Consider the following 53952-nt stretch of genomic DNA (forward strand, 5'->3'; position numbering starts at 1 on the left):
CCACCAGCTCCGCCGCCTGCACCGCCACCAGCTCCGCCGCCTGCACCGCCGCCTGCACCGCCACCTGCACCGCCACCAGCTCCATTGCCAGCGCCTTTACCGTTGCCGAGTGATTTTGCTTTACCTTTCCATTTTGCTTGCGTTTTTGCCTTCGTTGCTGCTTTCTTCTCCGAATAAGAATAAGAAATCGATTGTAGCGTTTTAGCATCTACGGCGCCTGTTGTAGGCAAGCCATGTGTTTTTTGATAATATTTTACGCCGCGCACTGTAGAAGGCCCATAACGACCGTCAATTTTACCAGAATAGCTGCCCAGGGATTTCAGCATGCCTTGAATAACATAGACATCTGGACCCTTAGCATTTTTGCCAATCGCTTGACCAGTATGAGGCATACTGAACATCAATGTGATCGCGAGCAACGCTGCGCCTATGTACCTTGCAGCAAACCTCCCAATCTTATTGCGTTGTTCATCCAATCCAATTGCCTTTTTATGTTGTTGCATGCAAAATACACCATCCTTTTGATTCTTGAATTTAACTCCCCCCTTACTATCCCCAAATATTTAATTTCATTCCACATTGAATCCATAAAAAAAGCGGATCGCTTATTTGCGCTCCGCTACTCTTCTTCATCTTATTTGAAAATACTTATGCCAAATCACTTCAATAATCGAAGGTTCAATCGATTGAAAGCCTGAAATGACATATCGCACCAAAATCAGCTGACTATAAACAACTAATGCGATAATCGCCGGCTTGCTGCCGAGGCCAACTAGCGGAATAAGCAAAGCGAACATTCCGAGGCTTGGAATCGCATAGATAATGCCGAGTACGGACAAAATAGGAACGGAAATTCACCGATGCTTCGACAGCCAATAACCTAATGGCAGCGTAATAACAAGTGCAATAAATAACGAAACAAAGGTGATATAAATATGCTCCAGCAACGAGGTTAACAAATCATCATAATGGCGGGTTAAATAGTCAATCATTCCTCTCACCTGCCGTTCTGCAGCTTTAATTGCTCAAGCGTTATTTTGCCAATGATTTGGCTGTGCACCGCCCATTCCCCCGAGACCGGCTGTCAAAATAAACTTCCCCGCCAGATTGCCGTCGTAATGCATTCTAGCTATCAATTAAAAAATCTCATAGTGTTCTCATAATGCCGATAGGCTTGCCTGATTGTATGACCAGCGACTCATCTTCCTCTAATAATTTGAGCAAAAATATGATGCTTTATAAATATAAAGGTTACCTCATTTTTTGCAAAATAGAACCTGTAAACTAAACCCATCAATCGGTTTCGTATGTGGCTGAAAGTTTGCTGAAAGAACGAGTAAACAGATGCATCTTTTTCTAAAAAGACAGATAATAGAGGGGTAAGCTGCGAAAGGGGAATTTGAAATGGTGTCCTTCAAAGGGATTAAAATATTGCTTGTGGATGATGAACCAAATATCGTGCAATTTCTGGAGCTTGGGCTCATCAACGAAGGATTTGATATTCGATTCGCCTATGACGGGGAATCCGCTTTGCAGGAAGCGAGTACCTTTCAGCCCCATGTCGTCATCCTCGATGTGATGATGCCCGGGCTGAACGGATTTGAAGTATGCGAGGCATTAAGGGCTACCGGCGAAAATATCGCTATTATTATGCTGACAGCAAAAGATGAGATTGAGGATCGTGTCAAAGGCTTAACCCTTGGAGCTGACGACTATTTGGTGAAGCCCTTCAGCTTCAGCGAGCTGCTTGCCCGCATAGGTGCAAGACTGCGGAATCAGTTTCCTAATTTGCTTGGTGAAGCTGTGTATGGACCGTTCCGGCTCGATGACCGCCGCAAAGAACTCATTTATATGGAACAGGTTCTTGAACTGTCTCCTACCGAATATGAGCTGCTAAGGTTTATCATTCTAAATCATGGTGTCGTGCTTAGTAAATCGCTCATTTTAGATAAGGTATGGGGATATCAATTCGGTGGAGAAGAAAATATTGTCGAGGTGTATATCCGCTCGCTTCGCGACAAATTGGACGACAAGGAGCATCGCCTCATTCGAACACTCCGCGGGGCCGGCTATCGGATGGATCTGCCATGACGCTTATTAAAAGGTCCGACGTCACTCGTTTCTTTGCTCCACGTTCACTAAAATATCAGTTATTATATCGGTCGCTGCTTATACTAGCGGCTTTGTTTCTGTTAATTGGCGTGCTACAATACTTCATTATGAAGGACTTTATTTTTCAAAATAAAGCCGATGCCTTAAATGCTCAAATCATGTCGATGCCCATGGATTGGTTTATGGATGGGAAAGATACGAATAATCGCCCTGAAACGAGCAATCAGGGTGATCCTGCTAATTCGGCTGAACGGCCGCAGCGAGATCGACGCGACTCGCCCATGTTCTATCAACCGGGCTTGTCTATCGTCCTTATTGATCCAAACGGTGTCACGGCCGACGTATCGAAGGATAATAACCTTAACGCCCCGCTTCTATCAACGGACGAATATGAGCAGATTAGAATTCAGCTTAAAGCGCATAAGCAAATCGGCTATAAAATCCTGAACAATGCTGAAGGCATCGAGCAGCTAGTCGTCTATCGTATGGCTGGACCGCCAGGCAGAGCCGAAGGCCTCATTCAAGTAAGCACCGAAACTGATTCACTCAAGCAGCTGCTCATGACACAGCTTGCCATATTCGTTGGCTTATCTGTCCTTGCACTTGCAGCAGGGCTCGCGCTTTATTTGCCGCTGCTTCAGCGTACGCTTCGCCCTTTATCTCGCGTCGTTGTGGCAGCGCAGCAAACCGATGCAGGCAGCTTAACGAAACGAATTCCCGCCAGCCAAGGACAAGAGGAAATCGATCGTTTATCCGATGCGTTTAATGGGATGCTTGAGCGACTCGATCATTCCTTCGAGGCGGAACGGAAAACAACTGAAAAAATGCGGCGTTTCGTAGCGGACGCCTCCCATGAGCTGCGTACACCGCTTACTTCGATTCACGGATTTCTAGAAGTGCTGCTGCGCGGAGCGGCCTCGAATCCGGATCAACTCTCGCGCGCGCTTAACAGCATGATTCTTGAATCCAATCGTATCAACAAGCTGGTCGAGGATTTACTCGTGCTGGCGAAGCTTGATCAAGACCCGCAGCTGCAGCTGGCCGAAACAAAGCTGGATGCGCTTCTGCTCGAGATGGAACCTCAATTACAATTGATTGCTGGCAATCGCACAGTAGAGCTGCTTCTCACTCCTCATGTGAGCGGTCAGTTCCATGCGGATAAGCTGAAACAGGTGGTGCTCAATTTATTTTTCAACGCGGTGCAGCATACCGATTCGGAGACAGGCGTGATCAGCATCACGCTTGCTTCGTACAATAATCAAGCTGAAATACTCGTTGCCGACAATGGAATAGGGATTGAGGCCGTGCATCTGCCGCATTTGTTTGAGCGCTTTTATCGAAACGAATCATCCAGAACGCGAAAGAAGGGCGGCGCAGGTCTCGGGCTTGCCATTACGAAATCGATTGTAGATGCTCATAGAGGTACAATTACAGTAGACAGCTTGCCCGGAGCAGGAACAACCTTCCGCATTTTGCTCCCAACCACCCCGCTCCAGCCGGTTGATATGCAAGATTAACTTAGAAAAAAACAGGAAGAGGCAGTCTCAATAGTAGATTTTCTACTTTTGAGACTGCCTCTTCTTCATGATTTATTATTTATTCCGCAGACTGCATCTCTGCTAATGCCCGCTGAGCTAATCCGTTTAAAGTAATGTCATCCATCGGCGGATTATGCAAGCCTGCGCGAACATCGCGGTACATCCGCTCCAGCGGAAGCGTGCGAGACAAGCTGCTTCCCCCCACTATTCTCATGGCAAGATCAACGATACGAACGGCTGAATTGGTCGCCACATATTTAGCGAGGCCCAGCTCTGGCTTTAATCCGCTCCGTCCCTCCGGTTCCCGGTCCCAGCGATCGGCGATGCTGTATAGTAAGGTGCGAGCCGTTATCAGCTCCGCTTCCATTTCGCCAATTTGCCGCTGGATCGTTGGCAGTTCGGATATCGGGCCTGGCAAACTGTTAGGCCGATAGTTTTGGGCAAAGTGAATTGCAAAATCACGTGCCGCATGTGCAATGCCGATATAACAGGCAGGAATATGAAGCAGCGTTCCGCCATCGAAGGCCGTCCCGCCTTTACGATTAATTTCTGCGCCTTCAAGCGTACCGCTGTCTGGCACGAATACTTGATTCAACAGGAGGTCATGGCTCCCTGTTGCCCGCATGCCGAGCGTATCCCATGTTTCCTCAATACTTATGCCTGCACCCATTGGAATTAAAAACTCGCTTGCACGATTTTCTTCTTCCATCCATGCAGATATGGTGAAATAAGACACATCAGGACTAAGCGTGCTATAGGTCTTGCGCCCGTTAATAAGGAAACCTCCAGCCGTTCTTATCGCTGTAGTTTCCGGCTTGCCGCCTCTGCTTGGGCTTCCAGTTGCTCGCTCGCTTGCATAATGATTTATTGTGGCGCCTTTGCTTACAACCTCTTTGCAAAAGCTGGCGTATAAAGCTTCGGGCCATGGACGGCTTATCCGCATTTGCATTACCTGCCCCAGATGCCAGCCCGCGGCGAGCGCCGTTGAACCGTCACCGCGGGCCAAATGATCCTGCGCTAGTACAAATTCATACAATGACGCTTCATCCCCGCCATATTGCTTCGGCACAGTAAGCTTCAAATAACCGCACTCCCGCATATCGGCAAAGTTGTCATGTGGAAAAGAGCCTTCCCTATCATGCTTAGCTGATCTTCCTGCAAACTTGCTCGCCAGCTGATCCGCTGTCGCCGCGATTTCCGCTTCGCGCTCATTGCGAACGAACCGATCCTTTTCGATTTTCACCTGCATAAAGCTGTCCAGCCTCCTATCCACACTTTCATATCTGTATAGCAATCTTTCCTTTCAGTTTACACCCATCCTGCCAAAATAAAAATGAAAAAAGGATTAAATTGCTTAGGTTATCTAAGCAACTAATCCTTTGTAGAGACGTCTATTACGATATACATGATATGGAGGGCTTTCAGATGAAAAAAACTACTATTGCATTATTATCTCTTATGTTGTCTGCCAGCATATTTTCAGTTAATCACATTCATGCTGAAGCAGCAAATCAGCCATTCGTAATAGAAGGAAAAGTGGTTCAGGGACGCACTTTAGTTCCAGTACGCTATGTTGCTGCAGGGTTAGGGGCTGAGGTTAATTGGAACCAACTGTCCAAAACGGTAACCATTCTTAACGGAAAAACCGAAGTTATGCTCAAAATTAATTCAAATAAAGTGATGCAGAATGGTACTGAAATCACGATTGATGTTCCTGCTCAAATAACCAAAGGGGTTACATACGTCCCCATTCGCTTTATCTCACAAACCTTAGGCGGCACCATTAGTTGGAATGCCGAACGTAGATCAGCCGACGTTTCTTTAGGCGACAAACAAGTTAGAATTACTACAGAGTCTACTTTTAACTTGTCTACGATCCCGCAAGGACATATCAATACGCTTATCCAAAAAGCGAACGAAGCGACTAATCTATCTTCCTATTCACAAATTAGAGCCCATTTTAAATCCAATTTTACTGGCATATTCATTAATAAAATCATCAAACAAAATGGACTAGAATTCAACGTTCCATTCACAGGTACAGCATACAGTCATTCCGAAGGAAAGGAAGGATCTATTAATCAATATGAATCCCCCTTAAATGCTGGAGGTATGATTGTCGAGCGTAGAATCATCCTTAAACAAATTCAAAATACATGGATGGTCGACGATATTATTTTCTCAAGCTCGGCACCTTAAACAAGCATAAGCCCGCGATTTTGTTTAATAAAAAATTTCAATTACGTTTCATTACTCTTCAATCTGCTTTATAATCTTGGCGGGATTTCCACCTACAACTACGTTATCTGGCACATCCTTTGTAACGACAGCACCGGAAGCAACAACGACATTATTGCCGATGTTCACGCCAGGGTTTATAACGGCTCTCCCGCCTATCCATACATTATGGCCAATCGTTACCGGTTTTCCGTATTCAACGCCAGATATTCTCTCCTTTGCATTCAAGGGGTGAGTTGCTGTGTAGATATGAACTCCTGGTGCAAGAAAACAATTGTTGCCAATTCGAATTTCGCAAACGTCCAATAGTACACTATCAAAATTAGCATAAAAGTTTTCTCCAACATGAATGTTGTAGCCGTAATCACAACGGAAAGTGGGCTCGACATATAGACTTTTGCCTGTGGATCCGAACAATTCCTTTAGCAGCTCAGTTCTTTTGTTATCCTCTGTCTCCAATGTTTGATTGAATAACCTCGTTAGTCTGCGAGCGTTCATTCTATCCGCAATCAGCACAGCATCGGCTGCATTATAAAGCTCACCATTCAGCATTTTCTCTTTTTCTGTCTTCATTTGGTACCACTCCTGTTTGTTGTTTCAATTGTAAGCAGAAATACGGTTTGTCTGGTCACTACATTCGATTACTTTTTTGTTCCTGAAATCATTAGGCCTAAACCAAGCTTCTGTAATCCATACAAATAATCTTGTTTCCAGTCGCTCACAGTAAGCTCTGGCAAATGCTCTTTAGGAATATAGGCTGCGCTTCTTAATGTTATTTGGTCGGTTATTTGTTTATTTATTTCATCATTGGAAAAAATAATCGTGTGCGGGTTTATTGTAGCTGTAAATGAGGCTACCAACCGACTAATCGCATCAATCTTTTTCTCATCATGAACCAATGCAGTTTCTGTTCCATCCTCGTTATTGAGGGCTTGTACAAAATTTCGGTCATCATACTGAGGAACGAAGGATATTTCTCCTGAGAAAAACGTACTGCCTCGCACGACATCACCATTAATCATAATGCCGGCACCAGGACCGTTTTGACCCAAATACAAGTAGACCAAGGAACCCTTGTCTTTATTGTTTCGGTTGTCGTAGTACCCAAGGACAGCCGCATTCATATCATTCTCTACAACGACAGGTATGGATAAACGCTCCTCAAAATATCCTTTTAAATCAAAATCATGAAACTGTTCATAGCTTGGGATGAAAATAATTCGGCCATTATTGACTGAACCCGGCACACCTATAGCTACAGAGCTGATTTTGGGATGCTTTTCAATAATGCTTTCAAGTAAATGAGATAAGCTCAAAGCATCATCCAATAGCACACTTGAAGTACTGCCTTGTTCTTTCTCTTCGCCTAAACAATTAAAAATGGTATAGTTAGTTTCTGTTTTCTCTAAAAATATAGCCAAACCGAGCATGAACTCGGGATTGTATGCGTATCTGTTTGCTCTTCTCCCGCCACTTGAATGATCGAGACCAACTAAAATGAGTTCCCCGTCCTTTTCCATTTGCGTGAGAAACTTACTAATGGTAGGGAAGCTTACTCCTAGTTTCTGACTTAGCTCAACCTTCGTGGCACTCCCATGCTCCAGAAGAGCCGCTCGAATGCTGCGTAAAATAACTTTCTTCCATTCTTTTGGAGTTGCAAATAGTTCATTTATGATGATCACCACCTCTGATTGCTATACTTATTAAATACATTTAAAAAGTTACACCGATAATATCAGAATATCGTCTTGGATAAAAGTAATCTTCAGGAAAAAATAAGAGATGCTTAAAAAAGTTTTCATGTTTATTCTATAGAATAACACGTAAAGCAATTATTCTGTTAATAGCCGCACTCAGACAAGAAAGGATGTAACGATGTATCAAGGAAAGCTGCGAAAAATGACTATTTTACTGTTGGTTTTATATACCGTACTAATCTTCTATTTCTTATATGTCGGATTCAACAGAGCTGCTTCTATTCATGACAGCGGCTTGCGATATAATCTAATACCCGAGAAGATTCATTTATTCCTCCCTATGCAGAGAGAGTTTTCATTTTCGCTTTTTGAGTTCGGTAACTTTGCAGCATTTATACCTTTCGGAATCATGATCCCGCTTCTGTTTCGTTCTCGTTTTTTGGGTTTTATACTGCTATTTATTGTATCGATTACTATGCTTGAGACGCTGCAGATGCTTTCCCGTTTAGGCTCCTTTGATATCAACGATATTATTATTAATACGTTAGGTGCTGCAGTAGGCTACTACGCACAAAGGTTTGTTCGACATGAGCGTGATACATTTAAAGGCTTCTGCAAAATTATAATAACAGCAATTGTACTTGCGATTGGTGTCATCGGCAGTATTGGAGGCATTAATAATTATCTAGATAAAGCAAGCAGCGAGGTTATCACTTTAGATAAACTGCCATTAAAGGCTGGAACTGTTCTTTGGGATAAAAGCCTCTCCAGCTTCCCCGCAGCCCAAGAGAACGTTGAGCCGAAACTAAATATTTACAGCCGAAACAATACACGAACAAATGAGTTTACCTATCTTTTAGACGGCAAATATCACATGATAGCAGGTAATCTCGCGATATCAAAAGACTTAATTCAAAGTGCCGGCAATGGAAATATCGATCTCATTTTTAGCGCAGACGGAACCGTAATCCATTCGTTTGGATGGAGTTTCGATGGACAGGAAGAGCTTCCTTCCGAGTTTTTTCAAATCCCTTTGAATGGAGCAAAGGAGCTTACTATAAAAATTGTTAATCATACATCCGATCGAGATGTCCTGCTGTGGGACATTGCACTTCATAAAGTAAATACCGGACAAAAAATAATAAATGGGATCAAACAAAAACTAAAAACATTATTTAAATGAAAAATGCCGAATTTCTTAGCTTGCAAAGAAATCGGCTTTTTGTAATGTCACTTCATTTTTGAATCTGCTGCTCCGTGCTGAAGCACAAACTCATCCAGCTTTGCACCTTCCACGTCATAGGCTTGATAAGTTAGATTGTCGCCGTTTACCGTAATCCCTGCAAACATTTGCTTCTCATTCTGAAAATGAACCTTATGATAAAACTTATTTTCCTTTTTCTCATTGAATTTTTGCCCTGCAGTATTGGTTACCACATATACAGTGCCCTCTCGGTTTTGGACCGCTTGATCACCGTCGCCTGTGATTTGACCATCACGAAGCGGATAGGATCTGGAGTACTCATGATTATGACCCTGCAGCACCAAATCAACCTCAAATTCGTCAAATAGCGTTGTCCAATCCTTTACCTTCTTGTTCGTATTGCCTCCATAAGGCCCTTGATGCAGAGCAACGATTTTCCATGGCTGATCCGTGCTCTCCAAATCTTTTTTCAGCCAGCTGGTTTGCTCCTTTATATTCGATTCCGAATTTAAAATAACAAAATGAACAGAACCATAATCAAACGAGTATGTCGTTCCCGCATTCGATCCCTTCGCGCCACTCGCAGGTAAGTTGAAATGAGAAACAAATCGCTTGGCATCTCCATCCACTTCATCATGGTTGCCCGTAACTGGCATAAATGGAACCTGTGTTACCCACTTGCCTGCTTTTGCGAAAAGCTCGATCCAGGCTTGCTCATCGGTGGGCTCTTCTGTCAGATCACCATTATGGACGATAAAGGCAGACGCCGGAAAAACGTTAAACGCCTGATCCAGCGTATTTCCCCATAGCTCAAAATCCTGCTCCGTCACGCCTTGCGAATCCGTTACGTTTATGAAAGTAAAAGCATCGCTTGCTTCAGCCTCCGTCCTAAATTGTGCAGCATCGCTCCATGCCTCTTTTTCTCCGCTGCCTACTCGGTACGTGTATGTGGTTCCCGGCTTAAGGCCGGTAGCTTCTGCTTTATGAACACCGCGCAAAGTATCCTCACCTATGTCAATCGATGATGTCGTACCCTTAAAGGTCATTACAAGAGCCTCTTCCCAATCGCTAGGGACGGCTCCTTCAATGATCTGAACAATTGAATCGGAGTGTACATTCGTACTATGCCAAGTGAAGGCGCGGCTAGTTTTTGGATCGCCCTTGAACGTGGTCACAATCGCGGCTGGCTTCACCGACTTATTGGCCTTTAACCATTCCATGCCAATGGCTCCAACAACTAATAAGGCGCAGCATATGAGCAGTATCATCATGTCTTTTCGGATTTTTATCCTAGTCACACTCCTTCTTCTCTATCTAATTTTAATTATATCTTAACAAAAAGCTGTTGCACGGCGCATTCAGCAATCTTTCAGCCAGCCTTAAGTTAAGAATAAGTAAAGGCCCGTAGAATAACATTTGTAAGCAGCGAGGGGCGCTGAACATGAAATGAGGTGTGAGATGAACAAGAACCTAAACTATCGCCATGAATTGAAATTTTTCATTAACTATCATCAATACTTTATTATTCGCCAGCGGCTAAAGGATCTGATGGAACAAGACAAACATGTCGGTCCGTCAGGCGAGTACCATATTAGAAGCTTATATTTTGATGATATAAACAACAAAGCTTTGCATGAGAAGCTTGGCGGCATTCGTGATCGGGTCAAATATCGTATCCGCATATACAATGGCCAAGACCATGTCATTCATTTTGAGAAAAAGATTAAATTCAAGGACTACATCGCAAAGGTGAAGGAACCGCTAACGAGGGAAATGTACGACAAGCTTATGGATGGCGATTACGACGTCCTTAGAGGGCCGGACAAGCCGCTTTTGAACGAAATTCACAATGAAATGAAGCATCATTTGCTGCGTCCGAAGGTCATCGTCGATTATGTCCGTGAGCCATATGTTTACGCTAACGGCAACGTACGCATTACGTTCGACAAGGAGCTGCGCACAGGACTTCATGCCGTTAATATTTTTGATGAAAAGGTTGAGCCCGTACGCGCACTCGACAATGATTTAATCATTCTTGAGGTGAAATATGACGAATACATTCCAGCTTTTATTCGAATCGCTTTGCAGCTTGAAGGACTAAACCGGCAATCCGCTTCAAAATATGTCATCTGCCGAAAACATTTGAAGTTCAACACATGGGAGGATTATTAAAATGGAAACCAATACAACTGCCGCGGCTGCAACGGAGACGACAACAAATTTTGCCGATCTTTTAAAAAATTCAGTACTGGATAACTTTGCTTCTGATATCAGCCTTTCGAAAATATTGATTACGCTGGGCGTCGCTTTTTTACTTGGCTTCTTTATTTACTTGCTTTATAAACGAATATTTAGCGGCGTGCTTTATTCAAAAAGCTTTAACGTTTCGCTGATCGGCATGACCATGATTACAGCAGTTGTCATTATCGCGATTAACTCCAATCTCGTGCTGTCGCTTGGTATGGTTGGCGCTCTGTCCATCGTCCGTTTCCGTACTCCAATTAAAGATCCAACCGATTTAATTTTCTTATTCTGGGCTGCCGTTGCAGGTATCGTTACAGGCGCGGGCTTCTTTACACTAGCGGTAATTGGTTCGGTTGTGGTTGGTCTTATTCTGTTCTTCTTCGTTAAGGGCGGATCGGTGGAAACACCTTACCTGCTTGTTGTTAACTGCGACAGTGATGCTACCGAGCAGCTTGTTCACAAGCAAGTCGGCACGCTCGTTAAGCGTTATAACGTGAAGCAAAAAACAGTGACGCAGGGCAATATTGAAATGACGCTGGAAATTCGCCTTCGCGACGAAACCGGACGTTTCGTTAACCAACTGACGGAGCTGGCTGGCGTTCGTAACGCCGTACTTATTAGCTATAGCGGGGACTATGTATCCTAATTATCGGGAGGTGTTTTCATGAAAGCGAAAGCGCGTGTAATCTTATTATGCTTTTGCTCCATTCTCCTGATTACTTTACTCGCTGGATGTGCCGCAGGCGGTACATCCTTCAGTCTCAGCAGCTCGGGTGCGTCAACGGGTACAGATGAGAAATCAGCGGATGAGCAAAAGCTAGATGAAACGGTTTTTCCTAAAGATAAAATCGTAGATGTAAAAATTACGATCGACGAGGATGCGTTCCAAAATATGCTGGACAACGCCAGCGCGGAGGAATATAAAGAAGCCTCGGTCGAATATAACGGTCAGAAGTTCGATAACGTAGCCATTCGAACGAAGGGCAATCTCAGCTTGAACAGTGTCGTAAGAATGACCGATTCCGATCGGTACAGCTTTAAAATTTCATTCGATGAGTATGTTAATCAAACCTTGCAAGGAATAAGCAAAATTAATTTAAATAACAACTACAGCGATGCCTCTTATATGCGAGAGTTTCTATCGTATGAGCTTGCTGAGCAAATGGGACTTCCAACGCCAAAATATTCTTATGTCAATGTTTACGTCAATGGCGAGCTTTGGGGCTTTTATTTGGCTGTCGAGCAGATTGGCGATGCCTATCTTGAACGTAATTTTGGCAATGCATATGGCGCGCTTTACAAAGCAAACGGCGGAAACGGCAGCGAGCTCAACTGGCTTGAAACGATCGATGCCTATACGGGACTCGATTTGAAGTCCGACAAATCAAATGATGATATCTTGCTCGATATGCTGGATGAACTGAACAATGGCGCAAATTACGAGAGTGTGCTGGACGTTGATGAAGCGCTTAAGTTCATTGCCTTAAACGCAGTAGCCGGCAACTTTGACAGCTACCTCTCTGAGAAAAAACATAATTATTATTTGTATGAGGATGATGGTATTTTCAGCATTTTGCCTTGGGATTACAATATGTCCTTTGGCGGTTTCGGCGGCTCCAGCGTGCTCATTGATGAGCCAACTACCGGCGCGATAGCCGATCGGCCGCTTATTGACAAGCTGCTTAAAGTGGATGCCTATAAAGATAAATATCACGAAATCGTTACAAGCATGCTAGAAGGATATTTGGCAACAGATAAGTTTCAGGAAAGGGTCGATGTAATTAAAGCTATGATCTCGGATTATGTAAAGGCAGACCCTTCCTCCTTCTACACGTATGAGCAATATGAGCAAGGCGTTGCTCAGGTTGTTTCCTTTAATTCGCAGCAAACCAGTACCATTGCACAGCAGCTCGCCGGCACTATTCCTGCTGCAGGCGACGGATCTGGCAGCGGCGGCGGGATGGGTGGCGGTGGTGGCATGGGCGGTGGTGGCGGATTCGGCGGCAATCGGCCAAACGGTCAGCAGGGCAACGCTCAGGGCAACACCGGAAACAGCAAAGCTGCTGTTAATGCAGGAGCCGGGCAGCAAAATGCCGGTATTACAGCGAACAAAGAGCTGAGTCCGCAAGGTGCTGTGGCAGATGGCGTCGTTCAGCAAGTAGTTGATAACACTACCTCCCCTACTACGCAGAGCACTCAAGGCAATGCAGGTACCGCTGCTCCTGACGGGCAAGTCCCTCAGGGCGATGGGGGCATGACGCCTCCAGATGGACAAATGCCTAATCAGCAAGGCGGCATGCAAGGCGGGTTTGGCGGCCAAAGACCAAACGATATGGGTGGCGGCATGGGAGGCGGCTTCGGCGGCCCTGGCACGCAGCAAACTCAGGCACAAGGCAGTCCTAAAGAAGCCGCGACGGCTGGAATCGCCATCGTGATCCTGCTTCTCTCCTGTGCATTCATCGTCTTCTATAAACGTAAACGACTATAAGCATTCTAGTTAAAAAAAAGATCGTGCCCCCTTGCCACAGTGGCATTCGGGCAGCGATCTTTTTCAATCCATTAGAAATACCTTTTCGCCTATTTCAATGTCTCCTGTCTTTTTTACAGAAGCATACACCCCGAAGTTTAAATTCATCTCTGTGTTAATTTTTTTCAATAAGGAAGCATCACGTGCTAGCGAATCTGGATCAAGCGTAACCATGGAGCAGCGATCACAATATTTATCCACTTGCAATTCAGCACCGCCTACCGTTATTCGTCTGCCTATCCACTCTTTTTCTCCAAAAGCGCCTTCCTCTACTGTAATGAGTATATTTGCTCTAAAGCGCCGTGCGTCCAGCTGTTTTCCCCATATCGCTTCGAGCTTTTGCAAACTCCTATCGGTGATGATGAGGATACTGCCTTCATCCACCGCTTTAAGATCAGGGCTTTGTGCCTGATAGCTGCGCATCCGCATCTTCTTCTTGGAGTGCTTCTGCATTTCGGCTAACAGCTCCTCGTCCCAGCTGAAGGTCTGACCCTCTGGAGAAGTTATTTCTACTTTGGGATGCTCTGCGCTCGTGCGTTCATCAACCAGCTTCGCTTTGTATGCGAGCATTGCCGGGATTTCTCTTGCAGTAAAGAAGCTATCCCAGCCTTCCTTTGTTTCATCATAAAAAGCGTAACAACGGTCTCCCATTAATCCGTATCTATCGATTTTACAGGTATCCAGTTCCTCTCCTGCAAATGACTTAATCGGGTACCTGCTTATGCCACTAATTTTACCAATCAACGTTAATGTCAATCCAACAACCTCCATACATCCGTTTTCTTCCATTCACATGTATCTTTGATTATAGTATAAACACAAAAGACGCGCGATAAGCCAAGTACACCTTTCGGTACAGAAAGGCTTTCCGCTTATTACGCGTCATGTCGTTTCACATGAATGGTACAAACGCAATGTATTACAATTAGAAAAAGAGGTGTATTAAATCCTCCATGCTCCAATGCTGCAGCTGATTAGGGAATCCCTTTGGAGCAGTAGTACAAGCCGCCAGCTTATAGCTTCGGTTCAGTTCATATTGTTTGAAAAAATAAGCTTCCGTTCTCGGAGTTAAAGCGATGAAGCTATCCTCACTAATATGTATTGAGAAGGAATCCAGCGGTATGGACAACCCTTTACCTTTTGCTTTTATGTAACTTTCCTTCAGCGTCCAAAGCTCATAGAAATAAGCGGTTCGCTCCTCCCCTCTCAAACAAAACAACCGTTCATATTCCATTTTCGAAAAATAAGATTTTGCTATACTTTCATCTATTTCACCTATTTGTTCCACATCAATGCCTACCGGGGAAGAGCTTATAAATAAGGCAGCCCATTCTCCAGCATGCGAAATATTAAAGTGAAAATCTTCGCAGCCGATAAGTGACGGCTTACCATATGAATTGGAAGTAAACTGAATTGCTTGATTGGATAGGTCTAGGTTTCGCACAATTGCAGCACGTACAAGCACTTCACCAAATAACGTCCGATAAACATCACATTGCTGTCGCAATCGACTTATTTTTAAACGCTTCTCTTCTGATACGAGACTTAACAATTGCCGGTAGTCATTCGACGTGATGTTTTGCGGTATTTTCAAAACCATGATCTCAGCCTGCACAGTTTGCTGCTCCTTTCCCCCTCAACTAATCCTAAAAGCACTCGTCTGAATCTATCATAACCTCGAATTTCCATAACGCGCCATCACTTCATGAATAGCTTTTGCCCCAAAACGAATAGCCTCAACAGGCACACGCTCATCTGCTGCATGGATCAACTCCGAGAAATTCATGTCCTCTGGGAGCGTCATAGGCAAAAAACCATACGTTTGAATACCTAATGTTGAAAAATGTCTCGCATCTGTTCCACCCGGCAGCAGCATCGGAATAGGCACTGCAGCTTCATCGGCTTTCTTCAGCACATCTGACAGCAATTCAAACAATTCCATTTCCGGGTTTTCTGGACAAGGGTCATGGCGAATCACTTCTAACGTTATTTGATGTTGTATGGCATGATCGTACAGCTCGGCAATGAACTGCTCTGGAGTAAAACCGGGCAGCAGCCTCCCATCCATCTCCACAATGATTTCACTTGGATGCACATTGATTTTTTCGCCACCATGCACAACCGTAGCACTTATTGTATTGCGAAGCAGCGGTTGAAACAGCTTTCCCTTGTCACCCATTATCCTCAGCATGAGATTGCTCAGGCGTGGCCGAAGCAGCCCTTTCAATAATAACCTCGGCAATAGGGGCAATGCCGATGCCATGGATTGAATCATATACGACGCTGCGGGCGTGACATGAATCGGCAGTTTAACCTTATTTAACGCTCCCAGCATATAGGCAAGCTGCGCCATGCTTCCTTCATTTTGGCCAAGCGAACCATGCCCGCCTCCTCCTCTAACCGTAGCTCTAAGGAAACAAATTTGTTTCTCTGCCACCATAATCGGATAAAATTTTTGGCCGCTTACTTGAAAGGAGAAGCCCCCAAACTCCCCTATCGCATAGTTCACGCCAGCAAAAAGATAAGAATGATGTTTAACTAAGTAGGAGGCTCCTAAATCCCCGCCTGCTTCTTCATCACTTACAATAGCCAAAATCATATCGCCCTGTAATACTGTTTTCTCTGCGTGAGCTTTTAGAAAGGCGGCAAGCATCATCGCTACACCGCCTTTCATATCTAGGCTTCCTCTCCCCCATACGTAACCATCGCTAATCTCACCACCGAATGGATCGCGGGTCCATGCTTGCTTCTCTACACCTACAACGTCAACATGCCCGTACATGAGAAAAGGGGGTGCATCTCCGCACCCCTTTAATCGTGCAATTAAATTAGGTCTATGCTCTTCTTGAGCAATAATGATCGTATCACTGATTCCCGATTCAAGAAGAAGATCACGAATAAAATAAATACAATCTCGCTCATTGCCTGGCGGATTCGTTGTATTGAACCGTATTAATTGCTGCAATAGATATTGAGGGGACTCATATATCGGCCCGTCCAAGCTGCTAATCATCGTAAAGTCCTCCTTGGCATGGTTGACTTCCCTTTTACATCCTTTAACTTCTATTAGAAGCTAAAAATCGACTCCCTAATTTATCCTTAAGGCCGTTGTCTTGAAGCAATTGTTCCAATCGATCCTGCTGTTCGTTCTCTGGAACAAGCTTCGTATGGAACGCAGAGATCAGCATCTCATAAGCCTTAACCAAATGCTTCCACTCTGCCCTGCCACGAGAAAGCTGAAGCTCATTCAACATCGTCTGAACCTCGCGGTAAGGTACAACTACACCTTGCTCATACTGCTCTAAATCTCTGTTCCGATTACGCATGCACGTAACGATAGTCAAACATTGAATAATAAAATCTAACGAATAGTCTTGCCCCTCATCCCGGCCCTTCCCAAGGAGCTGTTCCCTATCCGGTTCATGGTCGAAAGAAAGCACCCTAAGGGTAGTACTATTGTTGGCTAGTTTCTTCAATATCGATTGGGGGCCCATCTCAACCGCTTCCGAAACCCCGTTCTCCAGCAAAAAACGGATAACCGCTGTCCATTGTACGGGTGCGGTAATCTGCTCTGTCAGTACTGCTGGAATCTCATCCGCACTCCGATATAATCTTGCAGTCACACTTGAAACAACCGGATGCTGGAGTGTTCCAAGCTTCAGTCCTTTAAGCTCCTCTGCAAATAGCTGCGCTGCTGGTGCCATAAGAGGACTGTGGAACGGCGCGCTCACATGAAGCGGGATGACAACGCCTCCCCGCTTGGAGATACGCTGCACCGCTTCGTTCAATACTCCTTTATGTCCAGAAATGACAACCTGATCATCTGAATTAATATTAGACACTACAACAATTTCAGCTCCACCCTGAAACGAGGAACTAGCGTGCTTGCAGATCTCTGCAACTTCAGCTGCGCTAAGCGATATTACCGCCGCCATTGCACCACTACCAGCATCGTCCGCATCTCGCATGAGTTCACCGCGACGATGAACGATACGGACAGCGCTGTCGAATGGAATACCCCCTGCACAAGTCAAGGCGGTAATTTCTCCAAGGCTATGACCGGCTAAAAATTGCGGAGCCTTCCCCAGCAGGTCTCGGTATATTTTGTACATTGCTATCCCTACAGTTAATATAGCTGGCTGTGCATATTCCGTCCTTGTCAATTCCTCCATGCTGCCCTCAAACATAAGTTTTGTGAGATCCATGTTTATCGCTTCACTCGCTTCATGAAAGGTCTCTTTGGCGAGCTCATATTTTCTATACAAATCCTTGCCCATGCCAACATACTGTGAGCCCTGACCGGGAAACAGCAATGTGCCGCCTACCATACGCTTTCAGCTCCCTCTTCTAATTCTGCGAGTACAACCTTGAGAGATGCTAGATACAGAGAGAGCAATTCATCCACACTTGCTATGTCCCATGAAAGAGCATCATATAGACATCGGATGTTTAACTCGTCTTCACTAAACTCAAGCTGAAGAGCAAAGCCGATTAGCGGCATATAGGACTCCATTCCTCTCAAGTCGGTTGAAGAGAACCATGGTATGATTCCATTGTCCAATGTACGGAAACCAGCTGCTGTCGCAAGCGAGGAAAAGGTATAATAGTCGCCGCTTTCCCGTTGATTAACTACTTCAGGGATCATTTCCACAACCGTCATATAGTGGGACATATTCAGCGACACAGGCACCATCCGATCTCCTACACCATCTTTGACGATGACTGTAACTTCATCGGACATCGTAATATCGGATAGCACGTACATATAAAGGACAAGCAATATATCGACGATATCTGATCCAATGTCTTCTGATAGCTGCATCAATTTCCCGAGCAGCGCTTCATCCAGCTTGCATGAACGGGGAATGGCTGCATGATCTATACCCGTTTCTCTGCTTATGATGCGATTAGGGAAAGTTAAACCTTTCAGCCCTGCTAATCCATCCATATCTCCTTCTTCACTGAATGGTGCATCCATTAGCGCAGCCATTCCGCGGAGTGTCGCATGTCCGAACAAATCAGCAACGGATACACGAGAAGGGTAGTGCTGCTCCAAGTTGTGATGTAAAGCAACAAGCAGAATGGAGTTGCCTCCTACCTCGAAGAAGTTGTCTTCAGCGGCAAAATCGACTGTATGCAGCACCTCTTGCCAAAGAGCCGCTACTTTCCGCTCCGTATCGGTATCCAGCTCAAGCAGCTGCAGAGCAAATGCAGCATTATCCCGCAAACGAGCCACTTCACTCTGCTTTGGCAGCGCCTTGCGATCAATCTTTCCATTATTATTCAATGGCAATGCTGCAAGCCAAATGTAACGCTGCGGAACCATATATTCAGGCACTCGACTTGCCATAAAGCTGCGAAGCTCTAATGTCGACAATTCAGACTCCGCTGCATAATAAGCACATAACAATCCGCCATTAGACTGCTCCTCTTCCAGCAGCACCGCCGATTCAGTAACGTCCTCGTGCCGTGCGAGCATCATTCCAACTTCCTCCAGCTCGACGCGATGTCCGCGGATTTTCACTTGAAAGTCACTGCGCCCGAGAAATTCGAGGTTTCCGTCGTTTAAGTAGCGTGCAAGATCTCCTGTTCTATACATTCTCTCACCGGGATAAAAAGGGTCGCTAACGAACTGTTCCTCCGTAAGCTCCGGCTTCCCAAAGTAACCTTGGGCCAATCTTGTCCCCGCTATACAAAGTTCACCAGCAACGCCTGGAGGCTGAAGACGTCCCGCCTTATCCAAAATGTACGTTCGCACTCCAGCAAGCGGTTTGCCTATTCCGGGATGATTATCCTCTATCCGCTGTATGGTTGACCATACCGTCGTTTCTGTCGGCCCGTAAACATTGTATATTCGAAGCTGTGGATAAGGCTTCAGCCGATTCCATAGGGTTGGAATAAACGGCTCCCCGCCAATGATCAAATCTTTTAAATAGCGCAAGCATGGTCTCTCTTCTTTGCCAGCCAGCAGCATTTGCAGTCTCATCGGGGTAGTTACCATCATCTCAACATCATGATTGACGATGAGACGATCCAGCAGGTCTGGGTCTCTGCGCTCCGCTTGTGATGCTAGAACGACCTTCATCCCATAAAGAAGTGGCATAATTAAGTCATGTATAGATACATCGAACGCAGCGCTTGCTAAAGCAACAATCGTTTTTCCTGGTACATATTCTACTTGCTCTGCCATTCCTTCTATGAACCGTATCGCACTCTCATGCTGAATCATTACACCTTTTGGTCTGCCTGTTGAACCTGATGTATAGATCACATAAGCTAGATTTTGAGAGGAATTGTCCTGCTCCATGCTGCTTGAGAGTATGTGTGAATTCTTCTCTTCCCTGCCAGCAGCGCACTGCTCGTCTCTCTCATCGATACAAACAATATTGCCTTCATATTGAGAAGCTTTTGAGAGGTAATCGTACTGCGTTAACAAAACCGGAGCCTTAGTATCCTCCAGCATATAATGAATGCGATCCTCTGGGTATTCCAAATCAATGGGCAAATAGGCGCCTCCAGCCTTCCAAATGCCGATGATGCCAACTACCAGCTCGACCGTTCGCTCCACCATCAGTCCAACCACAATTCCTGAACGCACGCCTTCTCTGCGCAGTCTACTAGCAAGTTCGCGTGCCCGCTGATTCAGCGTGCCGTAAGTAAACGACTCCTCGCCGCAAATAAGTGCCGTCTCATGGGGGCGAGATTGAGCCTGCTTCTCGAATAGCTGATGCAGGGTTATGCTTAATTCACCAGCTATTCCCTCTCTATGCAAAGGCTTATGTTCAGTGGATGAGCATGAACCAATACAAAGTGATTTTATTAATGCTTGAACTTCATCTTCATCCAATATGGCTGCATCTCTAATGAGAATGTCGTCGCCTCGAACTAACAGCTCCGCTGCCCGATGAACATGATTAGCTAGATTTTTCATCATTGTCGTGCTGTAAGCAGAGCTATTATATGTCATAGTAAGCGTTATAGCGGGTGATTCTGACTCCAAGACACTGTACGAAAAGAGCAAACCAACCCCATCAGCGCTCGGTTTCCCATAACTATTTTCCAAGGTTACGGCTACAGCCTGTCCTGAATTGAAGCTGCTTGTTCTGGCGGAATCCATCGTTTCTAGTTCCAAAATATGTCCCTTATTACTGTCCTCGAATTCATTTAGAGCTCCGTCTAATTGCTTTAGCAATGACTGAATCATATTTTGCTCATCTACCCTGATTTGAAGCGGAATCCATGTCCCGTCCATATGACTTCCGAATCCCTGAGACGGAATGCCGATCGTTAATCGGTCATCCCCTTTATATTTATAAAGCATGATATAAACCGCAGTAAGCAGTACGCTATACAATCGCTGATTGGAATGTTCAGCATATCGAAGCAGCATTTCTGTGAGCTCTTTGGGTAAATGGATACACTGCTCCATAGAACTATACTCCGCTGCTCTGCTAAGCAAGTCTGAGGGAAACCCTCCATCCTCTCGCCACAAATATTGATTTCTCTGGCCAGCGTCTATGAATACCTTATCCATATTTTTTGCTCCTCTCTGTTATGAATGGATGATTCCTTTGCCAGTCAATGTCCTCAGGAGCGTATCATTTAGGAGCGAAACGACTTGTTGTTCCCGTTCATGTATGAAAAAATGGCCTCCTTCGAAGTTGACGATTTTACAGGTCTCCGTCGTTTGTGACTGCCAATCTTCTGAAGTCCCGTATAGGCTGCTGTCCTCAGAGCCATTCATAACAATGAGATGAAGAGGGAGCGGCGGCTTAACCTCTGGCTTGTACGTGCCAACCAGCTTAAAGTCAGCTCGCAATATGGGCATAAATACTTCTCGCAGCTCCATATGCTCAAACAGCTCAGCAGATGTTCCGCCAAGGCTTAATACTTCTTCGATAAAAGCTTTATCGGGAAGCTTGTATATTTCCCGGTTCACATGGCTGGAATGAGGCGCCCCATACCCTGACATAAAAACTACGGATGGGAGCGTCAATCCTGCTGCATGAATGCTATGAATTAATTCATAAGCGATCAAGCATCCCATGCTGTGGCCGAATAAAGCATACTGATTTTGTGCATAGTCACGGATTAAATGCAATACATCCTTAACTGCCTCATGAATATCCTCGTAGAGCGGCTCACTCATCCGGCTTCCTCTCCCAGCTAATTCAATCGGAATCAATTGAATAGAAGGATCTAGCTGCCGCGACCATTTCTTATAGACCTGAGCCGAACCCCCCGCGTAAGGCAAACAAAGCAACGGTATACTATCCATAATTAGGAACGACCACCTTGTTAGGAAGCGATTTGATTTTGTTAAACACCACTAGCCAGCGTACGCCAAAATGTTTTTTCCATTGCAAATAGTTTTTCTGCTAGAGCTATCTCTCTATCTCGCTGAAATTTATGCGTAACAAAAGATTGCTTGATTGCATTCCAGCCGTCACAGATCATTTCCAATTGCTCCTTAAGGGATTCGTATAATGCCACATTTATTTGCTTCTGCTCTCGCAGCGTTCGAATAAGACCTTCGTTTGCAATATGCCGGTTGCATATAATGTTGATTCCAATGAGTGCATACGTAATATGAGCGCTATATTTATCCGGGCTTGAATCTACTTGCCACATTCCCTCCATAGAGAAATCATCAAGCTCCCGCGTAAGCCGCTCCGCATTGTCAACAACTTCCGATAAGTTCAATTCATACGGCTTAATCGTTGGATGAAGATTGTAAATATAATAGGCTGGGCCATTATAGTTTTTGTTGATATTGTATTCTGAATTTTTGAATGCTTTTCTGAGCCGATCCTCAGGAACCTCATGTTCACTGTAGCCAGCAAGCGTATCGTCAATGACATAGAAGGACGAGCGTTCATTATCGTAACCATTAAACAGCGAATAATGGTACCAATGAAACTTTTTCCAAGCCATGCTTCCCGGCAGCCAATAAAACAAATCGACATTCACACTTAAATTGCGCCCACCGTCAAGCACCTCTTTTATTTCATCTATAAACATTTCCTTATCGCGGAAGTGCCCCGGCTCAATCCACTTCATAACACCGGTTAATGGGAATCTGGTCCAATCGTCGAGATAATATAGCGTATCAATCGTCGGATATCGAAATTGCTGGTCTGTCGCTGCAGACCAAGGATAATATCGATGAATGTTCAAATATGCAGCATATCGATAGCTGGGATGAGCAGAAACAGCGATTGAATAGGCTTGATTGAGCATACAGTTCGCCCAGAATTCATTAAATGGTTGTCTGTCCAACGTAACTTTCATCCGCTTATCCTCCTTAATAGATCCAAACTCGTATCATTTAATCGTTTCTCGGCGGTACTGCACGAAGGAAATACCACCGAGAACGATCTTATTTCGGACCATCTTGCAGCAATAGATCGCTTAGTTTCATTAGAGGGCTGGCCGCAGCCGTCATTTCCTCTACGGTTGCACAATAATGCTGAGCCATGCGCGTAATCGTATCTGAGTGAAACAATGCTGTGGCATACTCCAAGCTGCAAATCATTTCTCCATTGCTCTCCACAACCTCCAGAGTCAAATCGAATTTACTAACTCCCGGCTCGAACGGCTGAAGCTCAAAGGTTAAATCGCCTCCTTGCATGACAGAACGATCCATATTTTGCAAAATGAACATCGTGTCGAACAAAGGATTTCGACTCTGATTTTTCCCAAGCGCCAATCGCTTCACCAAATCCTCAAACGGATACTCCTGATGCTCCAGCGCTTGCAGTACGTCATTATGAACATCGGTGATGTAACCACCGAGTGTTCTTTCAGGCTGTGGTCGGCATCGAATCGCAACTGTATTAACGAATATGCCGATTTGGCCCTCAAGATCAACATGGTCACGTCCCGCTGTCGGCGTGCCAATAATAATGTCATCTTGGCCGCTGTACTTGCCAAGCAAAAGCGCATAAGCACCAAGCAGTACCGTATACAATGTTGTCCCCAGCTCTCTTGCCATGTGCTGCGCTCTTCTCGTAAGCTCCTCATTAAACTTAAAACTATATCTGCGCCCCTCGAAGCTCTGCATCGCTGGTCGCGGATTATCCGCCTGGAGCTCCAGTATCGGCAGTTCGCCTGAGAACATATCCAGCCAGTGGCGCTCATGCGCCTCGTACCCTGGACCATTTAATTGAGCTTCCTGCCATACGGCATAGTCTCTATACTGCACCCGCAGCTCTGCAAGCTCATTTCCGGAGTACAATTCGATCAATTCTTTCAGAAGCACACTGACCGATACACCATCCGTAACAATATGATGCATATCAAGCAGCAGCAAGTGAGAGCTGGAGCTTAGCGGAACAAGAGCTGCCCGCAGCAATAAGCAACTGCTAAGATCAAAGGGACGTATGAACCGCGACATTAATCTAGTGATGGTTTCATCCATTCCCGCTTCTGACAACAAACGCTTGGCAGTCATTCGTGCCCATGCATTGCCCTCCAGCTTAAATGCCGCTGATGGATGAATTCGTTGTCTGAATTGTCCATCCTCATAATGGAAAGACGTCCTTAAGCTCTCATGCCTCATGATTAAAGAGGTGAACGCCTGCTCCAGCTTCTTCGCATCCAGCTTCCCACGGATATGCAGTGCAAATGGGACATTATACATCGTTGCTTCTCCAGATAGCAGAGATAAAACATATTGCCTTCTTTGAGCGCGCGACATCGGGAAATATGCCCTGTCCATCTGACGCGGAATCGATTCATACGTTTGCTGGCTTTGACCTTCAATTACTAGAGCGAGTGACTCTAGTGTCGGATTCTGAAACAATTCTCTCAGTGGCACGCGCACACCAAATTGTAAGCCTATCCGACTGACCAATGTTGCCGCCTTTAACGAATGTCCACCTAACTCGAAGAAGCTGTCTGTCGCTCCGATGTTTTCCGTCAATAGCAGCTCCTGCCAGAGCATAACCAGCTTGCGCTCCGTCTGCGTGCTTGGCTCCCGGTAATGTCGTACCTTCCGTTCTGTCTGCTGCGGTCTTGGCAGTGCCTTGCGATTTATCTTGCCTGTTGGCGTCATCGGTATTTCATCCTGCAGCATCACATAGGTTGGAATCATATAAGCAGGCATCTTGCCTCTTAGATATTGGATGAGCTCCTCGGTTGCTCCGAGAGAATGCCCGCCTACGTTCTCTAACCAAAGGGGTTCTCCCATATGGGTACTCTCGAAAGCTGCTGCAACATAATGTTCCGCGTACGAGGTCATATTGGGCAGATCAGCGTCATCAGCCTTTTGCAGGACAACATAAGCGCAGAGAACAGGCTCACCCTCAGGCTCTTGAAACGCGATGACCACCGCTTCCTTCACACGTTCATGCTGCAGCAGCTGCTGCTCCACCTCACCGGTTTCAATGCGATGTCCTCGTATTTTCACCTGATGATCGCGGCGGCCTGCGTATACAAATTCACCATTCGCCAGCCTTCTGCCAAGATCACCCGTGCGGTACATCCTCTCACCTGTACCAAACGGGCTCGTAATAAATACTCCCTGATCCCATTCCGGATGCCGAAGATAACCCCGACCAACGCCTGCTCCTCCGATGCAAATTTCACCAATCACACCTGTTGGCTGCAGCTGCAGCTCGGGACTCAGTACGACCATTGCTGCCCTTGCAATAGGTGTGCCAATCGTAATCACTTCACCGCTAGTTACCTCGCACACCGATGTCCATACTGTTGTTTCCGTTGGGCCATAGAGATTGAAAATACGCGCACTCGTCACCGCGCGCAGTCTCCCCAGCAGATCCATCGTCAACGGCTCCGCGCCAATCATGACTACGCTTAAGGATTTCCAAACCTCGCTTTGGCTCACCTGCGCCATCCACCACTTGAAGCGTGATGGCGTAATTTGCAGCACCTCTACCCGATGCTTCTTTATAAGCTCCTGCAGCAGGTGAGCATCGCCTCGTTCCTCTTCATTGCACAGCACCATTTTCATTCCCATTGTTAATGGGAGCAGACTCTCTACGATGAAAATATCGAATGATACGGTCGCCATTGCCAATAGGCTTTGGCCTGCTTCGAATGGAATTCGCTCACGGAATGCGCTCACGAAGCTTGCCAGTCCGCGATGCTCGATCATTGCTCCCTTCGGCCTGCCCGTTGAGCCGGAAGTATACAGTACATACGCCAGATGCTCGGGAAGGCTTACATTTTCCAGATTCCCTCGTTCCGAGCTATACAGATCCGCATCATCCAAATACCATTCTTCTGAATCGTTCATGACAAACCCTGCATATTTCTTTTCTGTCAGAAGCCATTGATCGCCGCAATCCTCCAGCATCCACTGGATACGCTCAGCAGGGTATGCCGGATCAATAGCAACATAAGCGCCACCCGCTTTCAAAATGCCAAGAATGCCGATCATCAACAGGGGTGAACGATCTGCCATCAGCGCTACGATTCGCTCTGGTGCCACCCCGCGGCTGTGAAGCGTATGTGCCAGCTGGTTGGATCTATCATTTAGTTCGCGATAGGTCATCTGCTCCGATTCAAAATGGACTGCAACCGCATCTGGAGTTTTTGCTGCCTGCCGCTCTATCTCTTCGGTGACGGATCGCCATTTGAACGGGACGCCTGGTAAAGATAAATCTTGGCCCTGCATACTCAGCGGCATTTTAGCGGGTGCATCTTCTGGTGCTACAGCCCCTCTGACATCAGCACCACTGCTCTTCATCCGCGTCATGCTATCCAATTCCGCAAGCAGCTCCAGCTTTTCTTCATCGTTTAACAGCTCTAGTTCACCAAGAGTTCGCCATCGATTTTCGCTCGATGTCATTGCTTTAATAATCGTGCAATAGTGGTGCGCCATCCTGATGACCGTTTCCTCATGAAACAGATCCGTTGCATACTCCAAGCTGAAGGCAATGCCTTCCCCGCGCTCTACAGCTTCAAGTGTCAAATCAAACTTGCTGACACCGTGTTCAAACGGCTGCGGCTCGAAGCTCAAACCGCCCGTTTTCAATGCTGAGTGCTCCATATTTTGCAAAATAAACATCGTATCGAACAACGGATTTCGGCTCTTGTCCTGAACGAGGTTTAGCCGCTCCACCAGCTTCTCGAACGGATACTCCTGATGCTCCAGCGCCTGCAGCACATCCTCGTGCAATTCGACAATGTAGCTGCTAACCGTACGTTCGAGCTGTGGTCGACAACGAATGGCTGCTGTATTGACGAACATGCCGATGAGTCCCTCCACATCAGCATGATTACGTCCAGCTACTGGCGTGCCAATAATAATATCCTCTTGTCCACTGTACTTCCCAAGCATAAAAGCATAAGCACTCAGCAGCACTGAATATAGTGTCACACCTTGCTCTACCGCCAAACGCCGCGCTCGCTGTGCAAGCTCTCCGTTCAGATGGAAGACATGTTTTCGCCCCTTGAAAGTTTGAACGATCGGGCGTTTCCTATCTGTTGGCAATTCCAGCAGCGGCAGCTCGCCTTCAAACTTCTTCAACCAGTAACGCTCATGCGCCTCGAATGGTTCACCGCCTAGCTGTCCTTCCTGCCAGACCGCATAATCCCTATATTGCACCCGCAGCTCTGGCAGTTCATTTCCGCCGTATAATGCCGTTAATTCCTTTACCAGCACACTCATCGAAACGCCATCAGTCACAATATGATGGATATCCAGCAGCAGCAAGTAATGCTCTTCTTCCAGCTGAAGTAGACCTGCCCTTAGCAGCGGCCCGCTTTCCAAATCAAATGGTCTTATAAACTTTGTAGTAAGCTCATTCAGCCATTCGGATTCAGCGCTTACATCATCACCAGAAGTTCCCAACCACTTGCCAGCTGGTACTAGTTCCTCTACACCATCCTCGAAATGAAATACCGTCGCTGGGAGGACACGCTGCCTGAATTGTTCATGAATATAATGAAACGAAGTTCGTAAACTTTCATGCCTAGCGACCAATGATGTAAACGCAGCTTCAAGTCTCGAAGCGTCCAGATTGCCCCGAATTCGCAGTGCAAACGGAACATGGTACATCGTTGATTCTCCTGTTAGCAGCCCCAGCAAGTATTGTCTTCTCTGCGCATGCGACATCGGATAATGCTCCTGATCCATCTGGCGCGGAATCGATTCATATGTTTGCAGATGTTTACTTTCAATTACTTCAGCAAGGGACCCTAGCTTTGGATTTAAAAACAGCTCCCTCAGCGGCACATGTACACCAAACTGCTCGTGGATTCGGCTTACCAGCGCTGCAGCCTTGAGCGAATGGCCGCCAAGCTCGAAAAAGCTATCCATCACGCCAATATCGTCCGATTTCAGCAAATCTTTCCACAGCTCGGCAAGCTTATGTTCCGTCTCGTTTCTTGGTCTTAAGTACTGGCGCTCACGCAGCGCAACCTTATGAGGTTTCGGCAGCGCCTTTCGATGCAGCTTTCCGGTTGGTGTGAGCGGTATTGCATCTAGCAGCATCACATAAGCTGGAATCATATAGGCAGGCAGTTTGCTGCTGAGATGGGTCTGCAGCTCCGAAATCATGTCGGAGAGGTTGTGTTCGTTAATATTGTTGTTACAACTAGAGTCAGAAGCGGGTACAACATACGCGCAAAGCGCATGCTCGCCCTCCTCTTCCTGAAATGCGATGACAACCGCTTCCTTCACATGCTCATGCAGCAGCAGCTGCTGCTCCACCTCACCGGTTTCAATGCGATGTCCTCGTATTTTTACCTGATGATCGCGGCGGCCTGCGTATACAAATTCACCGTTTGCCAGCCTTCGGCCAAGATCACCCGTGCGGTACATCCTCTCACCTGCATTAAACGGACTCGTGATGAATACTCCATGATCCCATTCTGGATGGCAAAGATACCCCCGTCCAACGCCTGCTCCTAAGATGCAGATTTCACCAATTACACCTGTCGGCTGCAGCTGCAGTGCTGGATTTAGCACAACCATTGCTGCTCCCGAAATAGGCTTGCCAATCGTAATGTTATCACCGCTAGTCACTTCGCACACCGATGTCCATACCGTTGTTTCCGTTGGTCCATAGAGATTGAAGATACGTGCATTCGTCACCGAACGAAGTCTCTCCAGCAGATCCATCGTCAACGGCTCCGCTCCAATCATGACTACGCTTAAGGATTTCCAAACCTGGCTTTGGCTCACCTGCGCCATCCACCACTTGAAACGCGATGGCGTAATTTGCAGCACTTCTACCCGATGCTTACTTATAAGCTCCTGCAGCAGATGAGCATCACCCCGTTCCTCTTCATTGCACAGCACCATTTTCATCCCCATTGTTAATGGGAGCAGGCTCTCTACAATGAAAATATCGAAGGATACGGTCGCCATTGCCAATATGCTTTGGCCTGCTTCGAATGGAATTCGCTCACCGAATGAACTCACAAAGCTTGCCAGTCCGCGATGCTCGATCATTGCACCCTTCGGCCTGCCCGTTGAGCCAGAAGTATACAGTACATACGCCAGATGCTCCGGACGGCTTACGATCTCCAGATTTCTTCGTTCCGAGCTATACAGATCTGCATCATCCAAATACCATTCTTCTGAAGCGTTCATGACAAACCCGGCATATTTCCTTTCTGTCAGAAGCCATTGATCGCCGCAATCCTCCAGCATCCACTGGATACGCTCAGCAGGGTATGCCGGATCAATAGCGACATAAGCCCCTCCTGCTTTCAAAATGCCAAGAATGCCTATCAATAACAGAGGTGATCGGTCTGCCATCAATGCTACAATTCGCTCCGGTCCTACCCCGCGGCTGCGAAGCGTATGGGCAAGACGATTCGCTTGCTCATTTAATTCGAAATACGAGAGCGTCTCCAAACCAAATAAAATCGCAGCGGAATGCGGAGTTTCTGCCGCTTGCCGCTCTATTTCCGCCATGATGCTCATCCAGCAGGGATGTTCTTCGGTGGATGCAGAGAAATGAGCATGATTTGCTGTCATCTCTTCCAGTTCTTTCGTTTCATCGAGCAGCGCATCTCTTACCTTTTCTCCGATGACATTACCCTTCTGTTCCGCTTTATCATCAGCGCTTGTTAACAGCGAAGAAAGCTGCAATTGCTCTGCCTCATTCAATAATTCCAGCTCACCAATTGTCCTTCTGGACCCTTCGCTTGATGTCATCTCCTTAACGATTGTGCAGAAATGCGCGGCCATTCTCTCGATCGTACTCTCATGAAATAAGGAGGTAGCATACTCAAGGCAGCATGTGATCCCCTTCCCCGTCTCCACTGCTTCCAGCGACAAATCGAACTTGCTGAACCCAGTTTCGTACGGCTGCGGCTCAAAGATCAAATCCCCCGCTTGCCTTGCTGGCTGCTCCATATTTTGCAAAATAAACATCGTATTAAATAGGGGATTGCGACTTAAATCCTGTTCCATATCAAGCTGATTTACAAGATCCTCGAACGGAAATTCCTGATGCTCCAGCGCTTGCAGCACATTCCCGTGCATTTCAGTAATGTAACTGCCAATCGTCATTCCGAATTGCGGGCGGCAACGAATGGCGACCGTATTGACGAACATGCCGATTAGCCATTCTACATCAATGTGATTGCGTCCGGCTACGGGAGTACCCACGATAATATCCTCTTGTCCGCTATACTTCCCAAGGAGAACCGTATAAGCGCTAAGCAGCAGCGTATATAACGTCGTCCCTCGTTCCCTTGCCAATTGCCGCGCCCGATATGCCAGCTCCTCGTTTAGCTGAAAAGCATACCTTCGGCCCTCAAAACGCTGAACCGCCGGACGCTGCTTGTCTGCAGGCAGATCAAGCACCGGGAGTTCGTCCGAGAACATGCCCAGCCAATAACGCCTCAGCTTCGAGTAATAGTCACCGCTTAATCGTTCCAGCTGCCAGACTGCATAATCTCGATATTGCACCGTCAGCTCTGGCAATGCCTGCCCGTTGTATAAATCGATCAACTCTTTTATGAGCACGCTCATCGATATCCCATCCGTCACAATATGATGGATGTTCAGCAATAACAAGTGACGGTTTTCTGCCAATTCAGCAAGACCGATTCTTAGCAGTGAACCGCTTCCGAGGTCAAATGGATCTGTAAATTGGGCCATTAATTCATTGATCCTCATATCTGCTCCGATTGCAGATGACGCGCGCTGCCATAGTTCAGCCTGCTCGCCTTTTATAACCATTTCCGTTAGCTGAAATGGCTCTGCAGGATGAATTCGCTGACAGAACTCTTCACCCACATAGTGGAATGATGTTCGCAGGCTCTCATGTCTCGTAATTAGAGCAGTAAACGCGGCTTCCAGTTTCTTTTTTTCCAAATTACCGTGAATGTGAAGCACAAACGGAATATGATACATCGTCGATTGTCCGGCAATGAGCTCGATCATATATTGGCGTCTCTGTGCAGGAGACATTGGATAATGATCCCGATTTGCTTGCAGTGGAATGATAGCTCCTGCGATGCCTAGCTCAGAATTTAACCGCGTTCCCCCTGCCAGCCACTCAGCCATACTCGCAACAGACAGTCGCTCAAATACGACGCTTAGCGGCATTTCAACATGGAATTTAGCTTGAATCCGGCTTACCAATACCGCAGCCTTCAGGGAATGTCCACCCAACTCAAAGAAATCATCATACATACTAATTTGCTCAATGCCGAGCACATCTCTCCATATTTCAGCGACCTCTGTCTCGAGCGAGGTTCGCGGCAGGGTAAGCTCAGCCACGACTCGTTGCTGTAAAACAGGTTCTGGGAGCGCCTTGCGATCCACTTTGCCATTAGGTGTTAACGGTATCGCATCGATCTCCATAAAAAACGAAGGGATCATATAGTCTGGCATTTTACTTTTCAAAAAGATCTTTAAATCCTGAGCTCCGATTGTTTGATTTACAACCATGTATGCGCAAAGTTTTTTATCGCCTGCTTGATCCTCATGTGCGATGATAACCGCTTCATCTACCGCCTCATGTCTTTGAAGCTGCGCACCAATTTCTCCTAGCTCAATCCGAATGCCTCTCAGCTTGATTTGATCATCCATCCGGCCTAAATACACCGCATTTCCGTCTGGCAGCCACTTAGCTAAATCACCGGTACGGTACATAATGGTGCCAGGCTGCAGCGGGTGTTCAACAAACCGTTCCGCGGTCAATTCCGGTTTATTAACATACCCAGCAGCAAGGCCGCTGCCAGAGATGCATAGCTCCCCAGCCGTTCCCACCGGTGCAGGCTTGTCTCCAAAATTTAAAATATGAACAGCGACGCCATGCATCGGCCCGCCAATTGGTACATTAACTCCGCTGGCAGCAGCTGATTTATACACATACATATTGGAGCAGATCGTTGCCTCAGTCGGACCATACCCGTTAACCATTCGTATATTCGGATTTAATTGAACAAAAAGCGCAAGCGTTGTATCTTTTATAGGTTCAACGCCAACAAGCAGCTTGTCCAAGGAGATCGTCATCCTCGATTGTTCCAACGCTTGCGCCACATCCCGAAGCAGCGTCGGCGGAATATATGCAAAAGTTATCTGCTCTTCTACTATTACTTTAGCTAGCTCTCTAGGATCAAGCAGCTTGGGATTTGGATAAAGGACAAGGGACGCGCCAAACATAAAAGGCATAAACAGCTCGCAAACGCTCACATCAAACGAAATATTGGTAAGGCTTAAGCAGCGGTCTCTTTCATCAAAATTTCCGTCATAAAACAGCTTCAACGAATGGCTGAAGTTATAGAAGCTGCGATGCGGAACCATAACCCCCTTCGGCTGCCCAGTAGATCCCGAAGTATAGATGACATACATAAGATCATCTGCTGAAATGGATACGTCCACATTGCTTTTATCCCCGTCATATATCGTTTCATCCGTTAATCGAACTTCCTGAACGGATGGATACGCATTTCTATGAACCGAATCGTCTACTAAGAGCAAACTTGCTCCGCTGTCAGCAAGCATATAGCTAATTCTCTCCTGCGGATATTGAAGGTCGATTGGCAGGTATGCACCGCCAGCCTTCATAATCGCAAGCATTCCTGTCACCATTGAAATCGAACGTTCAGCCATCACACCGACAATGCTGTTAGGGCCAACACCGCAGCGAACAAGCTTGCGCGCCAGCGCATTTGCTCGCCCATTCAATTGTTCGTACGTTAATGACTCCCCTCTGCACTGAACGGCGACTCTTCCAGGAACCCGCCTTGCCTGTTCTTCAAAGCTGCTGTGGATACAGCGAGCGCTAGGGAAAGCAGCCGCACGACTGCCAAATTCCGTCAGCAACTTGTTGTAATCTTGAGGGGACAACATTTCACACTCGCCTAATGTATGGTCTGGATAGTCCGTTACATAACTTAGCAACGTAACGTAATGCCTCATCATCGACCTTACGGTCTCTTCGCGGAACAAGTCCTTGCCATATTCGACTACCAATCGCAGGGTGCCGTCATTTTGCTCCACGGCTTGAACCATCAGATCGTATTTCGCCGTCCCATGCGGGAACCTCTCGTGCCGATAGGCCAATTCTTTACTCGAGTAGTTGGGAATGTTCAAATTTTGCATAATAAACATCGTATCGAATAACGGATTGCGGCTGCTGTCTCGCCGATCCACCATGGACGCTAGCTCTTCAAATGGAAAATCCGAATTTTCATAAGCCTCTGTTGATGCTGCTTTTATCTCTTCCAAAAACTGGGCAAACGGTTTGTTTGCCACGGGATACCCGCGCAATACAAGTGTTCCGACGAACATCCCTACCAGAGTTTCAGCTTCACGGTTGACTCTCCCCGCAATCGGTGTGCCTACAGCAATATCTTCCCCGCCAGAATACTTTGCAAGGAGGGTATAATAGACGGATAAAAGCACCATAAATAACGTAGATTCCGTTGATTTTGCCAGCTTTCGCAAATTATCCGATAATTCGTTGTCCACATATATATCAAATGTTTCGCCGCGATTGCTCTTTATCAGAGGGCGAGGAAAGTCAGTCGGAAGCTCCAGTACAGGCCACTCCCCTTGGCACTGCTTCATCCAGTAACTTCTCTGTCGCTCAATCCGCTCCGATTGCAGTTCCTCTCTCTGCCACGCTGCGTAGTCTATATACCGCAAGGTTAACGGCTCAAGACTCTCTCCTCGGTAAAGCATCATAAGCTCTTTGAGCAAAATACCTGCTGAGAAGCCATCCGAAGCAATATGATGCATATCCAAATACAACACATGCCGCTCAGGGTTGAGGGTCAATAAAGCAGCGCGAAGCAGCGGTGCATGACTCAGGTCAAATGATGTAAACAAGCTATGCAGCGTTTCAATCACCGTTTCTTCTGATGCCTGAAGCCGCTGAAGGGAAAAGTGAACATCAGTATGGACAAATTGACAAATTTCACCGTCTACTATGGCAAATGACGTTCTTAACATCTCATGCCTTTTTACCAATGAATGAATAGACGTCTCCAATCTGCTTGCATCAATTTCCCCTTCTATATGTAAAAGCTCCGGCAAATTATAGCTTCTATCACTAGGCGAGGCAGCTTGCTGCAAATACATGCGCTTTTGCGACGAAGAGATTGTATAATACTCCCGCTCCGCCACCAGGGGCATATGAATTACTTTTTCCGTTTCTGGCGAACCGCTCCTCAATCGCCGCTCTTCCACAACTCCAGCAAACTCGCTAAGTGTAGGATGTCCTAACAAATGCTGCACTTCTAGTCGAATCCCCCAGCTTTGACTAAGTGAATTAACGATTCGCAGCGCAATGATCGAATCACCGCCCAGTTCATAGAAGTTAGCATCATTGCTGAGCTCACGATAACCGAGCAGTTCCCCCCATACATTAGCGACACTTTGCTCCGATTCCGAGACGGCACCTTCACTGCCAAGCCTCACGTGGTTAACTGCCGATTCATGCTTGATCTCTGTCAGAGGTGCTATATTAACACTGCGATCATCTTCCTCTACCCAACACGGATAGGGATCAAAAGAATATACAGGCAGCGGTACCCTTCTGCGTCTCTCATCACGATAAAGCTCCTTCCAATCTACTTTAGCACCAGCTGCATATAACTGAGCTAACTGTGTACTTGCATCATCGTTGCCCCGATTACTGCGGACAACCTGCTCTAAGAGCTCTTTTTGCTTTCGCTCGTCATTCCCTCCCGTATGCACTGCATTTGAATCGCCGTAATAAATATTCGGCATCATCGTGTTTTGCAACCGCTCAACATCTAAGGCATCCAGCCTATTTCTAAGCTCAACTTCATTTTTGGCGACGATCGCAAAACGATATTGATAATGTCCGCGACCTATCGCCGCGCTATAGCAGATGTCCGATAAGCGCCACTCGTGCTGTTCCTGATCGGCAAACCATGCACGATAATTAATAATGGATCGCTTAAGAGCCGATTCGTTTTGGGCGGATAGGCAAAAAATTTCATTTTTCCTTTCCCCATAAGCTGCATGCGGTTCCTCGTCCAACATAACGCTATCATTCATTGACATTGAAGGTGCTTCTTCCAGCACAACATGGCAGTTGGTTCCGCTCATACCAAATGCGCTAATACCGCATCTACGCGCACCAAGCTCGTTATTCCAATGCGACAGCTTGTCGTTGACATACACTGGAGAATCAACAAACGATATTTTGCGATTGGGGAAACGATAATGCAGCGTAGGTGGAATCTGTTTATTGCAAAGGGAAAGAACTGCCTTCAGCAGCCCCGTAATACCAGCAGCATGATCGAGATGTCCGATATTGCTTTTGACCGAGCCAATCGCACAGAACTGCCTCTTGTCAGTGAAACGTCTGAATGCTCTCGTAATGCCGTCAATTTCAATAGGATCTCCCAATGTGGTGCCTGTACCATGCGCTTCCAAATACATGATCGTTTCGGGATCAATGGCTGCATCCTGCCAAGCACGGACAATAACATCCTCCTGCGCCAAGGCGTTAGGCGCAGTGATGCCTACGGAGCTGCCATCCTGATTCATAGCGCTCCCTTTAATGAGTGCATAAATATGATCCCCATCCTGCAGCGCCTTTGCGAGCGGTTTAAGCAGCAATGCGACTACACCATCCCCGATACCCGTCCCGTCTGAGCGGTCATCAAACGGCTTTGCACGGTTGTCGCTTGACTCGATCCCAAGCCGAATGCCCATATCGATCGGAAGCAGATTGAGCTTCACACTTCCAGCGATAGCTGCATCGCATTCACCGCTGCGAATGGACTGACATGCTAAATGGACGGCCACAAGAGAGGATGAGCAAGCGGTGTCGACATTAAGTGCCGGCCCTTTCAAATTCAAGAGATAAGAGATGCGGCTTGCGATCATTGAACTTAAATTGCCTGGCGCTGCCATTGCGAGCGCTTCTGGATTTACCGTTTCAATAATACGTTTATAATCATGCAGCGCATCAGCGTTATGACCGATAAATACACCTGTTCGTGAGCCATGGAGCGCTTCGCCCCCATACCCGCCATCCTCCAATGCGCTCCATGCGGTCTGCAGAAACATGCGCTGGTTCGGACTCATTAGTGAAGCTTCCATCGGAGACAATCGAAAAAAGGAATAATCGAAAGAGGAGATATCCTCCAAATAGGCACCATCAAATATTGAAATGGTTTCATACAATGCGCTCAAGCGACGAAGATACGGTTCCAACTCCTGCCGCCTCGACTGCGGGAAGGAGCGTACACCGTCCACTCCATTTTGCAGCATATCCCAAAACTCTCGGTGTGTGGCTGACTTCGGAAGCTTGGCAGAAATGCCGATGATCGCAATTTCTTGGCTTGCGGTTTCCAGCACCGCGTCACGACCTGCGTCTCCTTCATTTTCATTGCGATTTGGTTCCAACAAATCCAACTGGAACATGCTGCACACTCCTCTTTTGCGGTTGTTTGCAGTGGCAATGTGATCACTACCATAAATCATTGATTTAACTCGATATACTTTTATTGTGCCGCTTCAAATCTTCCGATTGTCTACGCAGCAAAATATACAAATGCACAATAATCGCTAATCCGCTTATGAACGACAGAATAAGAAAAGTTTCGGGAGAGGAATCCTTCATGAAATGAGAGACGACATACAAGGTTGCTGTACTGAACACATGCGCGAGCAAAGATGACCATATCGATCCTGTAGTCACGCGAATTACACCATAAATAATCGCTCCAAGAGCAGCGAAAGCACCAATGGTTACGCTCATAAATACAGTTCCAAACAACAAAGCTTGCAGCAGCACAGACCATGCACAGGAGAATCGTTGGCGGAAAACATGGATCAGCATCCCCCGGAATAACAATTCCTCGAGCAAAGAACCTAGCAATAAGCTGCTCAATACAAATACGAAGAAATTCCCTCCACCAGCTACAAATTGAACCAAATTCGCAATTTCCGGAAAATTCTCAGCGATCCAACCAAGCTGTGTGAACACCGCGATGAACAGACCAAGCCAAATTCCTGTCCCAGCAGCCATCGCTGCTGATTGTGGGCGAACGAAGCCGAGGTCTTGCATTCGAATGTTTTGCCAGCGAAGCAGCGGCACATAAATGGCGATCACAATCGTATTCGCTGCGATAAGAGAGCTCGCTGGATTTTTGCTAAGCCAAGCACTAAACTCAGCATCTTGAATCCAATGGTTCAACGCCCAATTCGTGAATAAAACTACGCAGATATAAATAGCTAAATAGAGTAGAACCTTACTAATCACAGTTAAAGTTCTCATGTGTGAATGACCTCTTCGTGACTGAATGGCTTGCGCAAGCGCCGATTGCCCAAATATAAGCCAACGGCAATCATGGCACCTGCAACTGCCATTACGGCTGACAATATGAATATATCATCACTCTTCGGGCCTAGATGCCAGAGCAAATATTGAACTCCTTGGCAAGCCACCTGCGCGGCAATCGGCGCCCAGATGGAATCAAACCATACGTACAGGAGGGCAAAAATGATAGCGCCAAGAAACCCATACAAGGAAAGCGGAATATCGCCAAAGAAGAATAGAACGCCATATAATAACCCTTGCAGAAAAATCGCAACGGCGACAGGCAGAACGCCTCTAAAACTGTTCAGCAGCAAACCTCTGAATAACGTTTCCTTGTATACGTTGCCTAGCAATAGAAAAACGAGGAAAACATACCATTCTGCCCGATTCAAATATTCGAACAACTCTTGGAATTTGAACTGATCAGACTGGATCGCAGGCAATTGCGAGAAAGCCACAGTGAACAACCCCGCACCCAAACCCACCCATAGCGACAAGGAAATAGCGCTGCCATCCATCTTTTGAAATCGGGCTTCCTTGAATAGGTTTTGTTTAAATATTAGCTTTATTGCAAAGTACATAAGCGGAAAACCAATAATGTCATTTAATATGATGACAGTAAGCGTATTTTGTTCAAACCAAGGACTTAACGGGTAGATATAAGCAAAGAACAACTTGGTAACGGTAAGAAACCAGGCGAAATACAAACCGATGACTAGTAGAACACGCCCTATCGATACAGTCCAATTTCTCATCTTATCGCCCTCTTCCAACCGTAATCGGGTCTGCTTGTACTGAACTTGCACCTTTTTCGAGCCCTCTGCGCCAAATATATGCCGTTCCTCCTACGAGAAAGAGCAGGCTTCCAGCCGTTAAAACATACAACGTTGGTTCTCCTATTTCGTTAATCGCTTCATGCCATCCAACATATTTTGTTATAAAAATAAGACTCATGGCTGAGGTTTGTACAATAATTGGCGCCCACAGGCTCCCTATTCGGATATACAATATCGCGTAGATGAGTCCAGAACCAAAACCAATGAATGACAGGCTGAGGCTTGGCTGAAAATAGGCGTAAACCAATGCTTGCAAAATAAGCGCAGCATACATCGGCATCACTTGACGCAATTGTCCGTAAATTAATCCTCTAAACAAAATTTCTTCATAGATGGGGGCAATAAGCCCCGCACCTAAAATAACGAATAAAATGGAATCTCCCCTAATGAGATCATCTACGAGAAAGGGGATCGATGGAAAGTGCTGAGCAATGACATCAATTTCAATTAGACCAATGCTAAACAGGCATCCGGCTGCTCCCATAGCCAGCATCAACCCGGCATCTTTGCCCCCGATTCTCTTGAATCCGCTAACTTGAAACAAGGTTTGCTTCTGCTCTTTCCATATGCTTCTCTTCAAACGGAAAACAAGCATATAGATGAGCAAAATGGAGGTAAATAATACCGCCATGAACATCGCCGGGTTACGATCCATAAACTTAGCAAGGCCGAGTGTAGCTTCATACTGATAGGTTGATCGCAGCAGATAAAGCAAAGCGTAGAAGATACCTAAATACCATGCGATATTCCCGAGCATAAACAAGATCTTTTTCAACGTAATGCTCCTTTGCATATGGGGTTGTCCTTACTGCTTGCCGCCAGCTCTAGCATTAGAAGTCTGCTGAAATTGATGAACGGCCATTCTGAGCAGTTTAATATAGCCCTGAGCCCATGCCTTAACCTTTTCTTTCTTTAATCGACGTGCATTAAATTCCCATAAGCCGCTCATCCCTTTACCTGTTGCTCCCCTACCGCTGTCTAACGTCAGAATGATATCGAAGAGGTGCATGAGTTGATTTTCGGGAATGAAGCCTGTGCGTGAGCGATCTACAAACAAAGGCGTTATGCGGGAACTATTATGGCTCCCAAGCTCTCTCTCCACTTGATTCCAATCGTAGGAAATTTTCGTATCATCAAATAAAGAGTCGGCTGCTCGGATTAGTTCGCTAAACTCCAGCACCGTACTAAAGTCAAGCTCTAAAGGTGTGAGCCGTCCCCTTGATGTTGCAACTGGCATAACCAAGTCATTAGCGCCTGACTGCTGCTTCCAGAAGAGCAGATAGATTGCTAGAGCAACGGTTGTAATGGGCACGGACTGCGAATATGCCATTTCCGCCAGTCCCTCAATTAAGTCGTCCTCAAGGGTGAATTGGTACGAACCATTCCGCTGCGCAGCGTATGTGTTATTGAAGCAGTCCTCGCCTGCAGCAATTCCAGCATAATGCCAAGTGCGAGAAAGATTGCTTTGGGAATCAATATATTCCGCAAGCGCGGCAATTGTCGGATAATTAAATAGATCCGTCACCTTGAGTAAACCTGGGTACAGCTCTTCCAATCGCTGGTGGGTACGGACAAGCAGCAGCGACTCTCCCCCAACATCAAAGAAATTATGATGCGCCCCAATAGCGGTTCGGCCTAGCACTTCTCCCCACACAATAGAAATGGTTTTCTCCGTTTCGCTTGCTGCCTCCACATAACGCACCCCTGCATCCAACCGCTCGTCTGGTGCTGGCAATGACTTGCGATCTACTTTGCCATTTGGAGAAAGCGGCATATGATCCAGTTCCACGTAGACAGTCGGAACCATATAATCGGGTAATGTTTTAGCCAAATGATAACGTAATTGTGAAGTAGTGACTGCATCACTCGTTACGACATACGCGCATAGAAAAGCGCTTTCCGCCGCAGCCCCGTCACGCTTCATGACAACGGCTTCCCTTACGTCTGGATGACCCGTAAGCGCATGCTCGATCTCCCCGCATTCAATCCGGTACCCCCTAATTTTCACCTGGTGATCCATTCGTCCCAGAAATTCGATGCTGCCATCAGGCAGCCACCTCGCAAGATCGCCTGTACGATACATGAGCTCGTTAGCTGCGAATGGATTTATCACAAACTTTTCCGAGGTCAAATGAGGACGTTTCCAATACCCTCGCGCCAAGCCAGCTCCCGCAATACACAGCTCTCCCGCCACGCCTACCGGTTGAACCTGCATAACATCATTGACCACATATAAGGAAATGTTGTCGATAGGTTTGCCAATAGGCACGCTCGTTAAACTTTGCTCTCCTATACACTCGTAATAGGACACGTCGACCGTCGCTTCCGTTGGACCATACAGATTAATGAGCTTCGCAGCATTAGGTTCTCCGATTCGCTCTCTGAATCTCTCTACTTGATTGACCGTAAGCGCTTCTCCACTGGCAAAAACATAACGTAAGCTCTCAAGCTTTTTACTATCATTAACAAGGCCCGGGTAATCCAAAAACAGATGAAGCATAGAAGGTACAAAATGCAGCGTAGTCACCGCATGCTTATTAATGGCATCATATATCGCCCCAGGGTCCTTTTCTCCGCCTGGTGCAAGCAAGCATAGCTTAGCGCCTGAGAAGCTCCATAAGAACAACTCCCATACCGACACATCAAACGTGAATGGCGTTTTTTGCAGAATCACATCATGCATATCAAGTATGTATCTGTTTTGCATCCACGTAAGGCGATTCACTACGGAATGGTGCTCAATCATTACCCCTTTCGGCTGTCCTGTTGACCCTGAGGTGTACAACACATACGCTAAGCTGCGCGATCGATGGATTTTTTCTAACGGTCCATCATTTTGCTCATGCTGCAGCGCTTCCTCTATGTTCAATCGTTCAGAGTCTAGCGACATGTTGCCGATCTGCCCGTCTAAGCCCCGAGTCAAAACAATCCTTGCTCCCGAGTCATCCAGCATATATCGAACTCGCTCTTCAGGAAGCCCAGGTGAGATCGGGACATACGCCGCTCCTGCCTTCAATATGCCGTAAATCGCAATGATCATGTCTACAGAACGCTCCATGATGACGGCTACAGTATCCTCATGCTTCACCCCGTGCTTTCTCAGAGCTCTTGCCAGCCGATTAGCCTTCCCATTCAATTCACTATAGGACATTTTCCCCGTCTCATAGATCAGGGCAGTGGCATGCGGTATCCACTCAGCTTGTGCTTCCAAGTAAGACTCAACGGTCATATGGCTTGGGTAAGCGGTAGCCGTTTCATTAAATTGAACAAGTTGAATGGCTTCTTCATCCGAAGTCAGCAAGCTTATCTGGTTTAAAGAGATATGCGTATCTTTCGTAATTTGCTCCACAATTCGAATATAGTAGCTAATCATTCGGTTGATTGTTTGTTGTTCGAATAGATCCGTTGCATATTCTACTGTAAGGTCTGCACCATCCTCATGCATTGCAAGCTCAAACGTCAGGTCCAGCTTGGATACAGCGTGCTCCAGCGGCTGCGTCTTTAATTGCAGCACATCAGCTTTCATTGCCGGCACATCCATATTTTGCATAACGAACATGACGTCAAAGATTGGATTTCGACTCAGGTCTCGCTTCACATCAAGTGCGGTTACACAATGCTCGAATGGCAGCATCCCATTATGCATCGCACCAAGCACCTTCTCCTTGATCTGTCGGGCAAAATGAAGAAAGCTGTGCTCGCCCGATGGCTGGCTCCGGATAGCAACGGTATTGACAAACATCCCAACAAGCGGGGCTGTCTCTGGATGGGATCTTCCTCCAATCGGTGTACCCGAGATAATATCCTCTTGCCTCGTCAGCTTATGAATCAGCACGTGAAAACAAGCAAGCCATATTGGAAAACTAGTCATGCCAGCCGTTGCTGCCAATGACTCTACTTCGGACATTAACGAGAGAGGCAGCGCATGAATGATTTTGCTCCCCTTAAAGCTTTGTTCGGCTGGCCTTGGCTTGTCCACTCGCAAATCCAGAAGCGGCAGCGTTCCCGCCAGCTCCTCTCGCCAGTACTGCTCTTGCCTATCCCGCTCTCGGCTCTTCATAAAACCCTGCTGCCATACAGCTACGTCCTTGTACTGGACTTCAAGCGGCAGCAACGTGCCGCCTTCATAAAGCTTGGTGAAATCATGCGCCAGCACTGTCATTGAAATACCGTCAGAAACGATATGATGCATATCAAGCAGCAGCAAATGCTCTTGCGCGCCATTCGTAATAAGCGAAGCGCGCAGCAGCGGAGCAATGCTCAAATCGAAGGGCTGAACGAATTTCTGCATGCTGCTCAACCCATCCACGTGATCCGTTTTTGTTACATCAGCTCGCACCATTACTCGCTCATGAATGCGCTGCACGGGGGCACCATCGCGCCATTCAAAGCTTGTTCTGAGCGGCTCATGACGATCAATGAGCCGCTGCAGCGCCTCTTGCAATCTCTCAACGTTCAGTTCACCACGCATACTGAGTGCGAGCGGCAAATTGTAGGCTGTACTGGAAGGCTTCATATGATGCAAAACGAATAGTCGGTTCTGGGCAAGCGACAATGGATAAACATCCCTCTGCTCGGCCCTTGTGATAGATGCTGCAGTCCTTTTCGTCGATCTATCAATGAACGCTGCCATCTCTTCTAGGACCGGGTAAGCGAACACATCCTTTAGTGTAAATGTGACCTCTAACTGCCGCTCCACTGCACCCGTTAACTGCGCTGCGCGCAGCGAATGTCCGCCAAGCTGGAAAAAATGATCGTCGGTGCGTACGATGTGAACACCAAGTATGCTCTTCCATAGCTCTGCCAGTCGGAGCTCCGTCTCGCTGCGGGGATCGGCGCCGCCAATAGAATCAGCAAACGTCGGCTGTGGAAGGCGACTGCGGTCTATCTTCCCGCTAGCATTTAGAGGAAAGGTATGCAGGCAGGCAAAAAGGGAAGGAATCATATATTCCGGAAGCTTCCCCCTCAGCCTCTCCTTCAACTCACGTTCATTGAGCTCAAAAGAAGAAACCACATATGCACATAAGGCTGGCTCTCCCGTCCGATCCTTCACGGTCATGACGAGCGCATCGGAAACCTCCTCCAGCTGCATCAGCGCATACTCAATCTCTCCACATTCCATTCGAAATCCTCTAATCTTCACTTGATGATCGAATCGACCCAAATACTCGATATGACCGTCAGCAAGCCAGCGCGCGCGATCTCCGGTCAAGTACATGCGTTCCCCAGCAAAAAAAGGATCGGGTACAAATTTTTCCGCAGTCAATTCTTGACGGTTCAAATAACCTCTAGCGAGTCCCACTCCAGCGATGCAGAGCTCGCCCGGAATTCCAATCGGCTGCAGCCGCCGCTGCTCATCCACAACGTACAGCCGAATATTTTGAATCGGCGAGCCAATTGGAACAGATCCTTGCTTATAGTTCGCGCAATCATATGCGCTGACATCCACGGTCGCTTCAGTCGGTCCGTATAAATTTATGAGTCGCGGACTTTCGCTGCCTGCAGAATGCTGGCTGTAGAACCCTTCCACCTGTGCAGGCTTCAACGCTTCTCCGCTTGCAAATACGTAACGCAAACCTCCGAAAGGCTTGTCCGCCTTAACTTCCGATGCATACTGAAGATATACACCCAGCATGGACGGGACAAAATGCATAACTGTCACCGCTTGCTCACGGATGACTTTCATCATGACCTGCGGCTCCCGCTCCCCCCGCGGTTCCAGCAAGTAAACAGATGCCCCTGCAAAACTCCACCAGAACAGCTCCCACACCGAAACATCAAATGTTATGGGTGTCTTCTGAAGAATGACATCTTGCGCGTCAAGTGGATATTGATCTTGCATCCAATGTATACGGTTGATGACCGCAGCATGCTCGATCATAACTCCCTTTGGTTTTCCAGTAGAACCTGATGTATAGATGACATATGCCAAATGATGCGCGTTCACTGCAGGCTCCCATAGCCATTTCTCAGCATCATGGGAACCCTTGTCTTCAACAGCATCTATATCTATAATTTCACCATTAAACGGCAGTTGGTTCATCCATTTGTGCTGGGAACATAATATATTGGCTCCGCTATCTTCAAGAATGTACCCAATACGCTCCTCTGGAAAATGCGGATCGATAGGCAAGTAAGCGCCCCCGGCTTTTAGAATGCCTAAAATCGCTGCCATCATTTCAAAAGAGCGCTCTGCAACAATCGGGACGATTGTGTCAGCTCCAACACCTTTCTGACGGAGCAGCAGAGCGAGTCGATTTGCGCGTTCATCAAGCTCACGGTAAGTAAACATGCCCTCGTTCGATCGAATAGCTGGAGCATCAGGCGTCTTGCGCACCTGTGCCTCAAAACAGCCATGGATGGTTTCGCCACTAGGATACGGCCTTGCTGTATCATTCCATTCTTGAAGAAGCATTTGCGCTTCCTTCTCCATAATTAAGCTGAGGGAAGAGCATCTCATACCTGGCTCATCCGTCACTTGTTTCAGTACATTGAGCCAATGGTCCGCCAGCCTCATCATCGTTGCTTTATGAAATAATCGCGTATTGAACTCTAGCTCTGCTCGAAGGCCTCCGTCACCATGAGAATAAAGATCAAGTTTAAAATCCAATTTAGATGTCATGTTTTTACCTGCGCGTATAGGCTGTACCCCTACAGTGTGACCCTTCACTTCCAGATCATTTCCGATCTGGTTGTGCAAAATCATCATCGTATCAAACAGCGGGTTCCGTGAGGGATCCATCGTCATTTGCGCAGCTTCAAGCATCTGGTCAAAGCTCACATCTTGATGTTCGAGTGCTGCAAGCATATGATCATGTGACACCTTCGCAAATTGATCAAATTTCATGCCATCGCCTATTTTAAGGCGAATTGGAAGAAAATTATTGAACATACCAATCATATTAGTCGTTTCGGGATGTAATCTTCCTGCCGCTAGCGCCCCAATAATCAAGTCATTTCCACTTGTATACTTTTGAAGAAGCAGAGCGTAGGAAGCAAACAACAGACTATTTAAGCTGATATTGAGCATATCGGATATAGATTGAAGCCGAATTGTTAGCTCTGAAGATACATGGAATCCAAGCGTCTCCCCCTCAAGCAATTGCCGTTCCCCACGCGGGAAGTCAAGCGGCATGTCGAGGCTCGGAGGTGGATCGCTTAACTCAGTCTCCCAATATCGGATGCTCTTGCGCATGCGTTCCGTATTCCCTTGGCCTGCTCTCCATACCGCATAATCCTTGTACTGAATATGCGGCTCTTCCAAGCGCTTTCCGTCTAGTCGTTTGACTAGCTCTTCAATAAGCAGACTCACCGAAATGCCATCCGCAATAATATGATGGATATTTAGAAGCAAATAAGTTTCTCCGCATGCGCTGCTGAGCAGCCGTGCGTCAAGGAGCGGTGCTTGTGAAAGCGGCAACGGCTTAGCAAATTCGCAGAACTGTTGCTCCAAATCAATTGTTGTATCGCTTATCTCTTGAAGCTCGAACGAAGCATGCTCATGTATAATTTGACGCGCCTCACCGTCAATAAACTGAAATGATGTACGAAGCGGCTCATGCAGAGCAATAAGATCTTTTATGGCCCGTTCCATATCCGTTCGCTGAACATGGCAAGTTAAGCGCAGCGCTAGCGGGATATGATAGGCTATACCCGCGTTTGCAATTTCTTCAATGAGAAAAATACGCTGCTGGGATGGACTTAACGGGTAAGATTGAGAAATGTTTATCGGTTTTATGGGTTCATATGCCTCTATATCTGCGTTGTCAATCCATTCTGCTTGCTCTCTAACTGTTGAACGTAGAAAAACTTCCTTGATCGGCATTCGGACATGATATTGCTTGTAGATTTCCGTTACAAGCGCTGCAGCCTTCAAAGAGTGACCGCCATGTGCGAGGAAGTGATCATTAACGCCTACAGCCTCTACCTTCAAAATCATTTCCCAAATGGCTGCAAGCTGAATTTCGGTTTGGGTTGCAGGGGGGACATAGGCTGCTGCCATTCCGATGCTCAGTTTGGAAAAGTCAGGCTCAGGCAATGCGTTTTTGTTAATCTTGCCGTTAGAAGTGAGCGGGAGCTTCTCCACCCGCACGAAGACTGCCGGAATCATAAATTGCGGCAGCTGTGCTCCCAGCTCTGCTTGCAGCCGATCTATGAAGAGTTCACCATTCGCTACGATGTAAGCAACAAGCTGCGGATCGCCGCTGCGGTATTTCAGCATAACTACCGCTTCCCTAACGTCCTCACACTCTAGTAGTTTGCTCTCAATTTCCCCCAGTTCTATGCGAAATCCACGCAGCTTCACCTGGGTGTCGAGCCGATCCAAAAACTCTAGATTACCGTCAGGCAGCCGCCTAACCAAATCCCCTGTCCTGTAAAGCTTGGTTCCCTCCTTAAAAGGATGGGGAACAAATTTATTTGCAGTAAGCTCCGGCAGGTTCAAGTAACCTTGTGTTAAACCATCGCCGGCAATACATAACTCCCCAGGCACAAGTGCTGGGAGCAAGGCACCATTTTCGTCCAATACAAGTGCTTCTGAATGTGCGACAGGCTTGCCTATTGGAATTGCAGCATTGTCCTGCTCTAGCGAGTCAATCGGATAACAAGTAGCGAAAACAGTAGACTCTGTTGGACCGTACACATGAAGCAGCACGCCTGAACCGACGGTCTGATAAGCTCTTCTAATATGCGAGGCTGATGCGCGTTCACCGCCAAACAATAGATGACGAAGGGAAGGCAAGTCCTTCAGTCCAGAGTCAACGAATGCATTAAACAAAGCTGTAGTCGCAAAAAATATAGTAACCCTTTGTTTCTTCATCAATAAAATAAGCTGATGGATATCAAGCAAATCGTTTTCATTCACAAGGACGAGCTTTGCGCCGTTCAAAAGTGCCCCATAAAAATCAAACGTCGACCCGTCAAACGCATAATTCGATAACTGCAGCAGCGCATCCTCATTCGTGATTCGGATATAGTCAGTATCCCGAGCAATGCGAATGACGTTTCGGTGCGTAGTTAAAATTCCTTTTGGCCGTCCTGTGGAACCAGAGGTGTACATCACATAAGCTGCGTCGTCCCCTGTTACATCCACGTTCAAATTATGTCCTTCTGCCTGTCTCCACTCGTTCCTCATAGCATCCATGTCAATCTTATCTACTGGCCTATTCCCAGCTTGAGCAAGCTTGCCGCCTATATGGCTTGTCTGGGTATCTACTATCATTGTAGAAATATCAGCGTCTCCAAGCATAAACTCAATCCTGTCGATAGGATAACTCGGGTCGATTGGCACATAAGCGGAGCCGGTCTTCAACACAGCAAGTATCGCAACTGGCATATTAAAGGATCGATGAAGAAGCAGCGCCACACGTGAATGCGGAACTACTCCTCGATATATGAGCCATCTAGCCAGAGCATTTGCCATTTCATTCAGCTCTGTGTAAGTGAGGCTCGCCTCATCCATAACTATAGCCGGGAGCTGCGGTGTATGAGCCACCTGCCTCTCAAACAGCCGGTACAGCGAAGTATCGTTAGGGTAAGGTGCTCGACTCGACTCGCTAGTTGCCAAAATAAGCTGGCATTCATCCTCGTCTAACATAGGAAGCAGCTCAACAGTCGTCTCAGGGGATTGTACTGCTGCATGAGCCAATGTTTTATAATGTCGAGCAAATCCTCTTACTGTTTCCTGACTGTACAAGTCGAGGGAATATTCAATAGATACTGTAATGCCTTCCTCCGAAGCTACACATTCCCAGGTCATATCAAATTTAGATGTACCTGTCCCTATCGGCTCAGGCTTGAACGTGACATTCGCTGTATTAAACTGTGGAATTTCCATGTTGTGCAACGTAAATACAGTGCTGAACAATGGATTACGGCCATGTTCTTGTTTTGCCTCTGCCAGCTCTACAATTTCTTCGTAAGGGACGTCCTGATGGTCTAGCGATAACAATATTTGTTTATTGATCTCTTCAAAGCATTGAAGGATCGAAAGCTCCTTGCCAGCCCGAAGTCGCAGCGGCACCATATTGACGAACAGGCCCACGATACCTTCCATCTCTGGCCTGGTTCTCCCTGCCGACGCAGTACCGATCACCATATCAACTGCTCCGGTATACTTGCTCAGCAGCATAAAGTAAACAGAAGTTAAAACGGTATACAACGTACCGCCTGTTTGGAAAGCTAATTGCTCCAGCTTAGCTGTAAGTGTTGCATCGAGTACAAATTTTTCAATAGCTCCCTTGTAGCTAGGAGTGAGCGGACGCCGATAATCTGCCGGGATGTCGATCTCCCCCGCTCCCTCCTTGAAGATTTGCCGCCAATACTCTCTCTGCCTTATCATGCGCCTATCTTCTGCCCTGAACCTTTTCTCCCAATCAGCAATATCGCTGTATTGAAAAGATATTGGAGGCAACACAGCCCCTTCATACATCGCAACAAATTGCCCGATTAATATCCCCATCGACGTGCCATCCGTAATGAGATGATGCATATCAAATAACATCAGATGTCGGTTATGACCAAGTGTGATTAACTCCATTCGGAACAACGGCGCCTTAGACAGCTCATAGGGCTGCAGAAATGCACTTATTTTGTGCTGCATATCACTCTCTGACCAGCCGCGGCCGTCTGTACAAACAATGGGCAGCTTTACTGAATCTGCAATGCGACCGACCACGATATCATTGTCCATAACAAATGATGTACGTAGTGAAGAATGCCTGTTGATCAAAGACTCCCACACCTGTTGAAACTTACTGAGGTCAAGCTCCCCATCAATGCTTATGCGCTGCGGAAGATGATAACGAAGGAGACCTGAATTCATTTCCTCAACAATAAATAATCTCTTCTGAGCAGACGTAGCGGGATACCAATCCCTCGTGCCTCCATTTGAGATTACTTCGCACTGGCCATTTCTATCATTTCTTTGATCGTCCCCAGCAGTCACTTCAGCGACATAAGCGGCCAGTAACCGAACAGTATGATGCTGAAACAACTCGCTCAGAGATACATTTATGCCAAACTCCGACTGCAGCTGGGCAGCTACATAAGCTGCGCGCAGTGAATTACCGCCATGCTCCAAAAAATGATCATCTATTCCAATGCGGTCTGTCTTCAGCACTTTTTTCCAAATAGACAATATGCGCTGTTCGGCATCCGTTTCAGGAGCTGCAGCAGCCGACTCGGGAGCTGTTTCTTCCATAATCGCTGCCAGCGACTCCAATTCCGAAATGACTGAAGAGAATTGTCCGCTCTGCATACTCTCAGCAAGAGTGTAACGCTGAATTTTCCCAGAGGTCGTTTTCGGAATACGCCTCACTGGAACAATGAGCTCCACTTGGAGTCCAGTTTTTCGATTAAGCAATCGCTGCACGCTTTGCCTCAGCGGCACAAAACCGTTAAGCTTGCCTCGATATTGAATAAATACGGCGATCTCATCCTGCTTTGTTACTTCATTCTGAATCGCACTGACAGCGACTTTGCCTATTTCTGCTCCCTTAATTTCGCTTGCCAGCATTTCCAAATCATGCGGGTATATGTTCTGTCCATTGACGAAAATAATATCCTTCATGCGGCCAGTCACATACAATCTGCCGTCTTGCATAAATCCAAGATCACCGGTATTCAGCCATCCGTCTGTCGATAGAATGACGGCGTTCACATCAGGGCGGTTAAAATAACCCTTGGTGACATTCCTCCCTTTAATATGGAGGAGTCCAACATACCGATCTGGCGTTTCCCGGCCAGACTCGTCGCAAATTTTAAGCTCGCATTCGGATACAGGGAACCCAAGCTCAACGATTTCTATTTTATTGGGATCATCTGCTGGAGCATCCTGAACAACATCCCCGATATTCAAGCCTTTTCGGCTTACATATAAGGTATTCAACCTCTCCTCCACATGCGGAAATGTAACGGCCAAACTTGCTTCCGCTAGTCCATAGACGGGAAATATACATTGTTCTCTAAGCCCATAAGGCTTCATCTGTGCGAGAAACTCACGGCAATTGCTCGCGGATATTGGTTCCGCTCCGTTAAAGATAAGCCTTACCGAGCTAAGGTCCCATCCGGCGGCATTCTCAGGTTTAAAATGCTGTAGAAAGTGAACATAACCAAAGTTAGGTGATGATAGACAGGTAATGCGATGCTGATGCGTGAGCTCCATCCACTTCATCGGATGAAGCACGAATGTCGAGGTCGGCATCTGCCATTGATTCATAAGCCCAAGCATTGGAGTTAGATGAAATCCAATCAAACCCATATCATGCGTAAGCGGGAGCCAGCTTAAAGAGGAATCAGCCTCGGTCGACTGAGCGCCCTCCAATATCGCCCGCATATTCGAAAGTAAGTTGCCATGTGTCAAAACAACACCTTTAGGATCACCTGTAGAACCAGAGGTGAATTGGATAAATGCAACATCATCCTCGTTTGCCGCATAGACTGTTCCTTGGCGATCTATAGCAGCTGCTTCATCCAAAACATTCTTGATCGGCAGCATGCTTTTTTGTAATAGCTGTCCTGCGGCATGCTCTTCATTCTTGAGACAATAAGCTGCAACAGATTCCCATATTTCTGGCTCGCACAGCAAATACGGATTTCCAAGTTGGCTGCTTACTTGAAGAAGCTTCTTCCTTCCTTCGTCAGTTCGTCCCGCTGTAAGTGGAACGGGGATCATTCCGCCCAATAGGCAGGCCCAAAACATAACAAGAAATCGTTCATTATCTTCGGTCTGCAGCACAACATGCTGCCCTTTGCCAAGCCCTCTTTCCTGCAGCTGACCTAGTACTGCTCCCGCTGCCTTGCGTAGTTGCCCATACGACACGAATCGATCCTTACCCGCCTCGCAGAACGTAATGCCCGCACCGCTCGTTCCGCTTGCAATGAGTACCTCTGAGAGATTTCGAATGATATTCATATAGCTCCCCCTACTTTTTGTCTGTGGCATTATACCGTTGTAGAGTGCAGCTCTTGATACTTGTCCGTCACAATCCGATTATTCTCATCCATAATGACCACATCGGGCTTGTACACCCTCGCTTCATGATCTTCCATCATAGCGTAGGAGATAATAATAACGAGATCTCCTGGCTGAACCATTCGCGCAGCCGCTCCATTTAGACAAACCATGCCTGAGCCTCTTGGGCCAGTGATCGCATACGTCTCCAACCGTGCGCCGTTATTGATATTTACAACTTGTACTTTCTCGTTCTCTAAAATATTGGATGCGTCTAAAATATCTTGATCAATCGTGATGCTGCCTACATAATTCAAATTTGCTTCCGTAACGACCGCACGGTGAATTTTGGATTTGTGAATTTCTCTAAACATAAATAACACACTCCTCATAGAATAGTGAATTTGGTTAACATACCGATAAATAATAGTGCTTTAACACAACCTTAAAGTTACTTTTATTTGTATTTATTACAAATTTTAAAATAAAAAAGACGAAGAAATCGCTCCATTAACATGAAAGCGTTAACAATAGTTTGTTAATAACTTCTGAATGCATTCGACTAAGTAGTTTTGGTTGAAGGTATAAGCTTATACGGGTTGAATATTCGAGTTAAAATAACATGTGGGTTAACTTGTTGGGGAGACTGACAAGCATGTAGATTAGCAATGAAATCATTTACTAGAAAAGAGCTGCGCAATGAAAGAGGTGTGGGAAAATGCTGTAAAGGTTTAGCTTATTTTGATATCAAAGAGCGTGGTCATCCTTACTAATTTGATACTAATATCAAAAAAATGATACTTTTTACCATTCGAACTCATACCTATAGTAGTTGGATTGCACCTATGAAAGAAAGGGGATTTTTATGTTAATAAGGGGTGGAATTCTCTTTTTTTGATTTATATGGTCACTATTGTGATAGATTCGCGCATAATAAACGATTTCGTGTAAGACATTAGGGGTTGGTTTATTCTCTAACGAACTGTATTGAGCTTATTCCATAGAAAACTACGCTTCTTGCGTTTTAACGAATCTAATTAATGTTCGGTGAAAATAAAGTATTAGACTGGAGTCATTGAATTAACGCAATTTTTGAATTGAAGGATCGTCAGCTTTTAAAAAATAAGTTTTAGACTAACCCCATAACAAAAGCAGCGGCGAACCAAGACCAGATAAATAAAGTCTTAGACTGCCGCGGCTATTTCAACTAACGTTCTCCGTTAGTTCATGACTTTTCACTACTTAGGATGGCTTCAAATATTTTTAACCCTGTAACGTCTATCATAGTTCCTTGAGAAGGCTCTTTTTTAGTAATCCATTTTATTAATTGAGCAACATAATAATCCATAAGAGAATTCGAGAAAAAAGAATAATTGGATAGCAATACAATTCCTACACGGAGTTCCTTGTTGAAAGCTAGATAACTGTTAAAACCAGCTGAACCCCCGTTATGCCAGAGGATACCTTTATCTAGAAGTTTATCCTCACCCCAGCCAAAATAACGGTTTGAATTTCCGATCCATATAGGGATATGACTTTTTTGCAGTGTAGAGGCTATTGGATTATCATCATTTAGATTGGCTTGGACAAATAAACTTAAATCGTTAACCGATGACTTAATCCCCCCAGCTCCTTCATGTATAGAAAGATCCCAGTGAGGGACTCTCTTCCCAGTTGAAGCATGTCCATTCAAAAACCTTCTATTCTGTTCTGAATCAAGTGTAACGGCTGTCTCATTCATCTTTAATGGGCTCGTTATGTATTTTTTCAACAGTTCGTCATACTTGCTTCCTGACACCTTGCATAGAATATTCCCCAGTAAGCCCACACCGATATTGGAATATCCAAATGAACCAATACTATCCGTGTAGTCAGCATTAGATAGAAAAGCAGTTAAATCTTGCTCGGTATACATTGAATAAGGATTCGATCTTTTTTTAGCCAGATTGTGGTTTGTTGCCAATCTAGGTAAACCAGAGGTATGAGTAGCAAGGCTTTTCAAGGTAATCTTATTCAAATAATCGTTTTTAACGTTTGGCACAAACTTACCAACCATGTCATCCGAGGAAAGCAGTTTTTCCCGTTCCATTTCTAATAAGAGAATGGATGTGAAAACTTTGGTTATGGAGCCGATTTCAAACAACATATGCTCAGGAGGAATCGTACTTCTCTTTTGATTATTACTGAACGAAAAGTATTCAATACCGCCCTCTCTAATAATCCCGATCGCAAGATGTAATTGTTTCTTATCTTTCGTGTAATCTGAAACAAAATTATGTAAATCTTTCATAGTAACAGCTACTCCTTTTAGTTTTATGATGCTTACAAAAATCCTCGGTTGTTGAAATCACGCTAATCAACCTATTTTGGATGCTGAATTATGTACTCGTTTCCATTTCTTTATATTCCTGCTCGTTATTTCAATTAGAAACGGCAGCTGAGCATTAGACCAGCTAACGTAGTGTATTGAACAATCGTTTCCCGTTAGCTTAACCATAAACTCGCTCTACCTGGAATTAGACTTGATTCAAAATTAGTCGAAGAATTATCCATTGATCGAAACTCGATTTTAAAGTCGGATTCACCAGTAATTTCTTCGAGAATTTGCATAATGAAATTGGAGTATCTTTGGTATAACCATTCCGTAGTAAAGTTGTTCGGACTGTAAATTAAATATGTACTTTCCACGTGCTCTGCCTTCGTACTCTTAAACCATGTATTGAAGCTTGGAATTGAAATTTCGCTTTGTATTTTGTCCAATGCTTTTGTCCAGACATCAAGTTGTTCTGTTACTTCTATTTTAGTATTCTTAACTTCATGAATTACTGGCTCCCCATATACCCTTTCACTTAGAAGAAGTTCT

29 protein-coding genes and 1 pseudogene are annotated in these 53952 nt (G+C 46.1%); 7 read left to right on the plus strand and 23 right to left on the minus strand.

All coding sequences use genetic code 11. The features are described from left to right. The 4 genes and pseudogenes from ACIFSR_RS34000 to ACIFSR_RS34015 all read right to left on the minus strand — a co-directional run. Window positions 1–503, minus strand: a 503-nt coding sequence (locus ACIFSR_RS34000; RefSeq protein WP_430063649.1) for a peptidoglycan-binding domain-containing protein, incomplete at its 3' end; no start/stop codon positions are given. A 126-nt stretch (window positions 504–629) separates the two neighbouring features. After that, window positions 630–839: a hypothetical protein gene (locus ACIFSR_RS34005; protein ID WP_430063651.1), complete on the minus strand. Its 210-nt coding sequence runs from the start codon at window positions 837–839 to the stop codon at window positions 630–632. 15 nt (window positions 840–854) lie between these two features. After that, window positions 855–992 carry a hypothetical protein gene (locus ACIFSR_RS34010; protein ID WP_430063653.1) on the minus strand — a complete coding sequence of 46 codons (138 nt, stop codon included), beginning with the start codon at window positions 990–992 and terminating at the stop codon, window positions 855–857. A 57-nt stretch (window positions 993–1049) separates the two neighbouring features. After that, window positions 1050–1236: pseudogene (locus tag ACIFSR_RS34015) on the minus strand (urocanate hydratase); the annotation flags it as partial. A gap of 168 nt (window positions 1237–1404) precedes the next feature. Here ACIFSR_RS34015 and ACIFSR_RS34020 point away from each other — a divergent pair. Together ACIFSR_RS34020 and ACIFSR_RS34025 are read left to right on the plus strand one after the other, a co-directional pair. Further along, window positions 1405–2091, plus strand: a complete 687-nt coding sequence (locus ACIFSR_RS34020; RefSeq protein WP_339207990.1) for a response regulator transcription factor — start codon at window positions 1405–1407, stop codon at window positions 2089–2091. Then, entirely contained in the window at window positions 2088–3629 is a 1542-nt protein-coding gene (locus ACIFSR_RS34025) for an ATP-binding protein (RefSeq protein ID WP_430063655.1), read from the plus strand. The genes ACIFSR_RS34020 and ACIFSR_RS34025 overlap by 4 nt, the downstream gene beginning before the upstream one ends. Before the next feature lie 79 nt (window positions 3630–3708). On the opposite strand, the gene ACIFSR_RS34030 is transcribed toward ACIFSR_RS34025, so the two are convergent. Continuing rightward, on the minus strand, window positions 3709–4899 hold the full coding sequence (locus tag ACIFSR_RS34030) for an acyl-CoA dehydrogenase family protein (protein ID WP_076269411.1): 1191 nt from the start codon (window positions 4897–4899) through the stop codon (window positions 3709–3711). A gap of 176 nt (window positions 4900–5075) precedes the next feature. Here ACIFSR_RS34030 and ACIFSR_RS34035 point away from each other — a divergent pair, with 176 nt between their 5' ends. Next, a complete protein-coding gene (locus tag ACIFSR_RS34035) occupies window positions 5076–5849 on the plus strand; it encodes a copper amine oxidase N-terminal domain-containing protein (protein WP_430063657.1) in 774 nt (257 codons plus the stop codon). A 51-nt stretch (window positions 5850–5900) separates the two neighbouring features. Here ACIFSR_RS34035 and ACIFSR_RS34040 read toward each other — a convergent pair whose 3' ends face one another. Both ACIFSR_RS34040 and ACIFSR_RS34045 read right to left on the minus strand, forming a co-directional pair. Next, complete coding sequence (locus tag ACIFSR_RS34040) at window positions 5901–6461, minus strand: maltose acetyltransferase domain-containing protein (protein ID WP_430063659.1); 561 nt, start codon at window positions 6459–6461, stop codon at window positions 5901–5903. A 68-nt stretch (window positions 6462–6529) separates the two neighbouring features. After that, on the minus strand, window positions 6530–7561 hold the full coding sequence (locus ACIFSR_RS34045) for an ROK family protein (RefSeq protein WP_430063685.1): 1032 nt from the start codon (window positions 7559–7561) through the stop codon (window positions 6530–6532). A 226-nt stretch (window positions 7562–7787) separates the two neighbouring features. Between ACIFSR_RS34045 and ACIFSR_RS34050 the strand changes: the two genes are divergently transcribed. Further along, entirely contained in the window at window positions 7788–8768 is a 981-nt protein-coding gene (locus tag ACIFSR_RS34050; RefSeq protein ID WP_430063687.1) for a VanZ family protein, read from the plus strand. Between the two features lie 47 nt (window positions 8769–8815). On the opposite strand, the gene ACIFSR_RS34055 is transcribed toward ACIFSR_RS34050, so the two are convergent. After that, the gene (locus ACIFSR_RS34055; RefSeq protein WP_430063661.1) at window positions 8816–10009 is read right to left on the minus strand and encodes a purple acid phosphatase family protein; all 1194 of its coding nucleotides are present in this window, start codon (window positions 10007–10009) and stop codon (window positions 8816–8818) included. Between the two features lie 238 nt (window positions 10010–10247). On the opposite strand from ACIFSR_RS34055, the gene ACIFSR_RS34060 reads away from it, so the two are divergent. Genes ACIFSR_RS34060 through ACIFSR_RS34070 form a run of 3 tightly spaced genes read left to right on the plus strand, consistent with a single transcriptional unit; the run spans window position 10248 to window position 13521 of the window. After that, on the plus strand, window positions 10248–10961 hold the full coding sequence (locus ACIFSR_RS34060; RefSeq protein WP_339207981.1) for a polyphosphate polymerase domain-containing protein: 714 nt from the start codon (window positions 10248–10250) through the stop codon (window positions 10959–10961). A 1-nt stretch (window position 10962) separates the two neighbouring features. Beyond that, entirely contained in the window at window positions 10963–11679 is a 717-nt protein-coding gene (locus tag ACIFSR_RS34065; RefSeq protein ID WP_339207980.1) for a DUF4956 domain-containing protein, read from the plus strand. 18 nt (window positions 11680–11697) lie between these two features. Beyond that, complete coding sequence (locus ACIFSR_RS34070; protein ID WP_339207979.1) at window positions 11698–13521, plus strand: CotH kinase family protein; 1824 nt, start codon at window positions 11698–11700, stop codon at window positions 13519–13521. Between the two features lie 63 nt (window positions 13522–13584). On the opposite strand, the gene ACIFSR_RS34075 is transcribed toward ACIFSR_RS34070, so the two are convergent. The 15 genes from ACIFSR_RS34075 to ACIFSR_RS34145 all read right to left on the minus strand — a co-directional run. Further along, window positions 13585–14316: an MOSC domain-containing protein gene (locus ACIFSR_RS34075; protein ID WP_339207977.1), complete on the minus strand. Its 732-nt coding sequence runs from the start codon at window positions 14314–14316 to the stop codon at window positions 13585–13587. A 169-nt stretch (window positions 14317–14485) separates the two neighbouring features. Further along, complete coding sequence (locus tag ACIFSR_RS34080) at window positions 14486–15175, minus strand: 4'-phosphopantetheinyl transferase family protein (protein WP_430063664.1); 690 nt, start codon at window positions 15173–15175, stop codon at window positions 14486–14488. A 54-nt stretch (window positions 15176–15229) separates the two neighbouring features. Continuing rightward, on the minus strand, window positions 15230–16573 hold the full coding sequence (locus ACIFSR_RS34085; protein WP_339207975.1) for a M20/M25/M40 family metallo-hydrolase: 1344 nt from the start codon (window positions 16571–16573) through the stop codon (window positions 15230–15232). Window positions 16574–16616: 43 nt separating this feature from the next. Further along, entirely contained in the window at window positions 16617–17888 is a 1272-nt protein-coding gene (fabD, locus tag ACIFSR_RS34090; RefSeq protein WP_339207974.1) for an ACP S-malonyltransferase, read from the minus strand. Further along, a complete protein-coding gene (locus ACIFSR_RS34095; protein WP_430063667.1) occupies window positions 17882–21094 on the minus strand; it encodes a non-ribosomal peptide synthetase in 3213 nt (1070 codons plus the stop codon). Before ACIFSR_RS34095 ends, fabD begins: the two co-directional genes overlap by 7 nt. Window positions 21095–21112: 18 nt before the next feature. After that, the gene (locus tag ACIFSR_RS34100) at window positions 21113–21838 is read right to left on the minus strand and encodes a thioesterase II family protein (RefSeq protein ID WP_339207972.1); all 726 of its coding nucleotides are present in this window, start codon (window positions 21836–21838) and stop codon (window positions 21113–21115) included. A gap of 41 nt (window positions 21839–21879) precedes the next feature. Continuing rightward, window positions 21880–22851, minus strand: coding sequence for a hypothetical protein (locus ACIFSR_RS34105; protein ID WP_430063669.1), 972 nt, complete (start codon window positions 22849–22851; stop codon window positions 21880–21882). An 88-nt stretch (window positions 22852–22939) separates the two neighbouring features. Then, window positions 22940–36403 carry an amino acid adenylation domain-containing protein gene (locus ACIFSR_RS34110; RefSeq protein ID WP_430063671.1) on the minus strand — a complete coding sequence of 4488 codons (13464 nt, stop codon included), beginning with the start codon at window positions 36401–36403 and terminating at the stop codon, window positions 22940–22942. 64 nt (window positions 36404–36467) lie between these two features. Then, a complete protein-coding gene (locus ACIFSR_RS34115; protein ID WP_430063673.1) occupies window positions 36468–37259 on the minus strand; it encodes a CPBP family intramembrane glutamic endopeptidase in 792 nt (263 codons plus the stop codon). After that, complete coding sequence (locus ACIFSR_RS34120; protein ID WP_430063675.1) at window positions 37256–38056, minus strand: CPBP family intramembrane glutamic endopeptidase; 801 nt, start codon at window positions 38054–38056, stop codon at window positions 37256–37258. The genes ACIFSR_RS34115 and ACIFSR_RS34120 overlap by 4 nt, the downstream gene beginning before the upstream one ends. A 1-nt stretch (window position 38057) precedes the next feature. Then, complete coding sequence (locus ACIFSR_RS34125) at window positions 38058–38912, minus strand: CPBP family intramembrane glutamic endopeptidase (protein ID WP_430063677.1); 855 nt, start codon at window positions 38910–38912, stop codon at window positions 38058–38060. A 30-nt stretch (window positions 38913–38942) separates the two neighbouring features. Beyond that, the gene (locus tag ACIFSR_RS34130) at window positions 38943–51050 is read right to left on the minus strand and encodes an amino acid adenylation domain-containing protein (protein WP_430063679.1); all 12108 of its coding nucleotides are present in this window, start codon (window positions 51048–51050) and stop codon (window positions 38943–38945) included. Between the two features lie 29 nt (window positions 51051–51079). After that, window positions 51080–51463: an aspartate 1-decarboxylase gene (gene panD / locus ACIFSR_RS34135; protein ID WP_076270779.1), complete on the minus strand. Its 384-nt coding sequence runs from the start codon at window positions 51461–51463 to the stop codon at window positions 51080–51082. An 851-nt stretch (window positions 51464–52314) separates the two neighbouring features. After that, on the minus strand, window positions 52315–53379 hold the full coding sequence (locus ACIFSR_RS34140; protein WP_430063681.1) for a serine hydrolase domain-containing protein: 1065 nt from the start codon (window positions 53377–53379) through the stop codon (window positions 52315–52317). A gap of 194 nt (window positions 53380–53573) precedes the next feature. Next, on the minus strand, window positions 53574–53952 hold a 379-nt coding region (locus ACIFSR_RS34145; protein ID WP_430063683.1), incomplete at its 5' end, for a DnaA N-terminal domain-containing protein.

Origin of the sequence: Paenibacillus sp. NRS-1760 (assembly GCF_050467785.1) — a bacterium.
Taxonomy (GTDB): Bacteria; Bacillota; Bacilli; order Paenibacillales; family Paenibacillaceae; genus Pristimantibacillus.

Coding starts and splice junctions, on each gene's coding strand:
- ACIFSR_RS34010 (WP_430063653.1), bottom strand. CDS start 992: ATGATTGACTATTTAACCCGCCATTATGATGATTTGTTAACCTCGTTG.
- ACIFSR_RS34020 (WP_339207990.1), top strand. CDS start 1,405: ATGGTGTCCTTCAAAGGGATTAAAATATTGCTTGTGGATGATGAACCA.
- ACIFSR_RS34025 (WP_430063655.1), top strand. CDS start 2,088: ATGACGCTTATTAAAAGGTCCGACGTCACTCGTTTCTTTGCTCCACGT.
- ACIFSR_RS34030 (WP_076269411.1), bottom strand. CDS start 4,899: ATGCAGGTGAAAATCGAAAAGGATCGGTTCGTTCGCAATGAGCGCGAA.
- ACIFSR_RS34035 (WP_430063657.1), top strand. CDS start 5,076: ATGAAAAAAACTACTATTGCATTATTATCTCTTATGTTGTCTGCCAGC.
- ACIFSR_RS34040 (WP_430063659.1), bottom strand. CDS start 6,461: ATGAAGACAGAAAAAGAGAAAATGCTGAATGGTGAGCTTTATAATGCA.
- ACIFSR_RS34050 (WP_430063687.1), top strand. CDS start 7,788: ATGACTATTTTACTGTTGGTTTTATATACCGTACTAATCTTCTATTTC.
- ACIFSR_RS34055 (WP_430063661.1), bottom strand. CDS start 10,009: ATGGAATGGTTAAAGGCCAATAAGTCGGTGAAGCCAGCCGCGATTGTG.
- ACIFSR_RS34060 (WP_339207981.1), top strand. CDS start 10,248: ATGAACAAGAACCTAAACTATCGCCATGAATTGAAATTTTTCATTAAC.
- ACIFSR_RS34065 (WP_339207980.1), top strand. CDS start 10,963: ATGGAAACCAATACAACTGCCGCGGCTGCAACGGAGACGACAACAAAT.
- ACIFSR_RS34070 (WP_339207979.1), top strand. CDS start 11,698: ATGAAAGCGAAAGCGCGTGTAATCTTATTATGCTTTTGCTCCATTCTC.
- ACIFSR_RS34085 (WP_339207975.1), bottom strand. CDS start 16,573: ATGATTAGCAGCTTGGACGGGCCGATATATGAGTCCCCTCAATATCTA.
- fabD (WP_339207974.1), bottom strand. CDS start 17,888: ATGGTAGGCGGCACATTGCTGTTTCCCGGTCAGGGCTCACAGTATGTT.
- ACIFSR_RS34095 (WP_430063667.1), bottom strand. CDS start 21,094: ATGGATAAGGTATTCATAGACGCTGGCCAGAGAAATCAATATTTGTGG.
- ACIFSR_RS34100 (WP_339207972.1), bottom strand. CDS start 21,838: ATGGATAGTATACCGTTGCTTTGTTTGCCTTACGCGGGGGGTTCGGCT.
- ACIFSR_RS34105 (WP_430063669.1), bottom strand. CDS start 22,851: ATGAAAGTTACGTTGGACAGACAACCATTTAATGAATTCTGGGCGAAC.
- ACIFSR_RS34110 (WP_430063671.1), bottom strand. CDS start 36,403: ATGTTCCAGTTGGATTTGTTGGAACCAAATCGCAATGAAAATGAAGGA.
- ACIFSR_RS34115 (WP_430063673.1), bottom strand. CDS start 37,259: ATGAGAACTTTAACTGTGATTAGTAAGGTTCTACTCTATTTAGCTATT.
- ACIFSR_RS34120 (WP_430063675.1), bottom strand. CDS start 38,056: ATGAGAAATTGGACTGTATCGATAGGGCGTGTTCTACTAGTCATCGGT.
- ACIFSR_RS34130 (WP_430063679.1), bottom strand. CDS start 51,050: ATGAATATCATTCGAAATCTCTCAGAGGTACTCATTGCAAGCGGAACG.
- panD (WP_076270779.1), bottom strand. CDS start 51,463: ATGTTTAGAGAAATTCACAAATCCAAAATTCACCGTGCGGTCGTTACG.
- ACIFSR_RS34140 (WP_430063681.1), bottom strand. CDS start 53,379: ATGAAAGATTTACATAATTTTGTTTCAGATTACACGAAAGATAAGAAA.